This is a genomic window from Pseudomonas sp. R4-35-07 (genome assembly GCF_003852235.1).
In the GTDB taxonomy this organism is placed as follows: Bacteria; Pseudomonadota; Gammaproteobacteria; order Pseudomonadales; family Pseudomonadaceae; genus Aquipseudomonas.
Genome location: NZ_CP027732.1, coordinates 3,195,671 through 3,253,049 on the forward strand (window position 1 = coordinate 3,195,671; position 57,379 = coordinate 3,253,049).

General features: G+C 59.9%; 48 protein-coding genes and 2 pseudogenes (1 of these 50 only partly in view). 26 read left to right on the forward strand and 24 right to left on the reverse strand.

Annotation, left to right across the window (positions count from 1 at the left end; genetic code table 11):
- Positions 1 to 48: 48 nt before the first annotated feature.
- Positions 49 to 669 carry a LysE family translocator gene (locus C4J89_RS14575; RefSeq protein ID WP_124414822.1) on the forward strand — a complete coding sequence of 207 codons (621 nt, stop codon included), beginning with the start codon at positions 49 to 51 and terminating at the stop codon, positions 667 to 669.
- A gap of 36 nt (positions 670 to 705) precedes the next feature.
- Here C4J89_RS14575 and C4J89_RS14580 read toward each other — a convergent pair whose 3' ends face one another.
- Positions 706 to 1,920, reverse strand: coding sequence for an aldose 1-epimerase family protein (locus tag C4J89_RS14580; RefSeq protein WP_124414823.1), 1,215 nt, complete (start codon positions 1,918 to 1,920; stop codon positions 706 to 708).
- Positions 1,921 to 2,279: 359 nt separating this feature from the next.
- Between C4J89_RS14580 and C4J89_RS14585 the strand changes: the two genes are divergently transcribed.
- Together C4J89_RS14585 and C4J89_RS14590 are read left to right on the forward strand one after the other, a co-directional pair.
- A complete protein-coding gene (locus C4J89_RS14585; RefSeq protein WP_124414824.1) occupies positions 2,280 to 2,582 on the forward strand; it encodes a hypothetical protein in 303 nt (100 codons plus the stop codon).
- A 926-nt stretch (positions 2,583 to 3,508) separates the two neighbouring features.
- On the forward strand, positions 3,509 to 4,702 hold the full coding sequence (locus C4J89_RS14590; RefSeq protein WP_124414825.1) for an IS4 family transposase: 1,194 nt from the start codon (positions 3,509 to 3,511) through the stop codon (positions 4,700 to 4,702).
- A gap of 15 nt (positions 4,703 to 4,717) precedes the next feature.
- Here C4J89_RS14590 and C4J89_RS27500 read toward each other — a convergent pair whose 3' ends face one another.
- The 6 genes from C4J89_RS27500 to C4J89_RS14620 all read right to left on the reverse strand — a co-directional run bounded on the left by C4J89_RS27500 (position 4,718) and on the right by C4J89_RS14620 (position 9,593).
- Positions 4,718 to 4,864 (reverse strand): hypothetical protein, encoded by a 147-nt coding sequence (locus tag C4J89_RS27500; protein WP_164487598.1) that lies wholly within the window; start codon positions 4,862 to 4,864, stop codon positions 4,718 to 4,720.
- 48 nt (positions 4,865 to 4,912) lie between these two features.
- Positions 4,913 to 6,835: an AAA family ATPase gene (locus C4J89_RS14600; protein ID WP_124414826.1), complete on the reverse strand. Its 1,923-nt coding sequence runs from the start codon at positions 6,833 to 6,835 to the stop codon at positions 4,913 to 4,915.
- The gene (locus C4J89_RS14605) at positions 6,822 to 7,331 is read right to left on the reverse strand and encodes an ABC-three component system middle component 5 (protein ID WP_124414827.1); all 510 of its coding nucleotides are present in this window, start codon (positions 7,329 to 7,331) and stop codon (positions 6,822 to 6,824) included. Before C4J89_RS14605 ends, C4J89_RS14600 begins: the two co-directional genes overlap by 14 nt.
- A gap of 1 nt (position 7,332) precedes the next feature.
- Positions 7,333 to 7,899 (reverse strand): ABC-three component system protein, encoded by a 567-nt coding sequence (locus tag C4J89_RS14610; protein ID WP_124414828.1) that lies wholly within the window; start codon positions 7,897 to 7,899, stop codon positions 7,333 to 7,335.
- On the reverse strand, positions 7,896 to 8,189 hold the full coding sequence (locus C4J89_RS14615; RefSeq protein ID WP_124414829.1) for a hypothetical protein: 294 nt from the start codon (positions 8,187 to 8,189) through the stop codon (positions 7,896 to 7,898). Before C4J89_RS14615 ends, C4J89_RS14610 begins: the two co-directional genes overlap by 4 nt.
- A gap of 456 nt (positions 8,190 to 8,645) precedes the next feature.
- Positions 8,646 to 9,593 carry a LysR family transcriptional regulator gene (locus C4J89_RS14620; RefSeq protein WP_256681744.1) on the reverse strand — a complete coding sequence of 316 codons (948 nt, stop codon included), beginning with the start codon at positions 9,591 to 9,593 and terminating at the stop codon, positions 8,646 to 8,648.
- 94 nt (positions 9,594 to 9,687) lie between these two features.
- Here C4J89_RS14620 and C4J89_RS14625 point away from each other — a divergent pair, with 94 nt between their 5' ends.
- The 4 genes from C4J89_RS14625 (at position 9,688) to C4J89_RS14640 (ending at position 14,228) form a co-directional block, all read left to right on the forward strand.
- On the forward strand, positions 9,688 to 10,866 hold the full coding sequence (locus C4J89_RS14625) for an MFS transporter (RefSeq protein ID WP_124414830.1): 1,179 nt from the start codon (positions 9,688 to 9,690) through the stop codon (positions 10,864 to 10,866).
- Between the two features lie 44 nt (positions 10,867 to 10,910).
- Positions 10,911 to 11,393 carry a VOC family protein gene (locus tag C4J89_RS14630; protein ID WP_124414831.1) on the forward strand — a complete coding sequence of 161 codons (483 nt, stop codon included), beginning with the start codon at positions 10,911 to 10,913 and terminating at the stop codon, positions 11,391 to 11,393.
- A 295-nt stretch (positions 11,394 to 11,688) separates the two neighbouring features.
- Entirely contained in the window at positions 11,689 to 13,065 is a 1,377-nt protein-coding gene (locus C4J89_RS14635) for a cystathionine beta-synthase (protein ID WP_124414832.1), read from the forward strand.
- On the forward strand, positions 13,062 to 14,228 hold the full coding sequence (locus tag C4J89_RS14640) for a cystathionine gamma-synthase (RefSeq protein ID WP_124363069.1): 1,167 nt from the start codon (positions 13,062 to 13,064) through the stop codon (positions 14,226 to 14,228). Before C4J89_RS14635 ends, C4J89_RS14640 begins: the two co-directional genes overlap by 4 nt.
- Before the next feature lie 307 nt (positions 14,229 to 14,535).
- Here C4J89_RS14640 and C4J89_RS14645 read toward each other — a convergent pair whose 3' ends face one another.
- From C4J89_RS14645 to C4J89_RS14665, 5 genes are all read right to left on the reverse strand, one after another.
- Positions 14,536 to 16,737, reverse strand: a complete 2,202-nt coding sequence (locus C4J89_RS14645; protein WP_124414833.1) for an OsmC domain/YcaO domain-containing protein — start codon at positions 16,735 to 16,737, stop codon at positions 14,536 to 14,538.
- 145 nt (positions 16,738 to 16,882) lie between these two features.
- Positions 16,883 to 20,386 carry an AAA domain-containing protein gene (locus tag C4J89_RS14650; RefSeq protein WP_124414834.1) on the reverse strand — a complete coding sequence of 1,168 codons (3,504 nt, stop codon included), beginning with the start codon at positions 20,384 to 20,386 and terminating at the stop codon, positions 16,883 to 16,885.
- Between the two features lie 304 nt (positions 20,387 to 20,690).
- Positions 20,691 to 21,467: a nucleotidyltransferase domain-containing protein gene (locus C4J89_RS14655; RefSeq protein ID WP_124414835.1), complete on the reverse strand. Its 777-nt coding sequence runs from the start codon at positions 21,465 to 21,467 to the stop codon at positions 20,691 to 20,693.
- Positions 21,464 to 21,943 carry an ATP-binding protein gene (locus C4J89_RS14660; protein WP_124414836.1) on the reverse strand — a complete coding sequence of 160 codons (480 nt, stop codon included), beginning with the start codon at positions 21,941 to 21,943 and terminating at the stop codon, positions 21,464 to 21,466. The genes C4J89_RS14655 and C4J89_RS14660 overlap by 4 nt, the downstream gene beginning before the upstream one ends.
- A 39-nt stretch (positions 21,944 to 21,982) precedes the next feature.
- On the reverse strand, positions 21,983 to 23,011 hold the full coding sequence (locus tag C4J89_RS14665; RefSeq protein WP_124414837.1) for a UV damage endonuclease UvsE: 1,029 nt from the start codon (positions 23,009 to 23,011) through the stop codon (positions 21,983 to 21,985).
- A gap of 204 nt (positions 23,012 to 23,215) precedes the next feature.
- On the opposite strand from C4J89_RS14665, the gene C4J89_RS14670 reads away from it, so the two are divergent.
- Positions 23,216 to 23,638 carry a DUF2231 domain-containing protein gene (locus C4J89_RS14670; RefSeq protein WP_124363074.1) on the forward strand — a complete coding sequence of 141 codons (423 nt, stop codon included), beginning with the start codon at positions 23,216 to 23,218 and terminating at the stop codon, positions 23,636 to 23,638.
- A complete protein-coding gene (locus tag C4J89_RS14675) occupies positions 23,635 to 24,927 on the forward strand; it encodes a sorbosone dehydrogenase family protein (protein ID WP_124414838.1) in 1,293 nt (430 codons plus the stop codon). The genes C4J89_RS14670 and C4J89_RS14675 overlap by 4 nt, the downstream gene beginning before the upstream one ends.
- Positions 24,928 to 24,969: 42 nt before the next feature.
- Here the strand turns inward: C4J89_RS14675 and C4J89_RS14680 are convergent, their stop codons facing one another.
- Together C4J89_RS14680 and C4J89_RS14685 are read right to left on the reverse strand one after the other, a co-directional pair.
- A complete protein-coding gene (locus C4J89_RS14680; RefSeq protein WP_124363076.1) occupies positions 24,970 to 26,373 on the reverse strand; it encodes an MFS transporter in 1,404 nt (467 codons plus the stop codon).
- Positions 26,374 to 26,515: 142 nt separating this feature from the next.
- Positions 26,516 to 27,046, reverse strand: a complete 531-nt coding sequence (locus C4J89_RS14685; RefSeq protein WP_124414839.1) for a GNAT family N-acetyltransferase — start codon at positions 27,044 to 27,046, stop codon at positions 26,516 to 26,518.
- Positions 27,047 to 27,402: 356 nt separating this feature from the next.
- On the opposite strand from C4J89_RS14685, the gene proP reads away from it, so the two are divergent.
- Together proP and C4J89_RS14695 are read left to right on the forward strand one after the other, a co-directional pair.
- Entirely contained in the window at positions 27,403 to 28,905 is a 1,503-nt protein-coding gene (gene proP / locus C4J89_RS14690) for a glycine betaine/L-proline transporter ProP (protein WP_124367236.1), read from the forward strand.
- 51 nt (positions 28,906 to 28,956) lie between these two features.
- A complete protein-coding gene (locus tag C4J89_RS14695; RefSeq protein ID WP_124363079.1) occupies positions 28,957 to 29,463 on the forward strand; it encodes a GAF domain-containing protein in 507 nt (168 codons plus the stop codon).
- Here C4J89_RS14695 and C4J89_RS14700 read toward each other — a convergent pair.
- Positions 29,438 to 30,361 carry an AraC family transcriptional regulator gene (locus tag C4J89_RS14700; protein ID WP_124370896.1) on the reverse strand — a complete coding sequence of 308 codons (924 nt, stop codon included), beginning with the start codon at positions 30,359 to 30,361 and terminating at the stop codon, positions 29,438 to 29,440. The two genes, C4J89_RS14695 and C4J89_RS14700, sit on opposite strands and share 26 nt — an antisense overlap.
- A 174-nt stretch (positions 30,362 to 30,535) precedes the next feature.
- On the opposite strand from C4J89_RS14700, the gene C4J89_RS14705 reads away from it, so the two are divergent.
- A complete protein-coding gene (locus tag C4J89_RS14705; protein WP_124414840.1) occupies positions 30,536 to 31,558 on the forward strand; it encodes an alpha/beta hydrolase in 1,023 nt (340 codons plus the stop codon).
- The gene (locus C4J89_RS14710) at positions 31,558 to 32,745 is read left to right on the forward strand and encodes an MFS transporter (RefSeq protein ID WP_124414841.1); all 1,188 of its coding nucleotides are present in this window, start codon (positions 31,558 to 31,560) and stop codon (positions 32,743 to 32,745) included. Before C4J89_RS14705 ends, C4J89_RS14710 begins: the two co-directional genes overlap by 1 nt.
- Here C4J89_RS14710 and C4J89_RS14715 read toward each other — a convergent pair.
- The gene (locus tag C4J89_RS14715) at positions 32,738 to 33,559 is read right to left on the reverse strand and encodes a helix-turn-helix domain-containing protein (protein ID WP_124363083.1); all 822 of its coding nucleotides are present in this window, start codon (positions 33,557 to 33,559) and stop codon (positions 32,738 to 32,740) included. The two genes, C4J89_RS14710 and C4J89_RS14715, sit on opposite strands and share 8 nt — an antisense overlap.
- A 97-nt stretch (positions 33,560 to 33,656) precedes the next feature.
- Here C4J89_RS14715 and C4J89_RS14720 point away from each other — a divergent pair, with 97 nt between their 5' ends.
- Positions 33,657 to 34,868: an MFS transporter gene (locus C4J89_RS14720; protein ID WP_124414842.1), complete on the forward strand. Its 1,212-nt coding sequence runs from the start codon at positions 33,657 to 33,659 to the stop codon at positions 34,866 to 34,868.
- 138 nt (positions 34,869 to 35,006) lie between these two features.
- On the opposite strand, the gene C4J89_RS14725 is transcribed toward C4J89_RS14720, so the two are convergent.
- Positions 35,007 to 35,315, reverse strand: coding sequence for a DUF2834 domain-containing protein (locus C4J89_RS14725; RefSeq protein ID WP_124414843.1), 309 nt, complete (start codon positions 35,313 to 35,315; stop codon positions 35,007 to 35,009).
- Positions 35,316 to 35,436: 121 nt separating this feature from the next.
- Between C4J89_RS14725 and C4J89_RS14730 the strand changes: the two genes are divergently transcribed.
- Both C4J89_RS14730 and C4J89_RS14735 read left to right on the forward strand, forming a co-directional pair.
- Positions 35,437 to 37,146, forward strand: a complete 1,710-nt coding sequence (locus tag C4J89_RS14730; RefSeq protein WP_124414844.1) for an amidase — start codon at positions 35,437 to 35,439, stop codon at positions 37,144 to 37,146.
- A 355-nt stretch (positions 37,147 to 37,501) separates the two neighbouring features.
- Complete coding sequence (locus C4J89_RS14735) at positions 37,502 to 37,933, forward strand: nuclear transport factor 2 family protein (RefSeq protein ID WP_124414845.1); 432 nt, start codon at positions 37,502 to 37,504, stop codon at positions 37,931 to 37,933.
- Positions 37,934 to 37,962: 29 nt separating this feature from the next.
- Here the strand turns inward: C4J89_RS14735 and C4J89_RS14740 are convergent, their stop codons facing one another.
- Positions 37,963 to 39,288: a PLP-dependent aminotransferase family protein gene (locus C4J89_RS14740; RefSeq protein WP_124414846.1), complete on the reverse strand. Its 1,326-nt coding sequence runs from the start codon at positions 39,286 to 39,288 to the stop codon at positions 37,963 to 37,965.
- Positions 39,289 to 39,378: 90 nt separating this feature from the next.
- Between C4J89_RS14740 and C4J89_RS14745 the strand changes: the two genes are divergently transcribed.
- Positions 39,379 to 40,269, forward strand: a complete 891-nt coding sequence (locus C4J89_RS14745) for a DMT family transporter (protein ID WP_124414847.1) — start codon at positions 39,379 to 39,381, stop codon at positions 40,267 to 40,269.
- A gap of 106 nt (positions 40,270 to 40,375) precedes the next feature.
- On the forward strand, positions 40,376 to 41,263 hold the full coding sequence (gene yghX / locus C4J89_RS14750; protein WP_124414848.1) for a YghX family hydrolase: 888 nt from the start codon (positions 40,376 to 40,378) through the stop codon (positions 41,261 to 41,263).
- Positions 41,264 to 41,743: 480 nt separating this feature from the next.
- Here the strand turns inward: yghX and C4J89_RS14755 are convergent.
- Positions 41,744 to 42,101 (reverse strand): annotated as a pseudogene (locus tag C4J89_RS14755) (LysR substrate-binding domain-containing protein); the annotation flags it as partial.
- 93 nt (positions 42,102 to 42,194) lie between these two features.
- Here C4J89_RS14755 and ampC point away from each other — a divergent pair.
- The 3 genes and pseudogenes from ampC to C4J89_RS27505 form a co-directional block, all read left to right on the forward strand.
- Positions 42,195 to 43,349, forward strand: coding sequence for a class C beta-lactamase (ampC, locus tag C4J89_RS14760; protein WP_124414849.1), 1,155 nt, complete (start codon positions 42,195 to 42,197; stop codon positions 43,347 to 43,349).
- A 130-nt stretch (positions 43,350 to 43,479) separates the two neighbouring features.
- On the forward strand, positions 43,480 to 45,303 hold the full coding sequence (locus C4J89_RS14765; protein ID WP_124414850.1) for a serine hydrolase: 1,824 nt from the start codon (positions 43,480 to 43,482) through the stop codon (positions 45,301 to 45,303).
- A gap of 64 nt (positions 45,304 to 45,367) precedes the next feature.
- Positions 45,368 to 45,463, forward strand: a pseudogene (locus C4J89_RS27505) (N-acetyltransferase); the annotation flags it as partial.
- A gap of 84 nt (positions 45,464 to 45,547) precedes the next feature.
- Here C4J89_RS27505 and C4J89_RS14770 read toward each other — a convergent pair.
- Both C4J89_RS14770 and C4J89_RS14775 read right to left on the reverse strand, forming a co-directional pair.
- Positions 45,548 to 46,825 carry an ATP-binding protein gene (locus tag C4J89_RS14770; protein WP_124363093.1) on the reverse strand — a complete coding sequence of 426 codons (1,278 nt, stop codon included), beginning with the start codon at positions 46,823 to 46,825 and terminating at the stop codon, positions 45,548 to 45,550.
- Positions 46,826 to 47,533 carry a response regulator gene (locus tag C4J89_RS14775; protein ID WP_124414851.1) on the reverse strand — a complete coding sequence of 236 codons (708 nt, stop codon included), beginning with the start codon at positions 47,531 to 47,533 and terminating at the stop codon, positions 46,826 to 46,828.
- A gap of 156 nt (positions 47,534 to 47,689) precedes the next feature.
- On the opposite strand from C4J89_RS14775, the gene C4J89_RS14780 reads away from it, so the two are divergent.
- A complete protein-coding gene (locus C4J89_RS14780; RefSeq protein WP_124414852.1) occupies positions 47,690 to 48,892 on the forward strand; it encodes an MFS transporter in 1,203 nt (400 codons plus the stop codon).
- Here the strand turns inward: C4J89_RS14780 and C4J89_RS14785 are convergent.
- A complete protein-coding gene (locus C4J89_RS14785; protein ID WP_124363096.1) occupies positions 48,848 to 49,450 on the reverse strand; it encodes a tRNA-(ms[2]io[6]A)-hydroxylase in 603 nt (200 codons plus the stop codon). The two genes, C4J89_RS14780 and C4J89_RS14785, sit on opposite strands and share 45 nt — an antisense overlap.
- Positions 49,451 to 49,596: 146 nt before the next feature.
- Between C4J89_RS14785 and C4J89_RS14790 the strand changes: the two genes are divergently transcribed.
- Positions 49,597 to 50,460 (forward strand): universal stress protein, encoded by an 864-nt coding sequence (locus tag C4J89_RS14790; RefSeq protein ID WP_124414853.1) that lies wholly within the window; start codon positions 49,597 to 49,599, stop codon positions 50,458 to 50,460.
- 121 nt (positions 50,461 to 50,581) lie between these two features.
- Here C4J89_RS14790 and C4J89_RS14795 read toward each other — a convergent pair whose 3' ends face one another.
- Positions 50,582 to 51,052 carry a DUF1289 domain-containing protein gene (locus tag C4J89_RS14795; RefSeq protein WP_124414854.1) on the reverse strand — a complete coding sequence of 157 codons (471 nt, stop codon included), beginning with the start codon at positions 51,050 to 51,052 and terminating at the stop codon, positions 50,582 to 50,584.
- A 395-nt stretch (positions 51,053 to 51,447) separates the two neighbouring features.
- Here C4J89_RS14795 and acnB point away from each other — a divergent pair, with 395 nt between their 5' ends.
- Positions 51,448 to 54,057 carry a bifunctional aconitate hydratase 2/2-methylisocitrate dehydratase gene (acnB, locus tag C4J89_RS14800; protein ID WP_124372434.1) on the forward strand — a complete coding sequence of 870 codons (2,610 nt, stop codon included), beginning with the start codon at positions 51,448 to 51,450 and terminating at the stop codon, positions 54,055 to 54,057.
- Between the two features lie 644 nt (positions 54,058 to 54,701).
- Here the strand turns inward: acnB and C4J89_RS14805 are convergent.
- Positions 54,702 to 55,979, reverse strand: a complete 1,278-nt coding sequence (locus C4J89_RS14805) for a serine/threonine transporter (RefSeq protein ID WP_124363099.1) — start codon at positions 55,977 to 55,979, stop codon at positions 54,702 to 54,704.
- Positions 55,980 to 56,247: 268 nt separating this feature from the next.
- Here C4J89_RS14805 and C4J89_RS14810 point away from each other — a divergent pair, with 268 nt between their 5' ends.
- Positions 56,248 to 57,201, forward strand: coding sequence for a 2-hydroxyacid dehydrogenase (locus C4J89_RS14810; protein WP_124414855.1), 954 nt, complete (start codon positions 56,248 to 56,250; stop codon positions 57,199 to 57,201).
- Between the two features lie 170 nt (positions 57,202 to 57,371).
- Positions 57,372 to 57,379: the 5' portion of a phosphotransferase family protein gene (locus C4J89_RS14815; protein ID WP_124363101.1), read on the forward strand. 1,060 nt of this gene lie beyond the right edge of the window; the window shows 8 of its 1,068 coding nt (coding positions 1-8); the start codon lies at positions 57,372 to 57,374; the stop codon falls past the right edge of the window.

Below are 57,379 nucleotides of genomic sequence, written 5' to 3' on the forward strand. Positions count from 1 at the left end.
CACTCCCCTTATTCTCGACGCTCCCGTCCGACCGAATCCGGAGCCGCCATGGACCTCGCCGCCCTCGCCCTTTTCCTGCCCGCCTGCTTCGCCCTGAACATGGCGCCCGGCCCCAACAACCTGCTGTCGGTGAGCAACGCCACCCGCTACGGCTACCGCACCTCCTGCCTCGCCGGTCTCGGCCGTTTGCTGGCCTTCGCCGGCATGATCGCCCTCGCCTCCGCCGGGTTGGCGGTGGTGCTGCAAACCTCGGAGTTGTTGTTCTACGGGATCAAGCTGCTTGGTGCGGCGTATCTGTTTTACCTGGCCTATCAGCTGTGGCGCGCAGACCCGCACACGGAGGCGCAAACCGCCACGAACAACGTGGGCTTATGGGCCTTGGCGCGTCAGGAGTTTCTGGTAGCGGCGGGTAACCCGAAAGCCATCCTGATCTTTACCGCCTTCCTCCCACAGTTCGTGGTGCCCGGCCAGCCCGTCACTGCGCAATTCGCCCTGCTGGGCGCGATGTTCCTGGCGCTGGAATGGATCGCCATCAGCGTCTACGCCTATATGGGCCTGCATATGCGCCGCTGGTTTGCCGAGCCGAGGGGTAAGCGGATCTTCAATCGGTGCTGCGCGGGGTTGTTGTCGGCGGCCGCAACGGTGTTGTTGACGGCACGCCGAGCGTAACTCCCGCGCCGGCCTGTGGAAGCAGTGCAGGCGCCCTTACTCCTTGGTCAAATCAACCAACGGCGTCTGCCGCACCTCAGTCTCGCGCCCGGCCTGAATCTCGCTGACCTGCTGCAAGGCCTTGTCCACAGCCGCCTTATCCGCCAACAAGCTGTAGCTGATGCGGAACTGCTTGTGTTCCTTGGGCCCAATGGTGGGTACCAGGTTCAGTGGCCGCTGATAACGGCGGTTGTAGGAAAAACTCGTCCCCGGCTCCAGCCCCGTGACATAGCCCTGCCCTTGAGTATCGGTGTTCTTCCACAGGGAAAACACCGGCAGCGTCTGCGTATTGAAACCTACCGACACGCCCAGGCTGCCAGCTTTGTTATGCAACACGGTCAAGGTATCGCCCTTGGCATCGGCATAGGGCACCACGTTGTAAACCGTTTCGTCGTAGTCCTTGGTGGGTGCGCGGTAGGTTTGCCAATCGGCCAATTCGCCCTTGGCCTTGTCGTTGAACGGCGACACCTGCTTCACCGGTGCGGCGAAACGCGCGCCCTGCTCCAGGAACGGGGTGCTGAAGTTACTGTGATACAGCGCCTGGTATTCCTTCGGATAGTCGCCGTTGTTGGTCAGGGTGTCGTTGAGAGCAAACACTACACTGCCGGGCTCGGTGACCAGTTCGGTCGCCACGGAAAAATCGACCTTCTTGAAGGCCTGCTCTTTCAGTTCGCCGCGCAGGGTGATGGCGTACGGCGGCTTTTCATTGATGTGCAGGGTGACTTTGTTCGCAGGAATATTCGCGGCCCTGCCATGCAGCGTCAGCAATTCACCGTTGTCGATGCCAGGGTGACCGACCCATTCATAGCCGCAACGGGTGACCAGCTCATTGAAACCTTCCAACCAGCCCAGCCCGCCGCGACCATTGAGCTCGATGAAGGCAGGATTGACCACTTCCTTGACCGGCGAATCCCACCCCATGCGCACATCGCCGACCGAAGCCTGCAACACGTTCATACCGCGAGTCGGCACCACCGAGAGCTTCATCGTGCCGTTATCGATATCGACAATGCTCACCCCCTCCTGCCGACCGCCGTGCAAAGTGCGCAGGGTAACGCTGAAGGGTTTGTCGGTTTGCACGCCGAGTTGCTGGCTGGTGACCTGCCAATTCTGCGCGGCTTTGTCGGTGTCGAGAAGCACGTAGTCCCAGGCCATGGCGTGGGAGGCGGCGGAGAGTGCGGTGAGGGCGACAGCGAATTTTAGGGGGATCATGACGGTTGCCTTTCTTGGAGTTGTGGCAGTTTTATAGACTCGATTAAACGTTTCAGCAAGCGTAAAAGGCGGTATTACGTGGGCAAGTGCTGAAAAGGAGTTTAGGGAAGTCGGAAGATGGAAAATCGGAGTCAGACCACCATTTTTTAAATGTGCGGGGTTGTTGTAGGCGGCGGCGACGGTGTTGTTGACTGCGCGTAGGGCTTGAACGGTGATTGGACTTGAGCGACCCGTGTTGGTTACAACCTTGACGTTGATCCTCCAATGCAAGGGCGCTTATAGTCCTCCAGTCGCCATGGAGCGACCGGGTTTGGCGACCTGACTATCGGTAAATCACTGTATTTATCGGAGCTTTAAACATGGAAAGATATATCCCCCTTACCGGAATCGATCTGGTTCCTGCGTCCCTTCTCATTGATTCAGAAGCACCGCTCGACGTGCTGCAAGCGATGGCTGACTATCGTATTCGCACCGTCACTCAAGTGCTGGAAAACATCGCCTTTCGGGGTGAGGTGGACGCTGATTGCGTGGTGCTTTCGGACTTTGCGCAGCTGCTGGCGATACCGTTGCGTGATGGGTGTGATTTGATGGAGGTAATTGGGCGGCGGTTGCGGGAGCAGGTTTCGGAGGTGGAAGCGGGTTCTGTTGCTACGCCGGGATAATGAAAAATCTCCACGCGCTGGCGCAACTAGGCCAGCGTGTGGTGAAAGCAGTGGGTGCTTTCTCATCGGCTGCGATCGGCCAAAAGCGGTCAGTCGTCCCTACGAAATTTTGGACGATTCAGCGTGCTACCTGAGGGCAGTAGCTTGTTAAAGGAGTTGGGCAACATCTACATCGGTGTCACGAATATGCACAGCTGATATGAAAGTGATACACAGGCCTGTGCAAGATTATTGGCCGGAAGGCGAGCCCGCGCTGATGCCCGTCGGCACCAGAAAATAAGGAGATTGATCATGTGGCTCAAAAATGTGGCATTTGCACTGTTGATTTGCCCCCTTCGTCACCGCATGTTTCAGCGAACCTTTTCAGCCCCCTACAGCTGATGCTGACTTATGGGAGAAGCCGGGAGCGAGCAACAATGATGTCTTGGCGTCCATGCTAGCTTGCGGTGAGAAGAATGGCTCCGGCATCGATCCTAATGCCAGCTTCCAAGAGATGGCCCAGCGATTTGTATGTATGAAGCGTGCGGGCTATACCCGGCGTGACGGTTTCGACATCTGTGCATTGCACCCGAAGGAGCCGTTGAAGGCCTGTGAGTCGGCGCAATGAAGCCATAAAGGCGTCGCACGGTATTGAGGGAGTCGGCATTGAACTCCTTAGGTTGAATTAGCCCGAGTATTTATAGGTACATCCAACTGACTGCTTCCGACCCGAAGCGGTCACTGAATTGAGGTGACGAAACGGGTTTCGAGGCCAACACTTACTGGCGGTAGCGCATTAATCAAAACGACGGCATCGAAGAAAATCGGGGTCAGACCCTGAGGGATCCCCGAATTTTCTTACTTAAAATCAAGAAGTTGGAATATTGAAGAGGCCTGCATGAGCCGGCAACTTGGTTTGCACCACACAAAACTAAGAACCCGAACCCATGCAGGCCATCCGATTTTTACACAGAGCGCTCGCTCAAGCACTGCCCTCGATCCATTCTCGCCGCCTAACGACGCTGATGAGTTGTGTCAGTTCGTTACTGCAAGGCCGTCGCCTGACGCTAACAGCGCTGGGACGTTTTATGCCAGGTCAGGCGTACCCCAAGCATGCGATCAAACGAGTGGACCGATTACTGGGTAATCAACACCTCAGAGCAGAGCGCCCGCTGTTCTACTGGGTGATGCTGCGGGCGTTGTTAGGCTCCCTGAAGCACCCTTTAATCTTGGTGGACTGGTCGCGAATTGATGCTCCTGGCGATGCGTTTTTGTTGAGAGCCGCGGTCCCGTTTGCGGGACGCTCGTTTCCTATTTATGAAAGCGTTCATGAGCGTGAGAGCTGTCCCAAATATCAAAGCCGCCTGCTCAAAATGTTAGCTGAGTTACTGCCTGACGGATGCGTTCCAGTCTTGGTCACGGATGCGGGTTTTCGGCGTCCGTGGATGAAGGCTGTGGTAGCGAAGGGCTGGTATTACGTGGCTCGCATACGCAACCGTGAACTTTATCGTCGAGAAGCAAACGACTGGCAACCCGTGAAGAATTTGTACGCTCTGGCCACTTCATCACCTAAATCGCTGGGGCGCGTTGAGATGACGCGTAGCGCCCCTCACTTCGTCGATTTGTACTGCGTTCGGCATTCAGCCAAGGGCCGAAAACACCAACGAGTCACGGGTTCAATCGCCAGAAGCAAGCTCAGCCGACAGTCCGCCAAACGTGAGCGTGAGCCGTGGTTGCTTGCCAGCAATCTTGCGCGAAGTGAGTGGAACCCGGCACAGATTGTGGCGATTTATAAGCGGCGTATGCAGATCGAGGAAGGTTTCCGAGATGTCAAAAGTGAGCACCTGGGATTCGGTCTGAATTTGCATCGAAGCCACTGCCCAAAGCGCATTGAGGTGCTGTTGTTGATTGCGGCATTGGCCAACTACCTCATATTTTTAACAGGGCTGCAGGCGCGAGAAAATGGTTTGGAACGGTGCTATCAAAGCAATAGCCTCAAAGAGAAACGAGTGCTTTCATTGTGGCGATTAGGTTTGGAATACTGGCGCAGTTGCACCGAGTTCGGTGGTCAAAAACACCTGGAGATATTGGAGAAAGCTCTGCGTGATGAGGTGCACCATCAGGCGCAGAGCTTGGAGTAAATTTGTGGGGATCCCTCAGGGTCTGACCCCGATGTTCCCTGCCACTTGGCATCTTCGAGAGCACGCCAAACCGCTTTGCCGCCGAACACACATACCCCCGATGGTGTCCTTGAGGTACCCACCATGGTTGGTCGTACTCACGAAAACACACTGGCCTGGCACATCCAGGGTTCTTCGCCCGTAACTGTCGCGGCAGGTATCTGACCGCTATTATTTAAGGTTTGAATCACCAGACAATTGAAGCGTATGCATCCCCTTCTCATAGTACGGGCCAACGCAATAGTCACTTTCATTTAGCTCCGGATCAATCATAGATGTAGTCAGAATTACCTGATACTTTTTCTCCACCCCCTCAAGTGAACGCACCAAAAGTCGCTGGAAATTTTGGCTACGCTTTGGCCCCATCCCCTTGTCCTCTATATTATCCATTAACAGCAGTCGAGGATAACGCATACCTTCGTCCCATATCGACTCCTGAAGAATTGCAAGATGAAAGCTGTTCTTCATAATGGTCTCGGAACTTGCCGAGAACTTCGACCTACCATCAACCAACATATAATCTTTTGCAAAATCATATTCAAACTTATCAGGTTCTACGAAGTCACTTTCGAACCCCCCGTCCTGCCTGAGAAGTGTAATCGTTCTTTCAGAAAGATTTGATTCCAGCTTGGATTTCCTAGATTCGGTCAGATACGCATTCCTTTTGATTTCATCCCGTAGGCGTTCAATCTGACTATTTAATTTATCACGATCTAAAATCAGTTGCTCTACGCTTGACACGAGCTTTATTTTTGTTTGCAGATTTTTTATACGCTCTTCAAGAGTACCAATCCTCGCAGACAAGGTATACAATTTTAGAACCCTGTCAGAGCTTAACGTAAGTGCTGCCTTATGCTTCGACTTTAAAGTATTGAGCTGATGTCCTTCAATCTTGATATACCTATCAGCCTCCTCCAATCTTGTTCTAAGCTCAGCCAGCACCGATTCGCTCTCCCGCTTCTGAAAGTTTAAATCATTGAGAGCAGCCAAATAAGAGCTTTTTCTTTTCTCTTCATCTACTTCGGTTTTGCAGAGATGACATACTTCAGAGTCTTGCGGATCTATAGTAGACAAACAGCAGGGACAGAATTTGAATCGAACCTCTCCAAACATGTCATATGTCGATCTCGATTCTTGCAAAGACTTAAGCCTAAAATCAATAGCTTTTATAAATAAATCCGACTCGACAATTTCGTTAACCAACTCAACTCGCCTCGACGTTCTTATATTAATCTCCTTTGCCAAAGCAGAAATTTGTTCTGAAACGATCGCAGCCGCTTTTTTTATCTCGGGACTAGAATCAGCATCAGGTTGTAGTGCTACTTGTTGCCGTTCTGTCAATAGTCCAGCCAGTTCATTATTAGCCTCTTCTATTTCTTTATTGAGGTGCTCGGCCCTCAGCACCCCTTCTGTAGGCGATATGTATCTGTAGATTGCGTCGAGTTGGCCATATATTTTACTAAACTCTGTTTCAGCTTTAGAAAGTTGTTGTCGGAGTCCATACGTACCCAGATCATCGACCCCTAATAAGAAGTCACCGATTGCTTGGCGCATACTGGGTTTGTCAAATGCTAGTTCAGCCTTGAGAATCTTGTTGACAGGCGTGTCTTGATCCACATAAATCAAGCGTAGAATTTGGTGAATTGTAAGGTTTGAATTGTCATCTGTCTGATGATGAGGCCAACCAAACAATTCGAAAATCTGTTGAGAGAAGCTGTGTTTATTCGCTGTGCGCATGACTCCATATTGAACCCATTCAGCATGATTTCTCAGTGAGCTTTCATAATCACCGGAAAAAAATTGCATAGGAGGCTTACTTGATGGCTCAATAGCTCTCGAAACCGTTAGTATATAGGAATTGATTTCAATCTGAATTATAACGCTATCGCACGCAGCCGCCTCTTTATTCCAACGCTCCTCTCTAAGGTCTCCTCCAAGTCCAAAAAACAGCAAATCCATTATCGTAGATTTGCCAATACTATTATCACCGCGAATTATATTTATGCCTAAATGAAACTTTTGATCATAAACCGCTCGACCAGACTTCATGACGAGAAAGCGATGCACAAACAATGTTGAACTATTTGACGTCATAGATATATTCCATCAATCCCGAGCGCTTTTTCAGCCCAGACTCTCCATTAAACTCAACCTTTGGCAATGCCTTCGTTATAATTTCAAATGCATCACCTCTCAAAAACAAATCACTATCGAGAAGCTCTAAATATCCGATTGGAAGGAGACCTGTATCAATCTTTATAAGTCCGCTTTCAAACTCAAACTTTGAAATAATTCCTTTCGCGATCAATTCCAGGGCCGCAGTTTTTTGAAACACCTGGAGATCATACAAAACCCTTGCCGGGTTATTAATATCTTCAAACTGTTCTGGAATGGACTTTAATTGTACCTTAAACTCCTTTATACTCGCAGGCCATGGCTTTATATTTTTCAGCTGACTCGGGAACAGATAATAGTAATCTAAAATCCTAAGTTGATCCCACGTCAAAGAGAACTCCGTAGTTGCCTGCAATATAGCCAAAAGCCTATATAGGCAATGATTGGCATCATATGCCGGATGATAAATCAACAACCTATACCTCCCAGACCAGATGGCATTTACCTGTTAAAAAATACAACATCCCATAAATTAAATGCTGGTCGATGGATATATCAACACTACACACCTCGGAAAATATAGAATTCACAATATTATGATAAATAGTTTGATCGATATCTTCCGGGCGTGCGCCTGCTTTTAAAAGAGGCCGAATCTGACCATCAAATGACGCCTTGATCTTTTGAAGGATATAAAAATATATATATTGCCTTCGTGGTGAGAGCTGTGCCCTCGCCGCAATTTTTGCAAAGCGATCTTTATGCTCTATAGCATCTTCAACAAGATCCTCTCTATTTCCATTAATTAGCTTTTGCTCTAGCCCAATAACTGGCCGGCCGGCCCGATCAGTAAGATAGGAGTGAAAAAGATCGATGAAATCTTCAAGCTCCTCGTCACCTTCTGAAAGTGCACCTATTCTATCTAACCCTGCCCTGATAACATTGGGATCGGGAGCTGCGGCAACTACATAAGTAACATTATGTTGATCCCCACCAACAATGGAGCCATTAACTTCCGTTTCCTTTACAACAATTTTGTTCATTCAGTTTTACCGGAGTTTCGATTTCCGCCTGTAATACCCCCACGAACCTTAGACTTGGAAACATTAATTACATTTCCACCTTGTGGTTTGTTTTTTACAAGACCTATAAGAAACACACATATGAAGAACGTTAGAACCGCAATCAGACAAAGCAAAGCGAATAGTTGATTGCTATTGAGATTTTTCAGTATAGGGGACGAAATTATCGTGGGATAGACGCTGTAGGCGACAAAGGCGCCGACAGTGGCACTCCCACCATACTTTAAAGCGGCGCTCCAAAAGTTTTCCATACATCTATCCTTGAGTTTTGGCAGACCGCCATCATCCCGGACAACTGCATTTACGTAAAGAGCTTTGGGCTGCTTATCAGCCCCTCGCCCACGCGGAGCTTGAGCGACATAATCAATGGCGGTTACAGGACTCCACATGAAAATTGCGAATATCTGACATTCCTTTAGGTAAAAAACCCCGCAAATCATTGATCTACGAGAGTTTAAGAGTGGAGACAGAAATCGGAATCAAACCGACGTAGGTAGATTGGACATCCTCGTAGCTACCGAGAGCAACAATTTCTGCCCAATTTATGCCTGGGTCGAGCGTCAGTTATGGGTCGATTCTGTTGAAAACAGTCGACCATATTTTCCAACGCAGAAAAGTACGCGCTTGAGATTAAAATCTTTACTTTGAAAAAAGGGTTTCGAGGGCAGATTTGGCTTCGCTGCGCGTAAAAAATGCATTTTCATCAGTCAATACGTGCGCAGCCTGGAAGGATCAACTTTTTCAACACAAGCGGCTGAAACCCGCCAGTCACTCCCCTCCACCAAAAAATCCACAAACGCCCTAACCCTTCCCGGCATCGCCGCCCCACCCACAAACACCGCATGAATCGGTTCCACATCCCCCGGGTTATACGCTTCCAACAACGCCACCAACTCCCCCCGCTCCAGATCCTGCGCCACACTAAACGCCCCCACCCGCGCTATCCCCGCCCCCAGCTTCGCCAACTGCGCCAACGCCTCTCCGCTATTCCCTTCAATCGTCCCCGCCACTTTCAACGAAAAATCCCGCCCATCCACCCGAAACGGCCAATCCGGCGCCGCCCTGCGGAAGTTGAAGCGCAGGCAGTTGTGTTCGAGTAAATCCTGCGGCGTCACCGGAGTGCCGTGGCGGGCCAGGTAGTCGGGTGAGGCGACGATGACCTGGCCGGTAGAGCCGATGTGGCGGGCGGTCAGGGGGCTGTCGGCCAGGTGGCCGAAGCGGATGGCGACGTCTGCTTGGCCGGCGAGGATATCCACGAGTTCATCGCCGAGCATCAGGTCGACCACGATGGCGGGATAGCGGGCGCTGAAAGCGGCGATCAGCGGCACGACGGTCAGGCGGCCGTGGGCCAGGGCTGCGCTGACTCTCAGGCGTCCGCGGGGGGCGCCCTGGTCGGTAATGGCGTCTTCGACTTCGGCCATGTCGGCCAGGATCCGCCGGGCGCCGCGCAGGTAGGCTTCGCCTTCGGCGGTGAAGGTGATGGCACGGGTGGTGCGCAGCAATAGCCGGGTGCCGATGCGCCCCTCGGTGCGGGTGATGATGCGGCTGATGGACGATGGCGTCAGCCCCAGGGCGCGCGCGGCGCCCGACAGGCTGCCGTGCTCCGCGACCATGACGAACACTTCCATCTCTCCCGAGCGGCCGCCGATGTCCATTTGTGCCTCCTGCGCAAAGGTGTAGTTCCCAACCAGGGGCTACTGCTGCAAAAGGCTGGATTGTAGCATTCGGCACACAGATGAGGAGTCACCCATGCGTATCAATCCACCCCTTGTAGCCTTGTCCATCGGTGCCTTTGGCATCGGGGTCACGGAGTTTGCCCCCATGGGCATGTTGCCCGGTATTGCCGCCGACCTTGGCGTATCCATCCCCGCCGCAGGGCTGTTGGTGAGTGCCTATGCCATGGGCGTACTGATCGGCGCGCCGATCATGACGCTCGCGACGGCCAGGGTACCGCGCCGGTATCTGTTGATCGGGCTGATGGCGATCTTCACCTTGGGTAACCTGCTATCGGCGCTGGCGACCAATTATCAGACCTTGATGATCGCCAGGCTGGTGACCTCGCTGAACCACGGGGCGTTTTTCGGTATCGGTTCGATTGTGGCGGCCAGTGTGGTCGCGCCGGAGAAGCGCGCGGGGGCAGTTGCCGCGATGTTTTTGGGGCTGACCCTGGCGACCATTGGCGGCGTGCCATTGGCCACCTGGTTTGGCGAGAACTTCGGCTGGCGCACGGCGTTCTGGGGCATCAGCGGTCTGGGCGCGGTGGTGATGGCCGCGCTGTGGTGGGCACTGCCGAATGCACCCGCGCCGAAGGGTGGCAGCCTGATGGCGGAAATCCGCGTACTCGGTCGCGGGCCAGTGCTGGCGGCGTTGGCACTGACCGTGGTCGGCTCCAGTGCAATGTTTACCGTGTTCACTTACATCGCGCCGATTTTGCGCGATGTCACCCATGCGTCGACCAACTTCGTCACCAGTATGCTGGTGCTGTTCGGTATCGGGCTGACCCTGGGCAACGTGTGGGGCGGCAAATCGGCGGACCGGTCGGTAGACCGTACGTTGATTACCTCGCTGGTGGTGTTGATCGCCGTGCTGCTGGCCTTCGCGGTGCTGATGCAATGGCCGCTGCCCGCCGCGCTGTCGATCCTGCTGTGGGGCGCTGCGAGTTTTGCCCTGGTACCGCCGTTGCAGATGCGCGTGATGGAGGCCGCCAAAGATGCGCCTAACCTGGCCTCGGCGATGAACATCGGCGCGTTCAATTTCGGCAATGCCATCGGCGCGGTGCTGGGCGGTGCGGTGATCAATGCCGGGCTGGGCTACCCCGCCGTTTCCCTGGCAGGCGCGCTGATGGCAGGCCTGGGTTTGTTGATGGTGCTGGGGTTGGGCTGGCGTTCGCGGCGTGCGGGTGCTTGTGGTAAAGACGCCCTGGCGTAGCGATCGTCTAGACTCCAGGCACCTTTCAACCTGAGGAGCCTGCGATGAACAACAAAAATACGATTTGCCTCTGGTACAACGGCGATGCGCTGGAGGCGGCGACCTTCTACGCCCAGACATTTCCGGATAGCGAAGTGAAGGCGGTGCACTACGCGCCTGGCGACTACCCGGCCGGTAAGCAGGGTGATGAGTTGACCGTGGAATTCAGCGTGCTGGGCATCCCGTGTCTGGGCCTGAATGGCGGCCCTATGTTCAAGCACAGTGAAGCGTTTTCCTTTCAGGTGGCGACCGATGACCAGGCGGAAACCGACCGGTTGTGGAACGCCATTGTCGGCAATGGCGGGCAAGAAAGTGCCTGTGGCTGGTGCAAGGATAAATGGGGCCTGTCGTGGCAAATCTCGCCACGGGTATTGGTGGATGCGGTGACGAGCAAGGATCCGGCAGTCGCCAAGCGTGCGTTTGACGCGATGATGACCATGCGCAAAATTGACATCGCCACCATCGAAGCCGCCATCGCCGGGCGCTGATGGGGTGTTTGGATGTGGGAGCGCACGAGCTTTAGCGAGGCCGCGATAGCGGTGGCTCAGGTGGCGCATAGGCCAGCAGTACCGCCGCCTTCGTAGCCTCGCTGGGGCTCGACAACTCCCACAGTTGATCTGCGTTGCCTGCGGGTGCTGTGCCCGCCATCAACCTCCATGCGCCAAAAAAAGTCATGCATCGGACCACCCGGTTGCAGCTCGGGCGGGACCGGCCTATGTTTCTAGCCATGCTCTGCATTCTGCTGTCCCCCACCCTACGCCCATCCCGTAACCAGGTGACGACATGCCTACTCTATCCCGCCCCGCCGTACTTGAACTGATCGGAAACACGCCACTGGTCAAGGTCAGCCGCTTTGACACTGGCCCTTGCACCCTGTTTCTCAAGCTTGAATCGCAAAACCCCGGCGGTTCCATCAAGGACCGCATCGGCCTGGCGATGATCGACGCCGCCGAGCGCGACGGCCGCCTGCGCCCCGGTGGCACGATTATCGAGGCGACCGCCGGCAATACCGGCCTGGGCCTGGCATTGGTTGGCCGGGCCAAAGGCTACCGGGTGGTGCTGGTGGTACCGGACAAGATGTCCACGGAAAAAGTGCTGCACCTCAAGGCCATGGGCGCTGAGGTGCACATCACCCGTTCCGATGTGGGCAAGGGCCACCCCGAGTATTACCAGGACGTGGCCGCGCGCCTGGCCAAGGACATTGCGGGTTCGTTCTTCGCCGACCAGTTCAACAACCCGGCCAATCCCCTGGCCCATGAAACCAGCACCGCGCCGGAGATCTGGGCGCAAACCCAGCATGATGTCGATGCGATTGTGGTAGGCGTCGGCTCGGCCGGCACCCTCACCGGCTTGACCCGTTTCTTCAAGCGCGTGCAGCCCGAACTGGCCATGGTGCTGGCCGATCCGGTGGGTTCGGTGATGGCCGAGTACAGCCGCAGCGGTCGGCTTGAAACCCCTGGTTCCTGGGCGGTGGAAGGCATCGGCGAAGACTTCATACCGTCGATTGCCGACCTGTCCAGCGTGCGCCACGCCTACTCCATCAGCGATGAAGAAAGTTTCGACCATGCCCGCCAGTTGCTCAAGGCCGAAGGCATTCTTGGCGGCTCGTCCACCGGCACCCTGCTCGCCGCCGCGCTGCGCTATTGCCGCGAGCAGACCGAGCCCAAACGCGTGGTCACCTTCGTGTGCGACACCGGCACGCGCTACCTGTCCAAGGTCTACAACGACCAATGGATGAACGACGCCGGCCTGTTGCAGTACAAGCACTACGGCGACCTGCGCGACCTGATCGCCCGTCGCTTCGAAGATGGCCGGGTGATCAGCGTGAGCCCCGACGATACCCTGCTCACCGCCTTCCAGCGCATGCGCCTGGCGGATGTGTCGCAACTGCCGGTGCTGGTGGACGGCACGCAACTGGCGGGCGTCATCGATGAGTCCGACCTGCTGCTGGGCCTGCATCAGGACGCCACGCATTTTTCCATGAGCGTGGCCAGCGCCATGACCCGCACCCTGCACACCTTGGCCCCCAGCGCCAGCCTGGCCGAACTGCAGGCGGAGCTGGATCGCGGCCTGGTCGCCATCATTGCCGACGCCTCGGGCTTCCATGGCCTGATCACCCGCGTCGACCTGCTCAACCACCTACGGAGATCCCTTGCATGAGCCAGCCCGATAAAAGCGCGTTCGCCACCCGTGTGATCCATGCCGGACAGTCCCCCGACCCAACCACGGGCGCGCTGATGCCGCCGATCTACGCCAACTCCACCTACCTGCAAGATAGCCCCGGCGTGCACAAGGGCTTTGACTACGGCCGTTCCCATAACCCCACGCGCTTTGCCCTGGAACGTTGCGTTGCCGACCTTGAAGGCGGCACTCAGGCCTTCGCGTTTGCCTCGGGGCTGGCGGCGATTTCCACGGTGCTCGAATTGCTCGATGCCGGTGCGCATATCGTTTCCGGCAATGACCTGTACGGCGGCACCTTCCGCCTGTTCGACAAGGTGCGTCAGCGCAGCGCCGGGCATACGTTCAGCTATGTGGACCTGAGTGATGTATCGGCGTTTGAAGCGGCGTTGCGCGACGACACGCGTATGGTCTGGGTCGAAACGCCCAGCAACCCGTTGCTGAGCCTCACCGACCTCAGCGCCATCACCCGCCTCTGCCGCGCCCGCGGCATCCTTTGCGTGGCCGACAACACCTTCGCCAGCCCGTGGATCCAGCGCCCGTTGGAGTTGGGGTGTGACATCGTGGTGCATTCCACCACCAAGTACCTGAACGGCCACTCGGACGTGATCGGCGGCATCGCCATCGTCGGCGACAACCCTGAATTGGCTGAGCGCCTGGGTTTCCTGCAGAACTCGGTGGGCGCCATCGCAGGGCCCTTCGATGCGTTCCTGACCCTGCGCGGCGTGAAAACCCTGGCCCTGCGCATGGAGCGCCATTGCCGCAACGCGCTGGAACTGGCGACCTGGCTGGAGCAGCAACCGCAGGTGTCGCGAGTGTATTACCCGGGCCTGAAATCCCACCCACAGCACGAACTGGCCCAACGGCAGATGCGCGGGTTTGGCGGGATGATTTCAGTGGACTTGAATAGCGACCTGGCAGGCGCAACGCGCTTTCTGGAAAGCGTGAAGATCTTCGCCCTGGCCGAGAGCCTGGGTGGCGTGGAGAGCCTGATCGAACATCCGGCAATCATGACCCACGCCAGCATCCCGGCGGCGACGCGGGCGCAGTTGGGGATTGGGGATGGGTTGGTGCGGTTGTCGGTGGGAGTTGAAGATGTGGAGGACTTGCGCGCGGATCTGGCCCAAGCCCTGGCCCACATATAAATCCCCAAACACCGGCGATCCAAATGTGGGAGGGGGCTTGCCCCCGATAGCAGTCTGTCAGCCACTGGGTTAGTTGACTGAACCACCGCCATCGGGAGCAAGCCCTAATGCCAGTCAGTTAAGGCTTTTTGTAGGAGCGAGCTTGCTCGCGAAAAACTCACAGGCACCGCGTTTATTCAGGAAGCACGCGTTATCGTTGACGTTTTTCGCGAGCAAGCTCGCTCCTACAGACGGTGGTGTACGCTTAACTGACTGGCATTAGGGCAAGCCCCCTCCCACATTTTGCCCTTCATACATCAGATAGCTATCAATGTGCCGAGGTAGCGCTTGCCCTTGCCGCGTGCAGTTTCTTGTAGCTGTCGATCAAGCGCAAATGCCGGTCCAGCCCTTCGAGCTTCATGCTGGTCGGCGTCAGCCCATAAAACCGCACGCTGCCGTTGACCGAGCCAATCACCGCGTCCATGCGTTCGTTACCGAACATGCGGCGGAAGTTGGCTTCGTAGTCGGCCAGGTCCAAGTCGTCGTCCAGTTCCATCTCCAGCACCGCGTTCACCGCCTGGTAAAACAGCCCGCGTTCGACGGTGTTGTCGTTGTACTGCAGGAACATTTCCACACATTCCTTGGCCTCCTCATGCTGCTGCAAGGCGAGGAAGATCAGCAGCTTCAGCTCCAGAATGGTCAGTTGGCCCCAGGCGGTGTTGTCGTCGAACTCGATGCCGATCAGCGTGGTGATATCGGTGTAGTCGTCCAGCTCGCTTTCGATCAAACGCTCGACCAGTGCTTGCAACTGCGCTTCGTCCAGGCGGTGCAGGTTAAGGATGTCTTCACGGAAAAACAGCGCTTTGTTGGTGTTGTCCCAGATCAGGTCGTCCACCGGGTAGATTTCCGAGTAGTCCGGCACCAGGATGCGGCAGGCGGTGGCGCCCAGGTGCTCATAAACCGCCATGTACGACTCTTTGCCCATGCTTTCCAGAATACCGAACAGCGTCGCGGCTTCCTGGGCGTTGGAGTCTTCGCCGTGGCCGGAGAAGTCCCATTCGACGAATTCATAATCGGACTGGGCGCTGAAGAAGCGCCACGACACCACGCCGCTGGAGTCGATAAAGTGCTCGACGAAGTTGTTCGGCTCGGTCACCGCCTGGGCTTCGAAGGTCGGCTGCGGCAAGTCGTTCAAGCCTTCGAAGCTGCGGCCTTGCAGCAGTTCGGTGAGGCTGCGCTCCAGCGCCACTTCCAGGCTTGGGTGCGCGCCGAACGAGGCAAATACGCCGCCGGTGCGCGGATTCATCAAGGTCACGCACATCACCGGGAATTCACCGCCCAGGGACGCATCCTTGACCAGCACTGGGAAGCCCTGGGCTTCCAGGCCTTCGATACCGGCCACAATGCCGGGGTATTTGGCCAGCACCTCGGCCGGTACATCCGGCAGCGCAAATTCGCCTTCGATGATCTCGCGTTTCACCGCCCGCTCGAAAATTTCCGACAGGCACTGCACCTGGGCTTCGGCCAGGGTGTTGCCGGCGCTCATGCCGTTGCTCAGGTAGAGGTTTTCGATCAGGTTGGAGGGAAAATACACCACCTCGCCATCGGACTGGCGCACGAACGGCAGCGAGACGATGCCCCGCGCTTCGTTGCCCGAGTTGGTGTCGAACAGGTGCGAACCGCGCAGCTCGCCGTCGCGGTTGTAGACCTTCAGGCAGTAGGCATCCAGAATTTCACTCGGCAACTCATCGTCCGGGCCCGGCTGGAACCAGCGCTCATCCGGATAATGCACGAAGGGCGCGTTGGCCAGTTCCTCACCCCAGAACTGGTCGTTGTAGAAGAAGTTGCAGTTGAGCCGCTCGATGAACTCGCCCAACGCCGACGCCAGCGCGCCTTCCTTGGTCGCGCCCTTGCCGTTGGTAAAACACATCGGCGAGTGGGCATCGCGGATATGCAGCGACCAGACGTTGGGCACGATATTGCGCCATGAGGCGATTTCGATCTTCATGCCCAGGCCCGCCAGGATCGCGGACATGTTGGCGATGGTCTGCTCCAGCGGCAGGTCCTTGCCGGCGATGTAGGTGCCCACCTGGGACGTCGAGTTGGGCATCAACAGCGCCTGGGCGTCGGCGTCGAGATTGTCGACTTCCTCGATCACGAACTCGGGCCCGGCCTGCACCACTTTCTTCACGGTACACCGGTCGATGGAGCGCAGGATGCCCTGGCGGTCCTTGTCCGAGATATCCGCCGGCAGCTCGACCTGGATCTTGAAGATCTGGTTGTAGCGGTTTTCCGGGTCGACGATGTTGTTCTGCGACAGGCGAATATTCTCCGTGGGAATATTGCGCGTAGCGCAGTACAACTTCACAAAGTACGCCGCACACAACGCCGACGAAGCCAGGAAGTAATCGAATGGCCCCGGCGCCGAACCGTCGCCTTTGTAGCGAATCGGCTGGTCGGCAATCACCGTGAAATCATCGAACTTGGCTTCAAGCCGAAGGTTGTCGAGAAAGTTGACCTTAATTTCCATGCGGGCACACCAGAATAACGGGCTAAACAAAATGGCCGCCATTATGAAGATTTTCGCCGGGAAGTCTCAGGGTTTTGCGTGTGGGCTGCTGATCGGTATCGCTATGCCAGCAGCGCTTGAGCCGCTGGCATAACGTGATGGCCGGTCAGAGTTCGCGCGAAATCAGGCGTTGCGCCAGGCTGGTTCGATTGATCGCCAACTCGCTGCTGACGTCCGGCCCGCGATAGACCATGGACGTTTCATGGCGCACATAATCGCCCGAACGCGCCGCGCTCAGCCAATTGAACGAGCCCACGCACAACAGCGCTTCATCGGCCATCACCAGTTTGCTGTGCACCTTGTTGACCACACGCACCTGCACCGCGTGGTGCTTCAAAGTGGCCAGCGCATCCTTGAATTCGGCGACTTTGCCGGGGTCACCGTCGGACTTGCTGCGGCCGATGCCAGTGTTGAAGTGCAAATCGGTATACACCGTGACCGGCACCCCGCGCTGCACGGTGCCGCACATGGCCTCAAGGGCACCGCTTTCGCGCATCCCCCTCAGGCGCACCCAGGGCGTCACGATCTGCACCTGCTGCTGCGCCGTCTCCAGGGTCTGCAACAGGAACTGATCATGTTCGGCAAACTCATGCAGGTGGCTCAACCCGGTGCGCGCCGTCAGCAAATCCGCCCGTGGCTGGAAATCAAACGTGAGCGCATTGTCCGCGCTGTTCAACAAGTACTGCGCCAACCGGCCACGCGGCTTGCTGGCGGGGATCTGGCTGAACAGGTCCATATCACCGAACACCAGAAAACTGTCTTTGGCGCGGGAAACCGCCACGTTCAACATGCTGTCCCTACGGTCGATAAACGCACCGTCGGCATGCTTGGAATACACCGCAGAAAAAATCACCACCGGGCGTTCGGCGCCCTGGAACGAGTGCACGGTGCCAACGGTCATTTCACCGTCGCCTTTGCCGGTACGAATACCCAGGGCGGCGCATGCCTCGGTAATGGCCTGGGTCTGAGCGCCAAAGGGGGTGATCACCCCGAGAATTTCCCAGAGCTCCTTGTTATAGCGCTGAGTCAGCTGCTGTTCATTGGCCTTGATCCAGGCAGCGATGGTCTGTGCCTCGAGCAGGTTATGGCGGCTGCCGCCCTGCTTCTGCTGGCATAGGCCGTCGATGTGCAGGTACCCCAGCCCCGGCAAGCCACCCTGGGGTTTGGCGCCGCGTCGCGGTTGCAGCTTGCCCTTGTAGCAGAGCGCATTGCAGTAATCGATGATCGAGTCATAGCAACGGCGGTGTTCATACAGATAAAGGCCGCGGGCCAGGTCGCGGTCGTAGTGATAGCGGCTGGTGGACTGCGCAATCGCCATGACGCTGCCACTGGCGGCACTGCGCCCGCTCTCACAGAAGGCCTCGTACTCATCGTCCACACGGCTGCGCGACAGCAGGCCGGCAGCGAGCAGGTTGCCGATATCCACCGACGGCGGCACCGACCATATCGGTTCGATTTGTTGCGTGTCGCCAATCACCAACGCTTGGCGCGCCAGAGCGAACGACGGCGCCGCCACTTCGGGCAGGACCTGGCCCGCCTCGTCTACGATCAGCAGGTCGATGAAATTCAACGCGTAATCGGCGACATAACCATTGCCGTCATGGCGGCTGCACGACAGCTCGGCCGGCAAGCGGTAGAACGTCGCCACCACGCAAGGCGTGAGCTTCATCCAGCGCCGCCAGTTTTTTTCCAGGGTCTTGCGGCCGTTTTTTTTGCGGCTTTTAAGAATCAGTGGCAGCTCATCGGCGACCTCCAGCAGCCAGCGGCCCTCCCAATAATGCGTGGTCAGCAGGAACGTCTCGAAGCGCAGCGAGGTGTCCGCCCAACGGTCGCAGTCCTCCAGCGTTACCTCGGCGGCGGGCTTGCCGATGGCATCGGGTAACCGGGCAATCACCGCCTGCCAGTTCGACAGCTCGCGCTGTTCATCGCGCCGCAATTGCTCCACACGCTCATGCTGGGTTTCAAGGATTTTCAGGCTTTGGGCGGTGTGCGCCACGGCGGCCGTCAGCAGGCGCTCTATCTCATGCACGTCGTTGGCGCTCTGCAGCTGTGCATCAGTTTCATCGATGTGCAGTTTGGCCAAGCGCAGGCGCTTGGCGGCAATCGGGCCGAACCAGCCGAACAGCGTGTAAATCAATGACTCATGGGCCAGGTAATGCTTGAAATCTTTCAGGCGTGCCTTGGCGCTTGCCAACTGATCGGACTGCGCCCGACATTGCCCTTCAAGCGTCGCAATTGCCGTGTATGGATTATCGCCGAGCAAGGCCTTCATGGCGTCGCGCGCCGCGTTCAATCTTGCCCAGCCCTTCTCGATATCGCCCAGTTGCTGCTGGCGCAGTTGAATCAGGGCCTGCAGCTTGTCGACGGTGCCCTTGAGCGTGGGCTGCGACGGCCCGGGAAAGGCGATGGCGGCATGCTCCAGATAAGCCTGCTGCGCTTTATCCAGATAGGCCTGCGTCTCCAGCTCCAGGTAGAAGCTTTTGGTCTGGTAGGTGCGGGCCATCTCCGCTTCCGCAGCGGCCTTTGGAAAGTAAGCGCCAAAGCTGTTGATATCCGGAAGCCAGCGCCCAGCAAAGGGGCCGGTGCCTGCCGAGAAGTCCTTGCCAAATGCCTTGATGATATTGGTGACCGCCTGATTGTTCGTAGAACTGGCGACGATCACCGGCGGCTCGCCGCCCTCGGCAGCGGCCTTGGCCCAAAGCGAGGCGACGACCGACAAGAGCAACGTGGTCTTACCGGTACCCGGCGGCCCGTTGACCGCCAGGATATCCCCGGCGTTGCCCGCCAGCAGGTGCGCGAGGCTGTCGCGTTGGGCAGGCGCCAGCGCGTATTCGTCACCGGCATGCCCTCCTCGCCCGGCGAACAGGCTGTTGGCGGCCAGGCACGGCTCATCGGGCATGCGCTCGCGTCGTGCGAACCGCTCGAACAACGGCGCATCCGGTTTGCCAAGGCGCAAATGATCGTACAGCGCCACGATATTGCGGCTGAAACCTTCAGCCTTCTGTTCCTTGAACACATAGCAATAGTTGACCGGATCAAAACCGTCATCCACGCCGTTCCAGGCGTTGCAGACCGTCTGGAACATCGTCTTGCAATAGCGCAGATAGGTGATCCACTGCTCGCGGTAGTGCTCCGGCTGCACCTCCGTGCCGGCGGGTGGCGGCTCGAACTGCGGCGCATCTTGTGCGGTTAGAAACGTATCCAGGTCATGCTGGGCGCCGATGGTGAAGTTGTCGCGATCCAACGGTTCCAGAATATCGCGCGGCACCAGCGTGGGCCCGGTCGGATAGATCAGCCCGTCGCGGGTGACCGACACCCGGCAAATGATCGGCGTGATGAACGCCGGCAGCCCGTTGCGCGCCTGGCGGTGCTCCTGGCGTGAGGCGTACACGAACGGACGTAGCGTGACCTCCACATGGAGCAGTTGTGCCGGTTCGCCGGCAAATAGGCTGTCCACTTGCTCAACCGGCAAACAACCGGCGGCCAGCGAAGCCAAGGGCACTGCGGAGTAGGTTTTGACATGGCTCGGGGATAAGGCGCCATTGCCGTTTTCCGCGTCGGCCAGCGAGGTGCGCCAGTAGTTGGCGAGTTTCAGAGAATAATCGTTCATCGTCCTGATTCAGTGCAGACCGTGACTCACTGTTACGGTCGGTGGGTGGGGATGTGGACCGAGGGTAACGGTTCAAGGAGCAGGTGGGCAATCACCTGAGGCTAAAGGCACCTCTGAGGCGCAGATCGAAAAACCCCGGCCTCTGCCAACATCTCGGCCAACGCATGCGGCCATACCCTGTCATCCGATGATCGCAGTGCCTGAGCTGACCAATACCGATGATCGGCCATGACCTAGGCCTCCTGTTCAGTCCATGCGGCTTTGCGCTCGCGCATTAAATAGATTCCTTTCTGATCGCCACAGGTTATGCCGACTGCGAAACCATCCAGTCGATGAATGCATCAAGGCGCAGCAAGAACGCCTCACCCTCGGCGCTTGGGTTTCTGGCCTCGAACAGGAAGTAGGCGATTTGGGTGATCATGGTCGGGTAACGCTGCCGGAACAGCGCCACATGCTCCTCCAGCGTCTGCGGCCACATCGTGGCTTCTGCTGACCGCAGCGTATGCGTGGAACGGATCAACTTGCGCGCAGCTTCGCGCTGCAAACGCAGGCGTTGTGGTGTGTTCTCGGCTTGCGCAATGTCTGTTCGATAGCGGCTCAGCACCTGCACGAAATCATCGTTGAGTGCCAGGGCGATATCGCGGCTCGGCCGGAATGGCTCAAACCGCAACCCAAGGTCATCGCCCCACAGGCACCGGCAATGATGCTTGAGCCAGAACCCCCAGCGATTATGGTTCTGCGGTGCCAATACCTGTGCGCGGTGGCCGATGTCGAAATCGACCTTCGTGACACACGGATGCCGCTGCTCCAGCGCCAGCCGTGCCAGCTCAAGCTGCTTGAGCAGGCACTCGTCGGGGGCATCGCGCAGGATCAGGGTGAGGTCCAGGTCAGACGCTTCGACACTGGCATCGCCTCGGGCGACACTGCCGTAAAGGTAGATGCCATCCAGCCCGAATGCGGGCTGTGAAAGCGTCGCCACCGCATCCGCCAGCAAAGGTTCGAACTCAGACTGCACAGGCGCGGCGCCCACGGTGACAACATAGCCATTGGCGTCAACACCGACAGGTGGTTCAGCACTCATAAACTATGCACCTCGATCACCAGGCCTTCCTCTTCGCTCGGCACACGAAAGTGGCGAGTAATCAGGTCGAATTCGGCATCGGTGGCGGCGAAATCATGCTCGCCGCTGGCGTTGCGTGCGTGCAGTCGAGTCCGGCAGGTGGCGTCATCCAGCTCCAGGTAATGCAGGCAATGCGGTGCCTGGGCGGCCTGCGCCAGGGTGAGCAGCCATTCGCGATTGGCCAATGTGTTGGCCGGAAAATCCAGCACCACATTGACGCCCGACTTCAGCAGATCGATCACCAGCGGCTCCACGACACCGCGGATCTGCCGGGCACAGGCCAGGTAATCGGCGATGGTCTTGATCTGACCGGGATACAGCGTGGCGAGCCAATGGTCTTCGCTGAGCAAGATGGCAGCGTGATCGGTGGCAAGACTGCTGGCGAGCGTAGACTTGCCGGACGCAATCTTGCCGCAGAGCAGATGCAGGGTAGCCATGGGACGGTTCCTTTGTGGGGCCGCAAAGCATGCCATGTTTCAGGCGGATCGGTGCTGCCAATACGTATAGAACGCCAGGGCGGCGATGTTCTTGTCCTTGGCTTCGAGCATGATGTCGAAGCGATCCAGAAACTGCAGTGCATAGTCGTTGGTCCAGCGGTTCCACATTTGCGCGCTGTGGGCGTAGAGGTCGCGCTTGGACACCACTTTCAACAAGGCCGCCATTTCCAGTTTGTGCTCGGTGTCAAAGCCCAGGGCCTGCAGGCTTTCCGGGGGCTGGGAGTAATGCATCGTGGGCCGAACGCCGCGCCAGCTGTCGATGACTTGGGCGACGCGTGGGGAATCTGGGTCGATGTAGTGGTCTTCGTTGATCCAGCAATGGTGAATGTCCAGTACCACCGGCGCCAGGTCGGCGACTTGCAGGCAATGGTCCAGGCCGTAGGTTTTCTCATCATTCTCGAAGGTGATGCAGTTGCGCGCCACTTCGGACAGGCGCGACCACACCGCCCGCGTGCCTTCGACACCCAGGCGCCCGGCGATGTGCACGTTGCACTTGAGGTCCTGGAAGCGGCGGCCGTAACCCATCATGCGGATCATGTCGGCGTGGTACTCGAATTCGGCCAGGCTGTTCTCCACCACGCCAGGGTTTTCCGAGGCCAGCACACAGTACTGGCCGGGATGAAACGACAGGCGGATATCCGACGCCCGCGCCAGCTCGCCGATGGCGGCAGACCCTTCCTGCAATTGGCGCTGGATCGCCGGGTCCTGATACACAGCGGCAACGTCAGGGTGGCTGTAAAACGGCAACAGGTCACTGCTCAGGCGCAGCATGCGCAAAGTCGGCGGCAGCTCGGCGACGTAGGCCAGCAGGCGCAATTGGGCGGCGAGGTTGTGAGTGACCACTTCGACCAATTTATCCCGCGCCACCTTGGGCTCGACGCTTTTCATCCAGCGCAACGTAGTGGTACGCGGGTTGAACGGGCCTTCGATCAGCTTCAAGGCACTGGCCGAAGGCAGTCGTTCGGGATGCTTGTACTGGCATGCAAAGCCGATGCGCGGGTGGGTCATGGGAACGCCTGTAATAAGCAATGATGGTTAGAGGCTTAGGTGAATCCGGCGGGCAAGGGTTCGAAAAACATCCCGACACGAACCTTCGGTGAACTTTCTCACAAACAGCGCGTTCCTTTCCTATGCAAAGCCTATGTGCAAAGCCTATGCAAAGTCATCGCACGCCTAGCCAGGCGTGCCGAACGATAAGGAGCTGCATCCCCCATGACTACCCTTCCCGCCTACCGCTGCACGCCAGGCCCGCTGCATGCGACCTTGCTCGCCGGCAGCGTGCCGCTGTTCCTCGGCGCCACGCTCAGTGACATTGCCTACGGCCAGACCTACCAGATTCAGTGGGCCAATTTCGCCTCCTGGCTGATCGCCGGTGCGTTGGTGTTCAGTGGGTTTGCCCTGTTATTCGCCCTGGTCAATCTGCTGCGCGCCGAACGCAAGGCCGGGCGCCCTGCCGCTTACTTTCTGGTGTTGTTGGCCGCTTGGGTGCTGGGGCTGATCAACGCCTTCCAGCATGCCAAGGATGCCTACGCCATGATGCCGACCGGCCTGGTGCTGTCAGTGATCGTCACGCTGCTGGCGATGGTGGCGACGTGGATCGGCCTGACTAACCTGCGTTCGGGAGCTGCCCAATGAAAACCACCCACACCTTGACCCTGTTAAGCGCAGCGTTGCTGCTGGCCGCGTGCGGCGGCGAAGGCGACAAGACTCAGGTCCACGGCCCCGACCCCAAGTTACCGGCCCAACAAAGCAGCCTGCTGCCGAGCATGAAGATCGCCGAGCCCGTCGCCTGGGGCGACCAGAAGCCCAAGGTACCCGAGGGCTACAGCATCACGGCGATCGCCACCGACCTCGCCATCCCGCGCCAGACCCTGGTACTGCCCAACGGCGATATCCTCGTCGCCGAAGGCCGTGGCGGCAGTGCGGCCAAGCTCAAGCCCAAGGACGTGATCGCCAGCCTGATCAAGGCCGAGGGCAATACCAAGGTCAAGAGCGGCAACCGCATCACGTTGTTGCGCGATGCCGATGGTGACGGCACTTATGAACTCAAGACCGTGTTCGCCGACAACCTCAACGCGCCCTATGGCTTGGCTTACGCCGATGGGAAAATCTACGTGGCCAACCAGGACGCGCTGGTGCGCTTCGACTATGCCGACGGCCAGACCAAAGCCAGCGGCGCTCCGGTCAAGGTCACCGACCTGCCGGCGCAGATCAATCACCACTGGACCAAATCCCTGGCGGTGAGCGAGGACGGTCGCCAGCTCTATGTCGGGATCGGCTCCAACAGCAACATCACCGAGCGCGGCATGGAAGTGGAAATCGACCGGGCGATGGTCTGGCAGATCGACGCCGCGACCGGTGCGCACAAGCCCTATGCCACCGGCCTGCGCAACCCGACCGCGCTGACCATCCAACCGGGTTCGGGGCAGCTGTGGACGGTGGTCAACGAGCGCGATGAACTGGGCCCGGACCTGGTGCCGGATTACCTCAGCTCGGTGCGCGAAGGCGCCTTCTACGGCTGGCCTTATAGCTACTGGGGCCAGAACGTCGACCCGCGTGCGCAACCGCAGAACCCGGCCAAAGTGGCTGCGGCGATCAAGCCGGATTACAGCCTCGGCTCGCACGTTGCCGCACTCGGTGTGGATTTCTCCATCCCGGCCATGGGCGAAAAATTCGCCGACGGCGTATTCGTTGGCGAACACGGCAGTTGGAACCGCGATAATCCGGTGGGCTACAAGGTGATCTTCGTACCGTTCAGCAACGGCAAACCGGCTGGCGAGCCTGTGGACTTCGCCACCGGTTTTCGCGGGGATGATGGCAAGACCCGTGGTCGCCCGGTCGGTGTGACGGTGGACCCGAAAGGCGCGCTGATCATTGCCGATGACTTGGCCAACACAGTGTGGCGGGTAACGCGTAATCGATAAACCGACATTGCCGGAGCGGCTTGCCCGCTCCGGCATACTCCCTCAGAGGTCGGTGATTTCCTTATGACGCGGCACCAGCGTCTTCATCACGCTCCACGCCACCAGGTACGCCAGGGCACAGATCGCAAACATGATCATGTAGCCGGTGTGGATGTCGTTGATGGATTTGTAGTAGTCGAACACCCAGCCGCCGATCTTGGTCATTACCACCCCGCCCAAGCCCCCCGCCATGCCGCCGATACCGACCACCGAAGCGACGGTTTTCTGCGGGAACATGTCCGATACCGTGGTGAAGATATTGCACGACCACGCCTGGTGTGCCGAGGCGCCCACGCCGATCAGCAACACCGGGACCCAGAAGCTGATGTAGCCCAACGGCTGCGCCAGCAACACCACCAGCGGGAACAGCGCGATTACCAGCATGGCTTTCATGCGGCCATCATAGGGCGCGTCGCCCCGTGCCATGAAGTAACTGGGAAACCAGCCACCCCCGATACTGCCGACCATGGTCATGCTGTACAGCACGGCCAGCGGCATCACGATGTCGGCGCCCTTCATGCCGTATTGCGCCGACAGGTAAGTGGGCAGCCAGAACAGGAAAAACCACCAGACGCCGTCCGTCATGAACTTGCCGAAGGCAAAGGCCCAGGTCTGGCGATAGGTCAGCAATTTGAACCACGAGACTTTTTTCGGTGTTGCGCCCGCAGCCAATGGCGTGAAGGGTTGTACGGTCTGGTCGCTGCGAATGTAGGCCAGTTCTTCGGCCGACAGGCGTTTTTGCTGCTCAGGTTTTTCGTACACGGCGGCCCACACAGCCACCCACACGAAGCCCAGCATGCCGATGACCATGAAAGCCGCTTCCCAGCCCCACATCCCGGCGATCAATGGCACACAGATGGGCGCCAAAATCGCACCTACGTTGGCGCCCGAATTGAAGATCCCGGTGGCGAACGAACGCTCTTTCTTGGGGAAGTACTCGGCCGTGGCCTTGATCGCAATGGGAAAGTTGCCCGCCTCGCCAATCGCCAGCACCGCGCGTGACAGCATGAAACCGGCAATCGACACCGGAATCACCGCCAGCCCGACGGCAGTGCTGACCGCCGCAAGGCCCTCGCCCATCTGCACCGAGAAGGCATGCATGATCGCGCCGGTGGACCAGATGCCAATCGCCACGACGTAGGCGGCCTTGGTGCCGATCTTGTCGACAAACCGCCCGGCAAACAGCATGGAAATCGCGTAGACAAACTGGAACACCGCCGCGATGTTGGCGTAATCGGTGTTGCTCCAGCCAAATTGCGTGGACAACTGCGGCGCCAACAGGCTAAGCACCTGGCGGTCGAGGTAGTTGACGGTAGTGGCGAAAAACAGCATCGCGCAGATCGTCCAGCGATAGCTGCCGACCGCCTGGCCGACACGATGGGCACTGATGGGCTCGTTCAGATTCATGGCATCACTTTTTATTTTTGTTAGGTAGGACATATGTAACGTCATATGTCGTCGTACAACTGTGGCTTTTATATCGGGCTGCCTGGGCAGTGTCAATCTGAAAGATTGCTATGGACGAGGATTTACAGGGGTGTGAAAACTGTCAGGCTGAGGCGGTTGTAGGATGACAAACGCGCATTACCCTGCTGGGTGCTTGGCCGGGCACATCATCGAGCAGGCCGAATGGCTGCATGCCGATCTTTTCCAACACGCGGATCGACGCGGCGTGCTCCGGTCGTACCAACCCGAAAACCTCCGGTAGGCCCAGTGTTTCGAATGCCAGCACCAAGGCATCGCGCCCCACCTCGGTGGCATAGCCCTGCCCCCAGGCTTCGACGGCGAAGCGATAGCCGAGGTTGATGCGCGGCACTGTCAGGTAGTTGAGCGGCGCAATGCCGCCGAAGCCGATGATGTGTTCGGGAGCCTCACGCCGTGCAACCGCCCACCAGCCGTAGCCCAGGGCAGACCATTGGTCGAGCCAGCGCTCCAGCACGCGCTGAGCATCATCAACACTGACCATGGGGCCGGCGGGGTTGAACAGGTTGGTCTGGGGGTCGCTGTAGATGGCGAATAATCGCCGCACGTCAGCAGGCTGTGGTTGGCGGTAGATGAGGCGTGAATGGTTGTTTGGCATATAAATGACGTCCCTATTGGCGGCATAACGCTGCGAGCCCAGTGTAACCAGCAAAGACACACCTCTGTCATGCACAGCACTGGACAATGTGGGAGGGGGCTTGCTCCCGATGGCGGTGGGTCAGCAGCAGATGCATTCATTGACAGCCCCTCATCGGGGGCAAGCCCCCTCCCACATTAGAGTTTCGTTAACGCTTGGATACGCGCACTGCCGGGTGGCATGGATCACGACATTTTGGCTAATTCGAGAAAAAGTAGCCCAGTGGGTGAATTATTTAGTGTCCGCTTGTATCTGAAGTGACAGAGCGGTGCCATCGCGGCGATGGCGCCTCCCGTTCAGCTTCTAGAGTGGCCCGCATGAAATTACGTAAGAAACGCGTCAAACCCATCGGTTTGAACGACATCACCATTGTCGACGACAACAAGATGCGCAAGGCAATCACCGCCGCCGCACTGGGCAACGCCATGGAATGGTTCGACTTTGGCGTCTATGGGTTTGTCGCTTATGTGCTGGGCAAGGTGTTCTTCCCCGACGCGTCCCCCAGCGTACAAATGATCGCGGCACTGGCCACCTTCTCGGTGCCCTTCCTGATCCGTCCGCTGGGCGGTCTGTTCTTCGGCGCTCTGGGTGACAAGTACGGACGACAGAAAGTCCTCGCTGCCACTATCGTGATCATGTCCCTGAGCACCTTCGCCATCGGCCTGATTCCGGGGTACGCGTCCATTGGCATCTGGGCACCGATCCTGTTGCTGTTGTGCAAAATGGCCCAGGGTTTCTCGGTGGGCGGCGAGTACACCGGCGCGTCGATTTTCGTCGCCGAATACGCCCCGGACCGCAAGCGCGGGTTCCTCGGCAGTTGGTTGGACTTCGGCTCGATTGCCGGCTTCGTACTGGGCGCCGGCGTGGTGGTATTGATTTCCACTGTGCTCGGCGAGGCGGATTTCGAGGCCTGGGGCTGGCGCCTGCCGTTCTTCCTGGCCCTGCCTTTGGGCATCATCGGCCTGTACCTGCGCCACGCGCTGGAAGAGACTCCGGCGTTCCAGCAACACGTCGAAAAACTCGAGCAGGGTGACCGCGAAGGCCTCAGCCATGGCCCCAAGGTCTCCTTCAAAGAGATCGCCACCAAGCATTGGCGCAGCCTGCTGACCTGCATTGGTATCGTCGCGGCCACCAACGTGACCTACTACATGCTGCTCACGTACATGCCCAGCTACCTGTCGCACAACCTGCATTACGCCGAAAACAGCGGTGTGCTGATCATCATCGCGATCATGGTCGGCATGCTGTTCGTGCAGCCGTTCATTGGCTTTGTCAGCGACAAGATCGGCCGCAAGCCCTTCATCATCGCCGGCAGCATCGGTTTGCTGTTTTTGTCCATCCCGGCGTTCATGCTGATTACCAGCGGCAAGACCGGGCTGATCTTCAGCGGCCTGCTGATTCTGGCAATTGTGCTTAACTTCTTTATCGGCGTGATGGCATCGACGCTGCCGGCGATGTTCCCCACTCACCTGCGCTACAGCGCGCTGGCGAGTGCCTTCAACGTCTCGGTATTGATCGCCGGTATCACGCCAACGGCTGTGGCCTGGCTGGTAGAAAGCACCAATGACTTGTACATGCCTGCTTACTACCTGATGGTATTCGCCGTGGTCGGTCTGGTCACGGGCCTGACCATGAAGGAAACTGCCAATAAACCACTGCGTGGGGCGGCCCCGGCGGCCTCCGACATGGAAGAAGCCAAGGAACTGTTGCAGGAGCACCATGACAATATCGAGCAGAAGATCGAGGACATCGATGCTGAGATTGCGGCGCTCCAGGCCAAGCGCGAAAACTTGGTGCAGCAGCACCCAAGGATCAATTAAGACCTGGCTGTGCGTGGTCGCTGCCTGCGGCCACGCCTTTGGAGCGTTCAAATGATTCCAAGCGTCACCTCTGCCCAATCGCTGCTGAGCGCCGACGAACGCGCGGCCATCGCAGAAATCGAAGCGACCACCAACATCCTTAAACTGGTTACCCGCCTGACCGGCATGCGCTTCGCCGGCATCGCCAAATTCACCGACCTGGAATGGGTGGTCTGCTCGGCCTACGACCCCATGCAGATGGGCATCCATGTCGACGACGTGCTCGACCTGGAAACCACCCTGTGCAGTGAGTTCTGCGTCGATCCCCAAGCCTTGTTCGTCCCGCAGATCAGCCTCGACGGCCGCTTTGCCGCACGCCCGGTGGTCAAGCAATTCGCCATCGAGAGCTATGCCGGCGCGCCGATTTTCCTGCCCGACGGGCGCCTGTTCGGCGCGCTGTGCGCGCTGGATTCGCGCGCCATGCTGTTCGACGACCCCAACCTGCCAGAAACCCTGAGCCTGTTCGCACGACTGATCGGGTGCATCTTTTACGCTAACTTGACTCCGTCAGATCAGTAACACCTGCCCTGCCCCGCAGCGCGGCCATGTCGCGCTTGGGCGGTACGCCGAACAGGCGGCTGTACTCACGGCTGAACTGCGACGGGCTTTCATAACCGACTTTGAACGCGGCACTGGACACGTCCTGGTGCTCGTTCAACATCAAGCGCCTGGCCTCGTTCAAGCGCAGCCATTTCTGATACTGCAGCGGACTCATCGAAGTCAGTTGGCGGAAGTGATGGTGAAAGGTTGCCGCGCTCATTTGCACGCGTGCGGCCAATTCTTCCACGCGCAGCGCGCTGTCGAAATTCAATTTCAGCCAATCGATGGCCTTGGCGATCCGATACCCCTGCCCGTCCACTGAACAGATCTGGCGCAGTCGGCCGGCCTGGTCGCTCTTCAATAACCGGTAATGAATCTCGCGCTGGATCAACGGCGCCAGCACCGGGATTGCGTCAGGTTCATCCAGCAATGCCACCAAGCGCGCGAATGCTGCCAGCATGCCGTCCGTCACCCGGCCGATGCCAACCCCTTTCATCATCGCGCGCTCACGGGTTGGCGGCAGGCCGCCCTGGGCGATCAGCTCGGCGAGCATGCGCAGATCCAGCTTGAACATCAGCCCCAGGCACGGTTGCTCGGGGCTGGCGACCAGCACTTCGGAGTTGGCCGGAATATCCAGCGAGGTCACTAGAAATCGCGATGTGTCGTAGGGATAGCCCTCACCGCCGACCCACAACCGCTTCTCTCCCTGTACCACCAGCACGATGCTCGGTTCGACCATGCATACCACCGGCGCGGCCGGTTGTTCACGCCGATAGAACCCCAGGCCCGGGATCGGCATGGGGTAGTCGCCGGGCGCCGGGATGCGCGAGCCGATGGCCTGGATCAGCGCGTCCAGCGGCGATTGATGGATCGTCATAGGGCCCTTCCACTGCTTCACTGAATGTGTTGGCAGGACTTTACCCGCGCCAGCCCCAGGCGTCGCCGCCAAAGCGTGAAACTCAGAGGATCAGGCAAGTAATCCACTCAAATGCACTACAGAAGCCCGGCCGCCATCGGGAAAATGCTCGGACACTTCGCAAGGAACATCCCTATGAAACGCCTCTTGCTCGCGCTGGGTTTGCTGGTGACCTCCCTTTCTTCATTAGGAGCCGACATGTCCAAAGGTGCTGATAATTTCTACACAAGCGACACGGTGACGGCTGAGAACGTAACCTTCAACAATCAGTACGGCATGCCGGTCGCGGGCACGCTGTTCATGCCGAAAAAGCTGGCCGCAGGTGCCAGAAACGCGGCCATTGTGGTCGGTCACCCCATGGGCGCCGTCAGGCAACAAAGCGCCAACCTCTATGCCACTAAAATGGCCGAACAGGGCTTCGTCACGCTGTCCCTGGACCTGTCGTTCTGGGGCGAAAGCGCCGGCACGCCGCGCAACGCGGTGCTGCCCGACCTCTATACCGAAGACTTCAGCGCCGCCGTGGACTTCCTCGGCACCCGCCCCCAGGTCGATCGTGAACGCATCGGTGCTATCGGCGTGTGTGGCAGCGGCAGCTTCGTGATCAGCGCGGCGAAGATCGATCCGCGCATCAAGGCGATAGCGACCGTCAGCATGTACGACATGGGCGCCGCCAACCGCAACGGCCTCAAGCACGGCGTGACGCTGCAACAGCGCCAGCAGGTGTTGCGCCAGGCGGCCAACCAGCGCTATGTCGAGTTCCAGGGCGGCGAGACCGTCTACACCGGCGGCACGCCGCAGACCCTCACCGGCGACGCGGTGGGCGATGAGTTCTACGATTTCTACCGCACCCCGCGCGGCGAAGTCACCCCGCCAGGCGCCTCCAAGCTGACCACCACCCGGCCGACGTTGACCAGCAACGTGAAGTTCATGAACTTCTACCCGTTCAACGACATCGAGACGATCTCCCCACGCCCGCTGCTGCTGATTGCCGGGGCCGACGCGCACTCCCGTGAGTTCAGCGAAGACGCCTTCCAGCGCGCCGCCGAGCCCAAGCAATTGCTGATCATCCCGAACGCGGGGCACGTCGATCTCTACGACCGGGTCGACCTGATCCCGTTCGCCAAACTCACCACTTTCTTCCAGGGCTATTTGAAGTGATGTCTGCTACATCCCAAACCCAACGCTGGGGCGCCGTGCTGGCGATGTCGCTGGCGGCGTTCGCGCTGGTCGCTTCCGAATTCATGCCGGTAAGCCTGCTGACACCCCTGGCCGCCGACCTGCACACCACCGAAGGCCAGGCCGGCCAGGGCATTTCGGTGTCCGGGGTGTTTGCCCTGCTCACCAGCCTGGTGATCGCCTCGATCGCCGCGCGGGTGGATCGCAAGCGCCTGCTGATGGCGCTGACACTGCTGATGATCGTCTCCGGCAGCGTGGTGGCGTTCGCCTCGAACTATCTGGTGTTCATGCTCGGTCGTGCATTGATCGGCGTGGCGATTGGCGGCTTCTGGTCACTGTCGGCGGCCACGGCGATGCGCCTGGTGCCGCAGGCCCAGGTGCCGCGTGCCCTGGCCATCGTCAACGGCGGCAACGCACTGGCGACGGTGATTGCGGCGCCGCTGGGCAGCTTTCTCGGCGGCATCATCGGCTGGCGTGGCGCGTTTTTCTGTGTGGTACCTGTGGCCGTGATTGCACTGGTGTGGCTGCTGGTGAGCCTGCCTGCGCTGAAGAACAACGCCGAGGCGAAAGCCGGCAATGTCCTGAGCCTGATGAAAAACCCCACCGTAGTCCTGGGGATGGTGGCCGTCAGCGTGTTCTTCATGGGCCAGTTCATGCTGTTCACCTACCTGCGGCCGTTCCTGGAAAGCGTGACCCGGGTTGACGTCTCCACCCTGTCGTTGATGCTGCTGGTGCTCGGCCTGGCGGGCCTGGCCGGGACGTTCCTGATTGAACGCTTCCTGAAGCACCACTTGTACCCGACGCTGATTGCCATCCCGCTGATCATGGCAGGCATCGCCCTTGCACTGGTGGCGTTCGGCAGTTCCACCCTCATGACCAGCGTGTTGCTGGGCAGCTGGGGCCTGGTGGCGACCGCCGCGCCGGTGGGCTGGTGGACGTGGTTATCGAGAACCACGCCTGACAACGCCGAGGCTGGCGGTGGCTTGATGGTCGCCATCATTCAATTGGCGATTGCCGCAGGCGCCACGGTCGGCGGCGTGGCGTTCGACCTGAGCGGTTACCAGGCGACCTTCGAACTGAGCGCGGCCTTGCTGGTGGTCGCCACCGTGCTGGCCTACCTGGCGTCACGCCGCCCGCGGCCTGCCCGCATTATCAGCAGCGTTAGCTGAAAAACTGACTCGGCGTCTTGCCGAACTGTTTTTTGAACATGCTGGTAAAGGCGCTGGGGCTTTCGTAACCCAACTCAAGGGCCACATCGATAATTTTCTCGCCCACCGCGATGCGCTCCAGCGCCAACAGCAAACGGGCCTGTTGGCGCCACTGGCCGAAGGTCATGCCGGTTTCGCGGCGGAACAGGCGTTGAATGGTTTTTTGATCCAGGTCCAGGCGCTGGCTCCAATCGGCGACGGTGGACGCATCGCCCGGGTCTTGCTGCAGCGTCAGGCAGATGTGATTGATGCGCGGGTCGGCGGGCTGAGGAAGTGACAACGGCAGCGCGGGCAGGATAGCCAGCTCATCGAGGATCAGGCGCATGATCCTGGCGTCGCGCGAATCCTCGGCAAAGGGCGGTTTCAAGCTGACCGAAACTTTGATCAATTCACTCAGCAGCGGCGACACCGTCACCGTCTTCGGCTCGGTCGGCAGGTCCGGAAAGCTGTCCGGACGCACGAATACGCTGCGCATTTTCAAGGTGCCCACGCAACGCAGCGCATGCACCTGGCCACAGGGCATCCAGAACCCGCGATTGGGCGGCACGGTCCACTGGTTCAGCGCCGAATACACCACCATCACGCCGCCAATAGCGTAGAGCAGTTGATGCTTGTTGTGGCTGTGCTCGGGAATCACCCAGTTTTCCGGGTAGTCAGTGGCCGAGCTGATGACGGCCCAATCGCCTTCATCGATCTCTTGCAGGAATTTGTCGAGGGATTTGATGATTTCGCCCTTTTTGCGATGAATTACGCCCGAATTGCGCGAGACAGGCATTTGCGTCGACTCTAGCATGGCTCCCGAAATAATTAGAAATGGGCCGCCCGCTCAAGTAGTGTCGGCCCCTGTTCGCTGCCTTGTATGGAATGCCTGCATGTCGACCCTCACCGCGACACCCGCCGCTGCCACCGCGACGCCTCAGGTCAGCCCTTTGGTCATGCGCGTGCTCGGCGCCTGCGCCCTGGCGCATCTGATCAACGACCTGATCCAGGCCGTGCTGCCGTCGATCTACCCAATGCTCAAGGCCAACTACGGCCTGACGTTTACCCAGGTCGGCCTGATCACCCTGACCTTCCAACTCACCGCATCGCTGCTGCAACCCTGGATCGGCTACCACACCGACCGTCATCCCAAGCCCTGGCTGCTGCCGGCGGGCATGGTCTGCACCTTGATCGGTATTCTGATGCTGGCGTTTGTCGGCAGCTTCCCGCTGATTTTGCTGGCGGCGGCGCTGGTCGGTGTCGGTTCGTCAACGTTCCACCCGGAAACGTCCCGCGTGGCACGCCTGGCCTCCGGCGGCCGCTATGGCCTGGCGCAATCGACGTTCCAGGTCGGCGGCAACACCGGCAGCGCCTTCGGCCCACTGCTGGCGGCGGCCATCATCATTCCCTACGGCCAGAGCCATATCGCCTGGTTCGGCCTGTTCGCGGTGTTCGCGATCCTGGTGCTGTACGGCTTGAGCCGCTGGTACCGCCACCACCTCAACCTGTTCAAGCTCAAGCAAGGCGGCAAACCGACCCATGGCCTGTCCAAAGGCCGGGTGACCTTTGCCCTAGTGGTGCTGGCACTGCTGGTGTTCTCCAAATATTGGTACATGACCAGCCTGACCAGCTACTTCACGTTCTACTTGATCGAAAAATTCCAGCTGTCGGTCGCCAACTCCCAAATGTACCTGTTCCTGTTCCTCGGCGCGGTGGCCGTGGGCACCTTCGCCGGCGGGCCGATCGGCGACAAGATCGGGCGCAAGACAGTCATCTGGTTTTCGATTCTTGGCGCCGCACCGTTCACCCTCGCCCTGCCCTATGTCGACCTGTTCTGGACTGCCGTACTCAGCGTGGTCATTGGTTTCATCATCGCCTCGGCGTTCTCGGCCATCGTGGTGTTCGCCCAGGAACTGGTGCCGGGCAATGTCGGTATGATCGCCGGGATCTTCTTCGGCCTGATGTTCGGCTTCAGCGGGATCGGCGCAGCACTGCTGGGCTTGCTCGCCGATAGCCACGGTATCGAATACGTCTACAAGCTCTGTTCGTTCCTGCCGTTGGCGGGCGTCCTGACGATATTGTTGCCGTCGACCAAAGGCGTGTGAGCCTGCCGCTGTCCAGGCGGGAGACGCTTAAACAATGTGGGAGGGGGCTTGCCCCCGATGGCGGTATGTCAGTTATAGAGGATGTGACTGAACCACCGCCATCGGGGGCAAGCCCCCTCCCACATTGGTATTTTGTCGTCAGGTGCGTCGCGTAAAACCATTGACGACGATATACAGCAGCGGCCCTATCGACACGAATACCGCCGTCAGCAGGAAATAGGGAATCAACGACGCCACAGAGCGCCCCCGTCCCCGCGCATCCCGGTACATCCACACACATGCCAGTATCGCCATCAGGTACAGGTCAATCACCACCTGCGCCGTATCTGGCCGCGACAACAATTGCTGCCCAAACGCAATGAGCGATTGCTCGGCCGTTAACATGGTCGCCACGGTGTACAACGAAAACCCGAGCAAACCGGCCAGGGCGATATAGGGTCTGGGCATGTTCTCCTCCTTGGAGTGCAATGTGAATCATCAGGCTGCTTACCTTAGCAGTAAGCTGGCACTGAGAAATATCTGTACGTAGACTGCCGCCATACCTCCACTTGAAGGCGGCGAAAAAAACCTGATGCAAGTTACCGAAGTCTCCATTGCCCAATTGCGCGCTGCGCTTGAATCCGGCCAGACCAGCGCCGTTGAACTGGTGCAGGCCTACCTGGCGCGGATCGACGCCTATGACGGCCCGCAGACCGCCACCGCGCTGAACGCCGTGGTGGTGCACAACCCCGAGGCCTTGCAGGAAGCCGAGGCGTCCGATGCACGCCGGGCAAAAGGCCAGACGCTGGGGCCGCTGGATGGCATTCCCTATACGGCCAAGGACAGTTACCTGGTCAAGGGTCTCACCGCCGCGTCCGGCAGCCCGGCGTTCGCCAAGCTGGTCGCCCAGCGTGATGCCTTCACCATCGAGCGTTTGCGCGCTGGCGGGGCCATCTGCCTGGGCAAGACCAATATGCCGCCCATGGCCAACGGCGGCATGCAGCGCGGCGTCTATGGCCGCGCCGAAAGCCCGTATAACGCCGATTACCTCACCGCACCGTTCGCCTCGGGTTCGTCCAACGGCGCCGGCACGGCCACGGCGGCAAGTTTCGCCGCGTTTGGCCTGGCCGAAGAAACCTGGTCGAGCGGACGCGGCCCGGCCTCCAACAACGGCTTGTGTGCGTACACGCCGTCGCGTGGGGTGATTTCGGTACGCGGCAACTGGCCGCTGACCCCGACCATGGACGTGGTGGTGCCCTATGCGCGCACCATGGCCGACCTGCTGGAAGTGCTTGACGTGGTGGTCGCCGAAGACCCGCACACCCGTGGCGACCTGTGGCGCCTGCAACCCTGGGTGCCGATCCCCAGCGTCAGTTCGGTGCGCCCGGCGTCTTACGCCGAACTGGCGGTGGGCAGCGCGGCCCTGGCCGGCAAACGCTTCGGTGTGCCGCGCATGTACATCAACGCCGACCCTGAGGCCGGCACCAGCGAAAAACCCGGAATCGGCGGCCCGACCGGGCAGAAAATCCACACCCGCGCCTCGGTGATCGAGCTGTGGCAAGCCGCACGCCACGCCCTGGAAGCCGCAGGCGCCGAAGTCATCGAAGTGGATTTCCCACTGGTGTCCAATTGCGAAGGCGACCGCCCCGGCGCGCCCACGGTGTTCAACCGTGGCCTGGTGTCCCGGCAATTCCTCCACGATGAACTGTGGGAATTGTCGGCCTGGGCGTTCGATGACTTTTTGCGTGCCAACGGCGACCCGGCGTTGAACCGCCTGGCAGATGTGGATGGGCCGAAGATCTTTCCCCACGACCCCGGCACCCTGCCCAACCGCGAAGACGACCTGGCCGCCGGCATGGACGAATACGTGCGCATGGCCCAGCGCGGCATCACGCCATGGAACGAGATCAGCAGCTTGCCCGACGGCTTGCGCGGCCTCGAGCAAACCCGCCGGCTGGACCTGGAAGACTGGATGGACCGCCTGGGGCTCGACGCGGTGCTGTTCCCCACCGTGGCCGACGTTGGCCCGGCCGATGCCGATGTCAACGAAGCCTCCGCCGATATCGCCTGGAGCAATGGCGTGTGGGTGGCCAACGGCAACCTCGCCATTCGCCACCTTGGCGTGCCCACGGTCACCGTGCCGATGGGCGTGATGGCCGATATCGGCATGCCGGTCGGGCTGACATTTGCCGGGCGGGCGTATGACGATTCGGCGCTGTTGCGCTTTGCGTCAGCGTACGAAGCCACCGGCAGCAAACGCATGATTCCACCGCGTACACCGCCGTTGTCAGCCGGCTGATTACCGACCCATGTGGGAGTGGGCTTGCCCTAATGCCGGTCAGTTAAGAAGTAGCAGGAGCGAGAACTAACTTGTGGCGAGGGAGCTTGCTCCCGCTGGGCGCGAAGCGGCCCCAAACAATGGGACTGCTGCGCAGTCCAGCGGGAGCAAGCTCCCTCGCCACAGGTTCGGTGTCGCCTTAACTGACTGGCATTAGGGCTTGCCCCCTCCCACAGGTTCAGCCGAGTTCCACGTCGGTAGATAAGTAATTTCAAAATATTTCAAGAACCCCCTTTCCTTCCCCTGCCGATTTATTGCATGGTTGTACGACGACAGACCTCATCATGTCGATCCCCAACAACAATAAGGACTCCCCATGCAAAATCTCAAAGTGCTGATCGCTTTCCTGTGCCTGTTCTCCGGCTACGTCGCGGCTGCACCAGCGCCCGCCGAGAAGGAAGTAGCCCAGGCGGTCGACCAACTGACCCAGGCTATGTTGCACCTGGACCTCAAGCAACTGCATGCGCTGACCGCAGACACCCTCACCTACGGCCATTCCAGCGGCAAGGTGCAGAACAAAGCGCAGTTCATCGAAGACCTGGAAACTCACAAGAGCGCGTTCAAGACCCTGGAAATGCAAAACCAGACCATCACCCTGAACGGCGATACCGCCCTGGTGCGCAACCACTTTCACGCCCTGGCGGTGAACAGTGGCGTCGAAGTGCCGACCGATATCGATAACTTCCAGGTCTGGCAGAAGCAGAAAGGCCAATGGCTGCTGATCGGTCGCCAGGCCTACAAATACTGACCCTTGTCGGTGAGCCGCTCAGCCACGGCTCACCATTGCACTACTTTGCGCACCTTGAGCAACGCCTCACGCAGCGCCGTCATCGACACCGACCCCAAGGCCAGGCGCAGCGCGTGGGGCACATGGGCCGAGACGGCAAACGGCTCGGCGGTGGAAACGCCAATACCCTCGCGCTGTAAGGTCATGGCCACCTGATCGGCACGGGTATCTTCGGCCAGCGGCAGCCACAAAAAATACGACGAGGGATGGCTGATATAGCTCAGCCCCGTCAGCACTTGCGCAGCCAAAGCTTGCCGCGCCTGGGCATCTGCGCGTTTTTGCGCCTCCAACTGCGCGACGGTGCCATCTTCAATCCAGGCCACGGCGATCGCACTCATCACCCCCGGCACGTTCCAGGTGGTGGCCATGACGGTGCGCTCCAATACCTTGACCCAAGCCAGGGGCGCCGCGATAAAACCGACGCGCAAGCCGGTGGCGACACTTTTGGAAAACCCACCGACGTACACCGTGCATTCAGGCGCCAAGCTCGCCAGCGGCGGCGGTGCGTGTTCGGCCAGGAAGGCGTAGGCGGCGTCCTCGATGATCATCAAGTGGTGCTCTCGCGCAATCGCCACCAGGCGCTCGCGCTGCGCCAGGCTCATCACCCAGCCCAGCGGGTTATGCAGGGTCGGCATGCTGTAGACCGCGCGCACCGGCCGCTTGCGGCACAGGGCCTGCAGGTGATCGAGGTCCGGGCCGATGGCAGTGGACGGGATCGCGACGATCTCCAGGTGCAGGGTCTCGGCCAATACCTTGAAGCCCGAATAGGTCAATGCGTCGACGGCGATCACATCGCCAGGTTTGAGCAGCGCCATCAGGGTTACCGCCAAGCCGTGCTGGGCTCCGCTGACCAGCAATACCTGTTCGGCCTGCACCGCCAGCCCGCGCTGCAACAGGTGCTGCGCGACTGCCGCGCGTTCATGCAGGCGGCCGGCATGGGGCTGGTAACGCAACAGCGCTTCCAGGTCGCCGGATAACGCCAACTGGCGCAGCGCGCCACGCAAAAGCTCGGCCTGGCCGGGCAATGAGGGGTAGTTGAAATTCAAGTCGAGCATGCCCGCCGCGACGGGCATCTGCCCACTGCCCTGGCCCGGCGGTAACGCCAGTTCGCGCACAAAAGTGCCACGCCCGGTTTCACCACTGACCAGCCCCATCGCCTCCAGCTCGGCGTACACGCGGCTCGCGGTGACCAGCGCCAGGCCATACTCGGCGGCGAGTTGGCGGTGCGTGGGCAGGCGCGTGCCGGGCGGCATTTTGCCCGCACGAATGGCCTCGGCGAAGGTATCGACCAGCGACTTGTAGCGGGCGCGCGGCATTGGCGATGTATCCATGACAATTTTTTGATTGCCTCAATCTTCAGCCCTAGGATGCCGGGCACGCAACTTCCCTTTTACGGACATCCCCCCATGGAACGCACCTCGCCTTTCGGCACACTGGACAGCAGCACCCAAGGCTGGATCAACGGTTTTATTGGCGTGGTGATCTTCAGCGGTTCGCTGCCGGCCACGCGCCTGGCGGTGATGGAATTCGACCCGGTGTTCCTGACCATGATCCGCGCGACGCTCGCGGCCATCCTGGGGCTGTGCCTGTTGCGGTGGTTCCGCGAAAAACGCCCCACCCGCCCGCAATGGGCGCCCTTGGCCATCGTCGCGTTCGGCGTGGTGATCGGTTTCCCGCTGCTCACGGCGCTGGCGCTGCAATACGTGACCTCCGCGCACTCCATTGTGTTTATCGGCCTGCTGCCGCTGGCGACGGCGATCTTCGGCGTGCTGCGCGGCGGCGAGCGGCCGCGACCGGTGTTCTGGTTGTTTTCGGGGCTGGGCAGCGCGCTGGTGATGGCTTACGCCTTCGCCCAGGGCCTGAGCGCTGCGCCCGCCGGGGACCTGCTGATGCTGTTGGCGGTGCTGGTCTGCGGCCTGGGCTATGCCGAAGGCGCCAAGCTGTCGCGCAGCCTGGGTGGCTGGCAGGTGATTTGCTGGGCCCTGGTAATGTCGCTGCCCGTCGTCGCGCCGTTGAGCTGGCTGCTGGCGCCCGCGTCGTTCACCGGCATCAGCCTGCCGGCCTGGCTGAGCCTGGGTTACGTCGCAGTGTTCAGCATGTTGATCGGCTTTGTGTTCTGGTATCGCGGCCTGGCCCAGGGTGGCATCGCTGCGGTCGGCCAGTTGCAGTTGCTGCAACCGTTCTTTGGTTTGGCGCTGGCGGCGGGCCTGCTGCATGAGCAGGTCAGCCTGGGCCTGCTGCTGGTCACGGTGGCGGTGATCGGCTGCGTGGCCGGCGCGAAGCGCTTCGCGCGCTAGCGCTAGGGGCCAGGGGCTGCTAAACAGAAATGGCGTCCGCGCCCGTGGCCGCACGGGTTGATCCTGGTCTACATTTGACGGCAACCGCTAACCGAGGACTGCACCGATGACTCGTCTCACCGCCAAAGACTTCGCTCCCGAACTGCTGGAACTCTACGATGGCTACGCCCACGGTACGCTGAACCGCCGCGAATTCCTCGACCGCGCCGCGCTGTTTACCTTCGGTGGCCTGACCGCCTCGGCCCTGCTCGCCGCCCTGAGCCCCAACTACGCACTCGCCGAACAGGTGAAATTCACCGACCCCGCTATCGTTGCCGACTACATCACGTACCCGTCACCCAAGGGTAACGGCACGGTGCGCGGCTACCTGGTGCGCCCGGCCAAGGCCGCCGGCAAACTGCCTGCGGTGGTGGTCGTGCATGAGAACCGTGGCCTGAATCCGTATATCGAAGACGTGGCGCGGCGCCTGGCCAAAGCCGGCTTTATCGCCCTGGCGCCCGATGGCCTGACCTCGGTGGGCGGCTACCCCGGCAACGATGAAAAAGGCGTGGCCCTGCAGCAGACCGTCGACCCCACCAAACTGATGAACGACTTTTTCGCGGCCATTGAATGGCTGATGCACCACGACAGCAGCACCGGCAAAGTCGGCATCACCGGTTTCTGCTATGGCGGTGGCGTGACCAATGCGGCGGCGGTGGCCTACCCGGAACTGGCGGCGGCCGTATCGTTCTACGGGCGTCAACCCGAGGCCAAGGACGTACCCCGCATCAAGGCACCGATCCTGCTGCATTACGGGGAGCTGGATGCGCGCATCAACGAAGGTTGGCCGGCCTACGATCAGGCGCTTAAAGCCGCCGGCACGACGTATGAGGCATTTATCTACCCGGGAGCCAACCACGGCTTTCACAACGATTCGACGCCGCGTTATGACGAGGCAGCAGCGAACCTGGCCTGGGAGCGCACCCTGGGATGGTTCCGCAAATACCTTGCTTAGATACAATCCAACAACGGTAACCACGATGCGAAGCGAGTCGCTCTTGATCTTGCTTTTGATCTAGGCGCCCCGTTAAACCACGCTGGCCGGAATTCGATATTGATTTGGGGGGTAAACCGGCAGGGATGCCGGTTTAGCCGCCCCGCGCCATGGATGGCGCGTGGCGGCGGCCCCCCAAATCAATGTCGGATTACGGGCACACCGAGCCTAGGCGAGGTGCCGAGTGGTGGGGCAAGAGCGTTTTGCTTACTTTTGCGCTTTTCAAAAGTGAGACGCCGTAAGGGCGGAACCCTAAGCCGCCGTTACCGCAGCAACGGATATGTACTCGCCCTGATCCAGCATCCTGGTCGGCTGTCAGGCCGCCATCGGGGGCAAGCCCCCTCCCACATTTAGGGCGCGGGGCGTCAGTTAGAGAGGCTTCGGCTTCTGAGCCGTCACAGGTTCAGGGCTACACCAAAGTTGTGTAGATACCTATGCACATCAGGCAGCAATCGCCTGCAACCATCCCTTGAACGCCAGCATCGCTGGCGTCTCAGCCCGCGACTGCAAGCGCGTCAGCCAGTAACTGCCGGTGGTTATCCCCACCGCGAACGGCTGGCGAATCACGTCACTCTCCAATTGCCGCGAAAACATCATCGCCGGCGCCAGTGCCACGCCGAGGCCCTCCAGCGCCGCTTCCATCATCGCCAGCGACGAATCGAACACGATGCTGCGCGGTACCAGGGGTATCGACCGGCAGCCCGGCAGCCTGGAACCACAGGCTCCATTCATCGGTGCGGTAAGAGCGCAGCAATGTGTGTTTCAACAGGTCGGCCGGCGTGTGCAGCTGTTCGGCGACATCGTTTGTATCAGCGACTAATAACGCCTAGATTGGCAGCGCCCGCGCAGGCTCTCAGCCTTAGTCCATCCGTTACAAGAAAGCGAAAATACTATGCAAGAAAAATCCCGTTTTAGCGTACGAAGCCTACTGATTTCAGCATTACTGCTGGTTGCTGCTCCGTGCATGGCTGCGACCGACCTGCGCGAAGTGGTGGACAGTCGCGTCAAACCGCTGATGCAGCAACAGGGCATCGTCGGGCTGTCGGTGGCCGTGGTGAAGGATGGTCAGGCGCAATACTTTAACTACGGCGTGGCGTCCAGGGAAGGCAAGCAGCCCGTCACGCAAGACACCCTGTTCGAAGTCGGCTCAGTGTCCAAGACCTTCACTTCAACCCTCGGGGGCTATGCCCAGGCCAGTGGCAAGTTGAAGCTGTCGGACCGCGCCAGTCAGCACTGGGCCGAACTGGCCGGCAGTGCGTTCGATCACATCAGCCTGTTGCAACTGGCGACCTACACCGCAGGCGGCCTGCCGCTGCAGTTCCCAGGTGCGGCCGACAGCGCCGCGACCATGCTCGATTACTACAGGCACTGGCAACCCACCGACACCCCCGGTACGCGACGCCTCTACTCCAACCCGAGCATCGGCCTGTTCGGCTACCTCGCGGCCAAAAGCCTGGGCCAGCCGTTCAATGTCGTCATGGAACAGACCTTGCTGCCGGCGCTGGGCTTGAAGAACACCTACCTCAACGTACCCGCCGACAAGCTGGGCCGCTACGCCCAAGGCTACGATAAGCAGGACAAACCCGTGCGCGTGGGCCCAGGCGCACTCGACAGCGAAGCCTACGGCATCAAGACCAGCACCCAGGACCTGGCGCGCTACGTGATGCTCAACCTGCACCCCAAAACCTTGAGCGCGCCGCTGCAACAGGCGATCGCCACCACACACAACGGTTACTACAGCGTCGACGGCATGACCCAGGGCCTGGGTTGGGAATACTACCCCTACCCCATCACCCAGCAGGCCTTGATAGAGGGTAACTCCACACCGATGGCGCTGGAGTCGCACACCGTCAAGTGGCTGCAACCGGCGCAGGCCCAACCGGCCAATGTGCTCTACAACAAAACCGGTTCAACCAATGGTTTCGGCGCCTACGTGGCGTATGTACCGAGCAGGGATATTGGCGTGGTGATCCTGGCCAACAGGAACTACCCGAATGCCGAACGGGTGAAAGTGGCGCATGCGATCTTGACTGCCCTGGATAACTGACTTGACACATATCCCTATGGTCGAGGCCGGCGTTAACAGTCTTTGACAGTTTCCCGACAAAGCACTCAAAGATTGCGTGCCGCCACGGCCCTAACATTCGAGCATCCAAACCACCATCCGGGTGCTCTTCATGTTTCGCACGTTACGCGGTATCCCGCTGCTCGGTTGCCTGTTGGGCACGCTCGGTTGCCAGGGGCAATCGAGCGTGCCGCCGCCGATTCAAAAAGGCGATTACGGCGCGATCATCCGCTACCTGCAAAGCCGTATACCCCGTGAGATGGCGCGGGACAATGTGGCGGGCTTGTCGATTGCCCTGGTCAGTGGCCAGGAATTGATCTGGGCCCGTGGCTTCGGCCTGGCCGACAAGGCCCGAGGGGTGCCGGTCACCCCCAACACGGCGTTTCGCGCCGGGGGCATATCTACGTTGCTCACTGCCACGGCGGCCTTGCAACTGGTGGAACAACAGCGCCTGGGGCTGGATGCGCCGCTTCAGCAAACCTTGCGCGAGTTCCACGTACGCTCGCGGTTTCACAGCGATCAGGCCGAGGCGGACCAAGCGATTACCTTGCGCCGCTTGCTCAGCCATCAATCCGGCTTGCCCAGCGAGCATTTGCGCGACCTGCGCAGTAACTACGCCATGGGCCAGATGCCGCAACGCGTTTCGGGCGTGTGGCTGAGCAGCCCGCCGGGCTCCCAGGTGGCGTATTCCAATCTGGGCTACGCCCTGGTGGGGGCAGCCATCGAGCGCAGCACTGGTAAAAGCTTCGAGGCGCAACTGCAAGGCAGCCTGCTCAGGCCTCTGGAAATGAACCAGTCAAGTTTCGTCGGCACCGGCACCCAATTGAGCTACCGCGCTTTGGGCTACGAAGAGGGCAAGGCCAGCAACGACGCGCAGGTCCGTGACCTCGCCGCCGCCAGCCTGTGGGCCAGCCCCAAAGACCTCAGCCATTACGTACACATGCTGTTCGCCAAAGGGGTCTACAAAGGCAACCGGGTACTGGGCAGCGCTTCGATCGATGAGATGTTCACCCAGCAGAACACCGGCAACGCCCTGGATTTCGATTGCCAGATGGGTCTCGGCTGGTTTCTGGCGCCGTGCGGGGATGAACCGGTCGGCCCTGGCATACGGGCCTATCAGCACAGTGGCGGCGGCGATGATTTCGCCGCGCAGTTGAGCATGCTTCCGGATCAGCAACTGGCCGTAATCATCATGGCCAATGACAGCAATGCCGAACAGCTGGTGGTGTCGTTGTCCACCGACACCCTGCGCCTGATGCTCCAGGCGCAGACCGGCAAGGCGGTCTGTGCCGACGACTGCCAGGCCCCGAACCACGGCCTCAAGCTGCGCCAAGTGCCGGCCGCAGTCGACCGCAAGCGCCTGGCCGGGTTCTACGCGACCTCATGGGGTGTGTTGCGTATCAAGGATGATCACGGGCGTTTATCCGGCGAACTGGGCGGGTGCGATTTCGAGCTGCTGCGCGACGATCAAGGCTGGCTGCGCGCGCAGAAAAAGGTTTTCGGCTTCTGGTTGAAAGACCTTGGCGAACTCGGTCGTGTGCAACTAGACGTAGTCAGGGTACAGGGCCGGCAGATCCTCACCGCCCGCAGCCACGGCCAACGCCTTGCCGTGGGCGAACGCATCGAGCCACCGCCGCTGCCCCTGGCGTGGGCAGACACCGTCGGCACTTACCAGGTGCTCAATACCCACGAGCCCGATGCGCCGTTGAGCGGCGTCAGGGTGCGGCTGGAGGAAGGCTTCCTGGTGATTCGCGGCCAACTGCATGATGAGCCCCTGACCGACTACATCCTGCTGCCCGTCGATAACGCCCACGCGGTCGTAGCCGGCAGCGGCTATGGCCTGGGCGATACCGTCAGCCGTCAGGTCAATGGCCTTAGCGCTTCGGGCTACGCTTTCAAACGTCTGCACTCGCCCCTCGACACGTTGAATTTCTAAAGGACGCAATCGGGGGCAAGCCCTGACTCCAGTCAGTTAAGAAGTAGCAGGAGCGAGAGCTGACTTGTGGCGAGGGAGCTTGCTCCCGCTGGGGCGCGAAGCGGCCCCAAACAATGGGACTGCTGCGCAGTCCAGCGGGAGCAAGCTCCCTCGCCACAGGTTACTTTTTACCCTTCCTACTTCTTAACTGACTGGCATTAGGGCAAGCCCCCTCCCACATTGGCTTGTCGTTATTTACGGGTACTTACTCGGCATACGCCCAGGTCATCCGAAACGACGCTCCGCCCCACTCCGAGTCCAGCACCTGCACCTGTCCGCCATGCCATTGGCTGACCCGCTGGACCAGCGCCAGGCCCAGGCCGAAGCCGCCGGTACGGCGGTCGCGGCTTGAATCCAGGCGCATGAAGGGTTCAAAGATTTTGGCGCGGCCCTCGACCGGAATACCAGGACCATCGTCGCTGACCTGCAGTTCGTAACCGCTGCCGAACTTGATCAACGACACTTCAACCCGCCGGTCGGCATAGCGAATGGCGTTGCGCAGCAGGTTGATCACCGCGCGCGCCATGAATCGTGGCTCGATGCGAATCACATCGACCTCACAGGTACGCAGCGACAACTGCACACCTGCGGCCTCGGCCTCCAGCGCCACGCTGCCGATCACGCTGTCCAGCCAACTGTGGGCCTCGATGCTTTCGCGGGTGACCTGGGTCGCGCCGCGCTCCAGGCTGGCGTAGGTCAACAGCTCGGAGACCATTTCTTCCAGTTCGCCAAGGTCGGCGTACATATCGGCGATCAGTTCGCGACTTTGGCGCGGATCGGCCTGCTGCTTGAGCTGGTCAAGCTCGAAAGACAAGCGCGCAATCGGCGTGCGCAGCTCGTGGGATACCGCGTTGGTCAGTTCGCGCTGGTTGGCGATCAGGCTTTCGATGCGCTCGGCCATCTGGTTGAAGTGCCCGGCCAGCGCACGCACGGTGGAGCGACGCGGCAACAGGATGCGCGAGCCGAGGTCGTTGTCGCCAAAGCGCTGCGCCGCCAGGCGGATGTGCTCCAGGTCGCGCCAGTGCGGACGCACCCAAAAGTACAACACAATGGCCAGGCTCACGCCCAGGAGCCCGTAGGCCCACAGGTACAACCATTTCGGTTCTTCCGGCAATTGGATTTCGAGCAATTGCGGGCCGTCGTCGATGGGCGCGAGGAACTTCATGAAGTCCTCGCGCACCACCACTTGGCCGGCCGCCAGCAGTGCCTGTTCGCGCGCGCTCAGGTGCTGGCTGTCGCGCTGCACCAGCTGCAGGCGCAGGCCGTAATGCGGTTGCAGCTGGTCCAGACGCGCCTGGCGCGCCTCGCCCTGCACCGGCCGCAGTTGTTCCACCAGGGCCCACGCTGGGCCGCGCAGGGCCTCGCGATTATAGGTTTCATTGGACTCGGGCATGTACGCGTCCAGGCCATAGTTGACCAACCAGATCGCACCGGCCAACCCAAGCGCGAGAATCAGGTACAAGCGCAGATACAGGCGCAGCATCTACATCTCCCAGGCGAACGGATTGAACAGGTAGCCCTTGCCCCAGATGGTCTTGATGCACACTGGCTCGCGCGGGTTGTCATTGAGCTTGCCGCGCAGTTTGCTGATGTACACATCGACGCTGCGGTTCAGGCCATCGAACGCAATGCCGCGCATGCGGTTGAGGATGTCGTCGCGCGAAAGGATGGTTCCCGAGCTGCTCGCCAGTAGCCAGAGCAATTCGAACTCCATGGTGGTGAGGTCGATTTTTTCATCGCCCAGGCTGACCACCCGGCAACTGCGGTTGATCGACAACCGGCCGAATTCGAGGTAATCGCGTACCATCGCCTCGGGCACTTGCCGACGTTGCAGCGCGCGCAGGCGCGCCAGCAACACCGGCGGCTTGATGGGTTTGATCACATAGTCATCGGCACCGGACTCCAGGCCCAGGATATGGTCCAGGTCATCTTCCTTGGCGGTGAGGATCACAATCGGTGTGTCGGACACTGCGCGGATCTCGCGACACACATGCAGGCCGCTCTGGCCCGGCAACATCAAGTCGAGCACGACCATTTTCGGTTTGAACGCCAGGAACGCCGCCAAGGCCAAATCGCCCCGGTGCACCGCTTGCACCTCGAAACCATGTTGCGACAGAAAATGCGCGATCAGCCCTGCCAGCTTCTCATCGTCCTCGACGAGCAGGACTTTGCCCAGACCCAGGTTTTCCATAAGTTCTCAGTGTAGGAACGCCGATTGAAAGGCTGGCAGTATAGGTGGCAAGCTGCCCAACGGGAGCCGCCGCACGCAGGGTGCCAGCAAGCTTCATGCTTTTAAGAGTTTTTAACAAATAGCCTGCACTCTTTTACGCCATTCACAGGGAGTTATATGCGCAAGGATTACCTGGCGTTCTTCGTTTCACTGTTCCTGTCGCGGCTGGCGGACCAGATTCTGCTGTTCATCGTGCCGCTGATCGTGTTCCAAACCACCCAGAGTGTGTCTTGGGCGGGCCTGGCGTTCTTTGTCGAGTCACTGCCGCGCTACCTGGCCTTTCCGGTGTGCGGGGCGTTGTGCGACAGGTTTTCACCCGTGCGCATCCTGCATGTCAGCCAAGTGTATCGGGCGTTGGCCTGCGTGGTAGCGGTGGCGCTGTACGGGCTGTTCGACGGTATCCAATGGCTGGTGATGCTGTCGGCGTTGTGCGGGGTATTGACCACCCAGGGCATCATGGCGCGGGAAGTGCTGATGCCGCATATTTTCCAGCATTATACCTACACCAAGACGTTGTCTTATTCGCAGATCGCCGACCAGAGCGGCCTGGTACTCGGGCCGTTGGTGGCGGCGCTGATGCTGGAAATCTGGGCGTGGCCTTGGGTGGTGCTGGGCATCGCCGCACTGTTTGTGCTGGCGGACCTGGCGATGCTGGCCTGGCAGCGCAACACCCGCGTGCACCTGCAGCCCCATGAGCCGCAGCACCCGGGCCTCTGGCTGCAGCCGCTGCGCACCGCTTTGGGCCACATCCGCAACCGGGTGGAGTTGAAGCGCATCATTACCCTGGCCATTGGTGTGAACCTGATCGTCGGCGTGACGCTGGCCACGTCGGCGGCCCTGGTCACCGGGCAATACGCGGCGGACAAGGACGCCTACGCCCTGCTGCAAGCCGCTGGCGCGGTGGTCACCCTGGTAATTCTGTTTTACCTCGCACGCTCGAGCCTGGCGCTGAAGGTGCTCGGCGGGCTGTCGTATTCGATGATTGCCGTGGGCGCGTTGATCACCGCCCTCAGCCCCGGCGTGTGGATGTACGCCGTGGGCTTCCTGCTGGTGAGCGGTTTCGACAAGATGTTCAACGTGTACATGCGCAGCACCCGTCAGCGGGTAATTCCGGTGCAGGATTTCGGCAAAACGGTGGGAGTGATCACCCTGCTCAACAACCTCGCCCAGCCCTTGGCGGGCTTGCTGATTGCGGTGCTGGCAGCGCCGCTTGGCACGCAAACGGTGATCCTGCTGCTGACCGGATTCAGCGCCTTGATCGGCGTAGCCGTGGCCTCAGGCTGGCACGCCACTGTGAAAGCGGAACTCGACGTCGGCTGACTCGATCAACGCCTGCTCGGCCGCCCTCACCCGCTCGATCACCTGGGCGATGTCCTTGGCGTCACCGTACTGGTAGGCCAGTTTCAAGTAACCCTGGAAGTGCCGCGCTTCGCTTTTGAGCAAGCCGAAGTAGAACTTGCCGAGTTCTTCGTCCAAATGCGGCACCAGCGCTTCGAAACGCTCGCAACTGCGCGCTTCGATAAATGCCCCCACCACCAGGGTATCCACCAGTTTGACCGGCTCATGGTTGCGCACCACCTTGCGCAAACCCGAGGCGTAGCGGCCAGCGGACAATTGGCGCAGTTCAACCTTGCGTTTTTTCATCAGGCGCATGACCTGCTCGTGGTGCACCAGCTCTTCACGGGCCAGCCGCGACATCATATTGATCAGGTCGAGGTGGCCGTGATACTTGGCGATCAGGCTCAGGGCGGTGCTGGCGGCTTTGAATTCGCAGTTCTTGTGGTCGATCAGCAGGGTGTCCTGGTCGGCCAGCGCGGCCTGGACCCAGGCGTCGGGGGTGCGGCAACCGAGGAATTCGTGGATTTCGGGCAGGATCATCGGGCTCACGGGCAAAGGATCACAAAAGGGCGCCGATTATACCGACCACGCCGCAGACCACCAGCCATGGGCCTTGATGTACATCAAGATGACGGCACGCGTGCAGCAACTATAGTTGTTGCAGGCCCACTCCTGGAGAACCGACCATGCAAGCCATCCGCAGCATCCTGGTTGTCATCGAGCCCGAGCATACCGAAAGCCTGGCCCTCAAGCGCGCGAAGCTGATCGCCGGGGTCACCGACGCGCACCTGCATTTGCTGGTCTGTGACAGAAAGCATGAGCATTCGGCGCTGCTGAGCCTGCTCAAATCCGGCCTGCAGGAGGACGGGTACAGCGTCACGACCGAACAGGCGTGGAACGACAGCCTGCATGCAACCATCGTCGACGTGCAGCAGGCCGAGGGCTGCGGCCTGGTGATCAAGCAGCACTTTGCCGACAGCCCGCTGAAAAAGGCCCTGCTGACGCCGGCAGACTGGAAACTGCTGCGCTATTGCCCGACGCCGGTGCTGCTGGTCAAGACCGCCACGCCCTGGGCCGGCGGCGTGATTCTGGCGGCCATCGACGTGGGCAATACCGACAGCGAACACCGCTCGCTGCACAATTCCATCATCGACCACGGCTTTGATATCGCCAGCCTGGCCAAGGCGCAGTTGCATGTGATCAGCGCACACCCCTCGCCGATGCTGTCCGCGGCGGACCCGACGTTTCAACTCAGGGAAACCATCGAGGCGCGTTATCGCGAGCAGTGCCAGGCCTTCCAGGCCGAATTCGATGTGGATGACGCACACCTGCATATCAAGGAAGGCCCGGCGGATGTGCTGATTCCCCATATCGCCCACCAGTTGCAGGCGGCACTGACGATTATCGGCACCGTGGCGCGCACTGGAATTTCCGGGGCGTTGATCGGCAATACGGCGGAGGTGGTGCTGGATGCGGTGGAAAGCGATGTGTTGGTGCTCAAGCCCCAGACGCTGATGGACCATCTTGAAGAGCTCGCCACCCAAGCCTGAAGCAATGAAGATCAAATGTGGGAGGGGGCTTGCCCCCGATGACTGAGTGTCAGTCACTGAATAAGCCAACTGATCCACCGCTATCGGGGGCAAGCTCCCTCCCACATTTTGATCTTTACCGTCAGGTAGATAGCGCATCCTTCAGGAATCCCGGTGCGATATAACGCTGGTAATGCGCCTCGGACAAGATAAAGAATTCCCGATCAATCGCGTCGCGCAGGTCTGGCAAGGGCCAGTCGCGGAACTCCGGCAGCAGCACCATGCCGTAGGCCTCCAGGTTATTGATCACCCGCGCCCCACGCGCAATCAACTGATAGGCCCAGCAATACTCGGACTGGTGCGGCACGAAGCGAATCTTGCGCTGTTCCAACTGCCCGCGCAGGGTCTTGGGGGCAAAAACCTCGATTTTGCCGGCCATCACCTGCACCAGCAATTGCTCGAGCCTGAGCCAGACCGCACGCTTTTCTTCTTCGTTATAGCCATTCCACTGGATCACTTCGTGGTGAAAGCGCTTGCAGCCGCGACACACGAGATCGCCGTAGACCGTGGAGCACAGGCCGACGCAGGGGGTCTTGATGGTTTGGTTGGACATGGGCGAAAACACGCAGATCAGCGAAACAGTGCGCCATGTTAGCCCTTTGTCTAAGGTTGATCACCCTGCAAACTTGGTGACGCAACTTACCTTTAGATTTTTTTTGCCGTAGAATCACCCGGCCTTGTAAGGCGCCAATAATCCGCTGGAAGCTGTTTTCAAAGCGTCACGAGCACAGTCGTTCCTTCAGAACGGTGTTGGCGCAGGTTTGACCCCGGTAGGTCAACACTGCGCCGACCCTCATCAGCTCCGTTCTGCAGGCGTAAAACTTTGAAAGCAGCTTCTGTAAGGACGGTCGGCAGCGCTGGCTTTGCGGCCCAAAAAGCCCCCGAGCGCACGCGTGCCGGTCATTCCTGGATGAGCGTCCCGTGGGACCACTGATGAGGGTAATAACTGTGCTTGAAGCCTACCGCAAACATATCGAAGAGCGTGCCGCCCTGGGTATCGTGCCCCAGCCGCTTAACGCCGAACAAACCGCAGGCCTGGTCGAGCTGCTGAAAAATCCCCCGGCTGGCGAAGAAGAATTCCTCGTTGACCTGATCACCAACCGCATTCCACCGGGCGTTGACGAAGCTGCCTACGTCAAGGCCGGTTTCCTGTCCGCCCTGGCCAAGGGTGAAGCCACCTCCCCCCTGATCGACAAAAAGCGCGCTGTTGAACTGCTTGGCACCATGCAAGGCGGCTACAACATCGTGACGTTGGTCGAGCTGCTGGACGACGCCACGCTGGCGCCTGTCGCGGCCGCCCAACTCAAGCACACCCTGCTGATGTTCGATGCGTTCCACGACGTGGCGGAAAAAGCCCGCAACGGCAACGAGCACGCCAAAGGCGTGATCCAATCCTGGGCCGACGGCGAATGGTTCCGTAACCGTCCGACCCTGGCCGACAAGATCAGCCTGCGCGTGTTCAAGGTCACCGGTGAAACCAACACCGACGACCTGTCCCCTGCCCCGGACGCCTGGTCGCGCCCTGACATCCCGCTGCACGCCCTGGCCATGCTGAAAATGGCCCGTGAAGGCATCGTACCGGACGAGCAAGGCAAGACCGGCCCGATGAAGCAGATCGAAGAAATGCGCGGCCAAGGCTTCCCGATCGCCTATGTCGGCGACGTGGTCGGCACCGGCTCGTCGCGTAAATCGGCAACCAACTCCGTGCTGTGGTTCTTCGGCGACGACGTTCCCTTTGTTCCGAACAAGCGCGCCGGCGGTTTCTGCTTCGGCAGCAAAATCGCTCCGATCTTCTACAACACCATGGAAGATGCGGGCGCACTGCCGATCGAGTTCGACGTCACCAACATGCACATGGGCGACGTGATCGACCTGTACCCGCATGCTGGCAAAGTCTGCAAACACGGCACCGATGAAGTCATCACCACCTTCGAAATGAAGACCCCGGTGCTGTTGGACGAAGTTCGCGCCGGCGGCCGTATTCCGCTGATCATCGGTCGCGGCCTGACCGACAAGGCCCGTGCCGAACTGGGCCTGGGCCCTACCGACCTGTTCAAGCTGCCTGAAGCGCCTGTCGACACCGGCAAGGGCTTCACCCTGGCGCAGAAAATGGTCGGCAAGGCGTGCGGCCTGCCGGAAGGCAAAGGCGTGCGCCCTGGCACCTACTGCGAACCGAAGATGACCACCGTCGGTTCCCAGGACACCACCGGTCCAATGACCCGTGATGAACTCAAAGACCTGGCGTGCCTGGGCTTCTCGACCGACCTGGTGATGCAGTCGTTCTGCCACACTGCGGCTTATCCAAAGCCGATCGACGTGACCACCCACCACACCCTGCCTGACTTCATCATGACCCGTGGCGGTGTATCGCTGCGTCCAGGCGACGGCATCATCCACAGCTGGCTGAACCGCATGCTGCTGCCGGACACCGTCGGTACCGGTGGTGACTCCCACACCCGCTTCCCGATGGGCATCTCGTTCCCGGCCGGCTCCGGTCTGGTCGCGTTCGCCGCTGCCACCGGCGTGATGCCGCTGGACATGCCGGAATCGATCCTGGTGCGTTTCAAAGGCAAAATGAAGCCTGGCATCACCCTGCGTGACCTGGTGCATGCCATTCCTTACTACGCGATCCAGGCTGGCCTGCTGACCGTAGAGAAGAAAGGCAAGAAAAACGCCTTCTCCGGCCGCATCCTGGAAATCGAAGGCCTGAACGATCTGACGCTGGAACAGGCTTTCGAGCTGTCCGACGCCTCGGCTGAACGTTCGGCTGCCGGTTGCACCATCAAGCTGTCCAAGGACTCCGTCACCGAGTACCTGAACTCCAACATCACCTTGCTGCGCTGGATGATCGGCGAAGGCTACGGCGATCCACGCACCCTGGAACGTCGCGCCCAAGCGATGGAAGCCTGGGTTGCCAACCCGGAGCTGATGGAAGCCGATGCCGACGCCGAATACGCCGAAATCATCGAGATCGACCTGTCGGAAATCAACGAGCCGATCCTCTGCGCACCGAACGACCCGGACGATGCCCGTCTGCTGTCGAGCGTTGCCGGTGAAAAGATCGACGAAGTGTTCATCGGTTCGTGCATGACCAACATCGGTCACTTCCGCGCTGCCGGTAAGCTGCTGGAGCAGGTCAAGGGCCAGTTGCCAACCCGTCTGTGGCTGTCGCCGCCGACCAAGATGGACGCCCACCAGCTGACCGAAGAAGGCTACTACGGCATCTACGGCAAGGCTGGCGCGCGCATGGAAATGCCGGGCTGCTCGCTGTGCATGGGTAACCAGGCACGTGTAGAGCCGAATTCGACCGTGGTGTCGACCTCGACCCGTAACTTCCCGAACCGTCTGGGCGATGGCGCCAACGTCTACCTGGCCTCGGCCGAGCTGGCGGCAGTCGCCTCTACCCTGGGTCGCCTGCCGACCGTCGAAGAGTACATGGGCTACGCGGCGAAACTGGACACCATGGCCAGTGACGTCTACCGCTACCTGAACTTCGACCAGATCGCCGAGTTCCGCAAGATCGCGGCAAGCGCCAACATCCCGGTGATTCAAGCTTAACGGTGTGTTGATGTGATAGGCGCCGCGTATCGCAAGGTACGCGGCGTTTTTTATGCCTGGAATACAACCAAATGTGGGAGGGGGCTTGCTCCCGATAGCAGTGGTTCAGTCAATTCATAGGTGACTGACATACCGCCATCGGGGGCAAGCCCCCTCCCACATTTGGTCTCTGTAGCTCTTGCAGGCTGTGTCAGACCTTAAGCCATCAGCGAGTCAACCAGAGCAGTGATCGCCATCTGGAGCTACGCGGCATTTTCATGCCTGGAATACAATCCCAGCAACACCACCAAACACATGTGGGAGGGGGCTTGCTCCCGATAGCAGTGGTTCAATCAATTCATAGGTGACTGATACACCGCCATCGGGGGCAAGCCCCCTCCCACATTTGGTCTCTGTAGCTCTTGCAGGCTGTGTCAGACCTTAAGCCATCAGCGAGTCAACCAGAGCAGTGATCGCCATCTGGAGATACGCGGCATTTTCATGCCTGGAATCCAATCCCAGCAACACCACCAAACACATGTGGGAGGGGGCTTGCTCCCGATAGCAGTGGTTCAGTCAATTCATAGGTGACTGACATACCGCTATCGGGAGCAAGCCCCCTCCCACATTTGGTTCTGAGACAGCCTTGGAGATTGCGTCAGACCTTAAGCCATCAGCGAATACACCAACGCAGTAATCGCCACTAACCCCACCGCCGTGACAAACACATTCGACGCCTGCCCCCGGTACTTGGCCATGGCCGGCACTTTGCGGATGGCGTACATCGGCATCAGGAACAGGATCGATGCAATCACCGGCCCACCCAGGGTCTCGATCATGCCGAGGATGCTTGGGTTAAGCGTGGCGACGACCCAGCACACCACCAGCATGAAGGCGGCGGTCATGCGGTCCAGAGATTTGGCTGCCGGGCGGCGGCCAGTCTTCAGCACCAGGCCCTTGAGGCCTTCGCTGGCACCGATGTAGTGGCCCAGGAATGACTTGGCAATCGCCACGAATGCAATCAACGGCGCGGCGAAGGCAATGGTCGGGTTGTCAAAGTGGTTGGCCAGGTACGACAGGATCGACAGGTTCTGCGCTTTCGCCTCGGCCAACTGCGCCGGTGACAGGGTCAGCACGCAGCTGAACACGAAGAACAGCACCATCACCACCATCAACAGGTGCGCGCGAGACAGGATCTGCGAGCTGCGCTCGTCGGCGTGTGCGCCATACTGGCGTTTCTGGTCCACCGCGAAGGCCGAGATGATCGGCGAGTGGTTGAACGAGAACACCATCACCGGAATCGCCAGCCACAAGGTGTTGAGCAAGGCCGACGGCGCCGGAATCTCACGGGCGGTACTCAGGATGCCGCCCGTCCAATGCGGCACCAGGTACACGGCGAGGAACAGCAAGGCAACGATAAACGGATACACCATCAGGCTCATGGCCTTGACGATCACCTTTTCGCCGCAACGCACCACCGCCAGCAAGCCCAGGATCAGCACAAACGCCAGGACTGCCCGAGGCGGCGGCATGATGTGCAGTTGGTGTTCCATGAAGCTGCTGACGGTGTTGGTCAGGGCCACGCTATAGATCAGCAGGATCGGGAAGATCGCAAAGAAGTACAGCAAGGTGATCAACGCGCCGGCTTTAATGCCGAAATGCTCTTCGACCACATCGGTAATGTCGGAACCTTCCCGGCCGGAGAGTACGAAACGGGTCAGCCCACGGTGGGCAAAGAACGTCATTGGAAAGGCCAGCAGCGCCAGGATCACCAGCGGCCAGAAGCCCCCCAGGCCCGCGTTGATCGGCAAGAACAAAGTACCGGCGCCGATGGCGGTGCCGAACAGCCCAAGCATCCAAGTGGTGTCCTGGCGGCTCCAGCTTGTGAGCGTTGCAGGTGTCGTTGCATAGCGTTCATCGACGCTATTGGCCTGATCATTCATCCGGTCGGATCTCCGCATTCACACGGCCGGGACGAGTCAGAAAAACCTGACAGGCAGCGCCCCGACCTCAACAGGGGCGCGATTGTCCGGGATTCTCGTGCATAAGCAAAGACTTAGCTGAGGAATGGTCAGGTGGTGGAGCCGGCTGCACGGTAATGCGTAGCGCACTCAACTTCGTTCGAGAGCAAGCTCGCTCCTACAGCAACCTACGTTCCGTCTTACAAATCCCGCATACTCATGCGCTCAAGCACTTCAGGAAGAACCTTGCATGACTACCACTGTTCTGGTCCTGGTTGAGACCATCAACGAATACCTGCAAATCATCGAGAGCAATGATTTCCATGTGATCCTGGCGCCGACGCCTGTCGAACGAGCCCAGGCGATCAAGGCCCATGGCGGGCAGATCAAGGCCGTGCTCACCCGTGGCCCGCTGGGGCTGTATGCCGAGGAAATAGCCGCGCTGCCGCTGCTGGAGATCATCTGCGTGATCGGTGCCGGCTACGAACATGTAGACCTGCAGGCCGCCGCCAACCGTGGGATTGTGGTGACTAACGGCGCCGGGGTAAATGCGCCGTCGGTGGCTGACCATGCCATGGCCTTGCTGCTGTCGCTGGTGCGCGGTATCCCCCAGAATGACGCCGCCGTGCGCCGCAGTGAATGGCCAAAGGTGATGCGCCCTTCCCTGGGCGGCAAGCAACTGGGGATTCTCGGGCTGGGCGCCGTAGGCCTGGAGATCGCCAGGCGCGCGTCCCTGGGGTTTGGCATGGAGGTGAGCTACCACAACCGCCAACCCCGCGATGATGTGGATTACACCTACTGCTCAAGCGCCGTGGAATTGGCGCGCACCTCGGATTTCCTGATCCTGGCCACGCCCGGTGGCGCCAGCACTCGCCACCTGATCGATCGTCACGCCCTCGACGCCCTGGGGCCGAACGGCTATCTGGTCAATATCGGTCGTGGCAGCGTGGTGGTCACCGCCGACCTGGTGGCTGCGCTGGAACAGCGACGTATCGGCGGCGCCGCGCTGGACGTCTTCGACGACGAGCCCAAGGTGCCCGACGCGCTCAAGCGCCTGAACAATACCGTGCTGACCTCCCATGTGGCCGGCCTGTCGCCCGAAGCCGCCCACGACACCGTGCAACGGGTGGCCGACAACCTGGTGGAATACTTTGCCGGTCGCCCTGTACTGACCCCCGTGACACTCCCGTCGCGCAACCCGTAGCGAATGCCCGCGGCGGGGCCGTACCGCCCGGGTGATTTGCGTGGATCAGGCCCGCTGATCATTCCCCAACACGCTAACCTATTAAGCCGCCCCGACCTTGTCGGTGGGCGGCGCGGCGCATTAGATTAGCCAATAGTCCAAGGCCTTTATAATAAGCAGAAGGGATAAGCATGGCGCT

Excerpts from the sequence above, each read along its gene's own strand:
- C4J89_RS14695 (WP_124363079.1), top strand. The coding sequence starts at position 28,957 with ATGATTCCAAGCGTCACCTCTGCCCAATCGCTGCTGAGCGCCGACGAA.
- C4J89_RS14580 (WP_124414823.1), bottom strand. The coding sequence starts at position 1,920 with ATGATCCCCCTAAAATTCGCTGTCGCCCTCACCGCACTCTCCGCCGCC.
- C4J89_RS14775 (WP_124414851.1), bottom strand. The coding sequence starts at position 47,533 with ATGGAAAACCTGGGTCTGGGCAAAGTCCTGCTCGTCGAGGACGATGAG.
- C4J89_RS14630 (WP_124414831.1), top strand. The coding sequence starts at position 10,911 with ATGAACAACAAAAATACGATTTGCCTCTGGTACAACGGCGATGCGCTG.
- C4J89_RS14715 (WP_124363083.1), bottom strand. The coding sequence starts at position 33,559 with ATGCCTGTCTCGCGCAATTCGGGCGTAATTCATCGCAAAAAGGGCGAA.
- C4J89_RS14805 (WP_124363099.1), bottom strand. The coding sequence starts at position 55,979 with ATGAATGATCAGGCCAATAGCGTCGATGAACGCTATGCAACGACACCT.
- ampC (WP_124414849.1), top strand. The coding sequence starts at position 42,195 with ATGCAAGAAAAATCCCGTTTTAGCGTACGAAGCCTACTGATTTCAGCA.
- C4J89_RS14700 (WP_124370896.1), bottom strand. The coding sequence starts at position 30,361 with ATGACGATCCATCAATCGCCGCTGGACGCGCTGATCCAGGCCATCGGC.
- C4J89_RS14655 (WP_124414835.1), bottom strand. The coding sequence starts at position 21,467 with ATGAGTGCTGAACCACCTGTCGGTGTTGACGCCAATGGCTATGTTGTC.
- C4J89_RS14745 (WP_124414847.1), top strand. The coding sequence starts at position 39,379 with ATGGAACGCACCTCGCCTTTCGGCACACTGGACAGCAGCACCCAAGGC.
- C4J89_RS14635 (WP_124414832.1), top strand. The coding sequence starts at position 11,689 with ATGCCTACTCTATCCCGCCCCGCCGTACTTGAACTGATCGGAAACACG.
- C4J89_RS14575 (WP_124414822.1), top strand. The coding sequence starts at position 49 with ATGGACCTCGCCGCCCTCGCCCTTTTCCTGCCCGCCTGCTTCGCCCTG.
- C4J89_RS14790 (WP_124414853.1), top strand. The coding sequence starts at position 49,597 with ATGCAAGCCATCCGCAGCATCCTGGTTGTCATCGAGCCCGAGCATACC.
- C4J89_RS14620 (WP_256681744.1), bottom strand. The coding sequence starts at position 9,593 with ATGGACATCGGCGGCCGCTCGGGAGAGATGGAAGTGTTCGTCATGGTC.
- C4J89_RS14785 (WP_124363096.1), bottom strand. The coding sequence starts at position 49,450 with ATGATCCTGCCCGAAATCCACGAATTCCTCGGTTGCCGCACCCCCGAC.
- C4J89_RS14610 (WP_124414828.1), bottom strand. The coding sequence starts at position 7,899 with ATGAACAAAATTGTTGTAAAGGAAACGGAAGTTAATGGCTCCATTGTT.
- C4J89_RS14665 (WP_124414837.1), bottom strand. The coding sequence starts at position 23,011 with ATGACCCACCCGCGCATCGGCTTTGCATGCCAGTACAAGCATCCCGAA.
- C4J89_RS14795 (WP_124414854.1), bottom strand. The coding sequence starts at position 51,052 with ATGTCCAACCAAACCATCAAGACCCCCTGCGTCGGCCTGTGCTCCACG.
- C4J89_RS14590 (WP_124414825.1), top strand. The coding sequence starts at position 3,509 with ATGCAGGCCATCCGATTTTTACACAGAGCGCTCGCTCAAGCACTGCCC.
- proP (WP_124367236.1), top strand. The coding sequence starts at position 27,403 with ATGAAATTACGTAAGAAACGCGTCAAACCCATCGGTTTGAACGACATC.
- C4J89_RS14770 (WP_124363093.1), bottom strand. The coding sequence starts at position 46,825 with ATGCTGCGCCTGTATCTGCGCTTGTACCTGATTCTCGCGCTTGGGTTG.
- yghX (WP_124414848.1), top strand. The coding sequence starts at position 40,376 with ATGACTCGTCTCACCGCCAAAGACTTCGCTCCCGAACTGCTGGAACTC.
- C4J89_RS14725 (WP_124414843.1), bottom strand. The coding sequence starts at position 35,315 with ATGCCCAGACCCTATATCGCCCTGGCCGGTTTGCTCGGGTTTTCGTTG.
- C4J89_RS14670 (WP_124363074.1), top strand. The coding sequence starts at position 23,216 with ATGACTACCCTTCCCGCCTACCGCTGCACGCCAGGCCCGCTGCATGCG.
- C4J89_RS14600 (WP_124414826.1), bottom strand. The coding sequence starts at position 6,835 with ATGACGTCAAATAGTTCAACATTGTTTGTGCATCGCTTTCTCGTCATG.
- C4J89_RS14720 (WP_124414842.1), top strand. The coding sequence starts at position 33,657 with ATGTCGACCCTCACCGCGACACCCGCCGCTGCCACCGCGACGCCTCAG.
- C4J89_RS14780 (WP_124414852.1), top strand. The coding sequence starts at position 47,690 with ATGCGCAAGGATTACCTGGCGTTCTTCGTTTCACTGTTCCTGTCGCGG.
- C4J89_RS14640 (WP_124363069.1), top strand. The coding sequence starts at position 13,062 with ATGAGCCAGCCCGATAAAAGCGCGTTCGCCACCCGTGTGATCCATGCC.
- C4J89_RS14585 (WP_124414824.1), top strand. The coding sequence starts at position 2,280 with ATGGAAAGATATATCCCCCTTACCGGAATCGATCTGGTTCCTGCGTCC.
- C4J89_RS14740 (WP_124414846.1), bottom strand. The coding sequence starts at position 39,288 with ATGCCGCGCGCCCGCTACAAGTCGCTGGTCGATACCTTCGCCGAGGCC.
- C4J89_RS14675 (WP_124414838.1), top strand. The coding sequence starts at position 23,635 with ATGAAAACCACCCACACCTTGACCCTGTTAAGCGCAGCGTTGCTGCTG.
- C4J89_RS14735 (WP_124414845.1), top strand. The coding sequence starts at position 37,502 with ATGCAAAATCTCAAAGTGCTGATCGCTTTCCTGTGCCTGTTCTCCGGC.
- C4J89_RS14680 (WP_124363076.1), bottom strand. The coding sequence starts at position 26,373 with ATGAATCTGAACGAGCCCATCAGTGCCCATCGTGTCGGCCAGGCGGTC.
- C4J89_RS14660 (WP_124414836.1), bottom strand. The coding sequence starts at position 21,943 with ATGGCTACCCTGCATCTGCTCTGCGGCAAGATTGCGTCCGGCAAGTCT.
- C4J89_RS14645 (WP_124414833.1), bottom strand. The coding sequence starts at position 16,737 with ATGGAAATTAAGGTCAACTTTCTCGACAACCTTCGGCTTGAAGCCAAG.
- C4J89_RS14765 (WP_124414850.1), top strand. The coding sequence starts at position 43,480 with ATGTTTCGCACGTTACGCGGTATCCCGCTGCTCGGTTGCCTGTTGGGC.
- C4J89_RS14650 (WP_124414834.1), bottom strand. The coding sequence starts at position 20,386 with ATGAACGATTATTCTCTGAAACTCGCCAACTACTGGCGCACCTCGCTG.
- C4J89_RS14685 (WP_124414839.1), bottom strand. The coding sequence starts at position 27,046 with ATGCCAAACAACCATTCACGCCTCATCTACCGCCAACCACAGCCTGCT.
- C4J89_RS14615 (WP_124414829.1), bottom strand. The coding sequence starts at position 8,189 with ATGGAAAACTTTTGGAGCGCCGCTTTAAAGTATGGTGGGAGTGCCACT.
- C4J89_RS14705 (WP_124414840.1), top strand. The coding sequence starts at position 30,536 with ATGAAACGCCTCTTGCTCGCGCTGGGTTTGCTGGTGACCTCCCTTTCT.
- C4J89_RS14710 (WP_124414841.1), top strand. The coding sequence starts at position 31,558 with ATGTCTGCTACATCCCAAACCCAACGCTGGGGCGCCGTGCTGGCGATG.
- C4J89_RS14625 (WP_124414830.1), top strand. The coding sequence starts at position 9,688 with ATGCGTATCAATCCACCCCTTGTAGCCTTGTCCATCGGTGCCTTTGGC.
- C4J89_RS14810 (WP_124414855.1), top strand. The coding sequence starts at position 56,248 with ATGACTACCACTGTTCTGGTCCTGGTTGAGACCATCAACGAATACCTG.